The 57,671-nt window shown below is 37.8% G+C and carries 50 protein-coding genes, 1 tRNA gene and 1 riboswitch (2 of these 52 cut by a window edge); of the genes, 25 read left to right on the top strand and 26 right to left on the bottom strand.

Annotation, left to right across the window (positions count from 1 at the left end):
- From tgt to queA, 4 genes are all read right to left on the bottom strand, one after another.
- Positions 1-997, bottom strand: partial view of a tRNA guanosine(34) transglycosylase Tgt gene (tgt, locus tag AC1M9A_RS10555; RefSeq protein WP_035265598.1) — the 5' portion only. It extends 134 nt beyond the left edge of the window; 997 of the gene's 1,131 nt are visible here — the first part of the coding sequence; it begins with the start codon at positions 995-997; the stop codon falls past the left edge of the window.
- Between the two features lie 290 nt (positions 998-1,287).
- Positions 1,288-1,857: a LemA family protein gene (locus tag AC1M9A_RS10550; protein ID WP_481610160.1), complete on the bottom strand. Its 570-nt coding sequence runs from the start codon at positions 1,855-1,857 to the stop codon at positions 1,288-1,290.
- Between the two features lie 24 nt (positions 1,858-1,881).
- A complete protein-coding gene (locus tag AC1M9A_RS10545) occupies positions 1,882-2,916 on the bottom strand; it encodes a hypothetical protein (protein WP_481610159.1) in 1,035 nt (344 codons plus the stop codon).
- Positions 2,917-2,926: 10 nt separating this feature from the next.
- Positions 2,927-3,964, bottom strand: a complete 1,038-nt coding sequence (queA, locus tag AC1M9A_RS10540; protein WP_481610158.1) for a tRNA preQ1(34) S-adenosylmethionine ribosyltransferase-isomerase QueA — start codon at positions 3,962-3,964, stop codon at positions 2,927-2,929.
- A 182-nt stretch (positions 3,965-4,146) separates the two neighbouring features.
- Between queA and AC1M9A_RS10535 the strand changes: the two genes are divergently transcribed.
- The 4 genes from AC1M9A_RS10535 to AC1M9A_RS10520 all read left to right on the top strand — a co-directional run bounded on the left by AC1M9A_RS10535 (position 4,147) and on the right by AC1M9A_RS10520 (position 9,640).
- Positions 4,147-4,233 (top strand) — tRNA-Leu (locus tag AC1M9A_RS10535).
- A 358-nt stretch (positions 4,234-4,591) separates the two neighbouring features.
- On the top strand, positions 4,592-5,872 hold the full coding sequence (locus tag AC1M9A_RS10530; RefSeq protein WP_035265593.1) for a sensor histidine kinase: 1,281 nt from the start codon (positions 4,592-4,594) through the stop codon (positions 5,870-5,872).
- A 65-nt stretch (positions 5,873-5,937) separates the two neighbouring features.
- Positions 5,938-8,679: a bifunctional [glutamate--ammonia ligase]-adenylyl-L-tyrosine phosphorylase/[glutamate--ammonia-ligase] adenylyltransferase gene (gene glnE, locus AC1M9A_RS10525; protein ID WP_180028868.1), complete on the top strand. Its 2,742-nt coding sequence runs from the start codon at positions 5,938-5,940 to the stop codon at positions 8,677-8,679.
- Positions 8,680-8,713: 34 nt separating this feature from the next.
- Positions 8,714-9,640: a branched-chain amino acid transaminase gene (locus AC1M9A_RS10520; protein WP_035265589.1), complete on the top strand. Its 927-nt coding sequence runs from the start codon at positions 8,714-8,716 to the stop codon at positions 9,638-9,640.
- A gap of 37 nt (positions 9,641-9,677) precedes the next feature.
- Here the strand turns inward: AC1M9A_RS10520 and AC1M9A_RS10515 are convergent, their stop codons facing one another.
- Complete coding sequence (locus AC1M9A_RS10515) at positions 9,678-10,847, bottom strand: nucleotide sugar dehydrogenase (RefSeq protein WP_481610157.1); 1,170 nt, start codon at positions 10,845-10,847, stop codon at positions 9,678-9,680.
- Between the two features lie 168 nt (positions 10,848-11,015).
- Here AC1M9A_RS10515 and AC1M9A_RS10510 point away from each other — a divergent pair, with 168 nt between their 5' ends.
- From AC1M9A_RS10510 to AC1M9A_RS10480, 7 genes are all read left to right on the top strand, one after another.
- Entirely contained in the window at positions 11,016-11,786 is a 771-nt protein-coding gene (locus tag AC1M9A_RS10510; RefSeq protein ID WP_481610156.1) for a glycosyltransferase, read from the top strand.
- A gap of 26 nt (positions 11,787-11,812) precedes the next feature.
- Positions 11,813-12,556, top strand: a complete 744-nt coding sequence (locus AC1M9A_RS10505) for a hypothetical protein (protein WP_481597944.1) — start codon at positions 11,813-11,815, stop codon at positions 12,554-12,556.
- Positions 12,557-12,559: 3 nt separating this feature from the next.
- The gene (locus AC1M9A_RS10500) at positions 12,560-13,363 is read left to right on the top strand and encodes a glycosyltransferase family 25 protein (protein ID WP_481610155.1); all 804 of its coding nucleotides are present in this window, start codon (positions 12,560-12,562) and stop codon (positions 13,361-13,363) included.
- Positions 13,364-13,382: 19 nt separating this feature from the next.
- Positions 13,383-14,447, top strand: a complete 1,065-nt coding sequence (locus AC1M9A_RS10495) for a glycosyltransferase (protein ID WP_481610154.1) — start codon at positions 13,383-13,385, stop codon at positions 14,445-14,447.
- 22 nt (positions 14,448-14,469) lie between these two features.
- Positions 14,470-15,348: a glycosyltransferase family 2 protein gene (locus AC1M9A_RS10490; RefSeq protein ID WP_481610153.1), complete on the top strand. Its 879-nt coding sequence runs from the start codon at positions 14,470-14,472 to the stop codon at positions 15,346-15,348.
- Between the two features lie 15 nt (positions 15,349-15,363).
- Positions 15,364-17,265 (top strand): acyltransferase family protein, encoded by a 1,902-nt coding sequence (locus AC1M9A_RS10485; protein ID WP_481610152.1) that lies wholly within the window; start codon positions 15,364-15,366, stop codon positions 17,263-17,265.
- Between the two features lie 245 nt (positions 17,266-17,510).
- Entirely contained in the window at positions 17,511-17,990 is a 480-nt protein-coding gene (locus tag AC1M9A_RS10480; protein ID WP_481610151.1) for a glycosyltransferase family A protein, read from the top strand.
- Between the two features lie 517 nt (positions 17,991-18,507).
- Here AC1M9A_RS10480 and AC1M9A_RS10475 read toward each other — a convergent pair.
- From AC1M9A_RS10475 to AC1M9A_RS10465, 3 genes are all read right to left on the bottom strand, one after another.
- Positions 18,508-18,726 carry a hypothetical protein gene (locus AC1M9A_RS10475; protein WP_481593534.1) on the bottom strand — a complete coding sequence of 73 codons (219 nt, stop codon included), beginning with the start codon at positions 18,724-18,726 and terminating at the stop codon, positions 18,508-18,510.
- A 108-nt stretch (positions 18,727-18,834) separates the two neighbouring features.
- Positions 18,835-20,619, bottom strand: a complete 1,785-nt coding sequence (gene aspS, locus AC1M9A_RS10470) for an aspartate--tRNA ligase (RefSeq protein WP_035265578.1) — start codon at positions 20,617-20,619, stop codon at positions 18,835-18,837.
- Between the two features lie 147 nt (positions 20,620-20,766).
- Positions 20,767-21,537, bottom strand: coding sequence for a DUF4184 family protein (locus AC1M9A_RS10465; protein ID WP_481610150.1), 771 nt, complete (start codon positions 21,535-21,537; stop codon positions 20,767-20,769).
- Between the two features lie 180 nt (positions 21,538-21,717).
- Between AC1M9A_RS10465 and znuD the strand changes: the two genes are divergently transcribed.
- On the top strand, positions 21,718-23,865 hold the full coding sequence (gene znuD, locus AC1M9A_RS10460) for a zinc piracy TonB-dependent receptor ZnuD (RefSeq protein ID WP_180028275.1): 2,148 nt from the start codon (positions 21,718-21,720) through the stop codon (positions 23,863-23,865).
- A gap of 87 nt (positions 23,866-23,952) precedes the next feature.
- Complete coding sequence (locus tag AC1M9A_RS10455; RefSeq protein ID WP_180028276.1) at positions 23,953-25,416, top strand: phospholipase D family protein; 1,464 nt, start codon at positions 23,953-23,955, stop codon at positions 25,414-25,416.
- Positions 25,417-25,446: 30 nt separating this feature from the next.
- Here the strand turns inward: AC1M9A_RS10455 and AC1M9A_RS10450 are convergent, their stop codons facing one another.
- Positions 25,447-25,893, bottom strand: coding sequence for a hypothetical protein (locus tag AC1M9A_RS10450; protein WP_092767573.1), 447 nt, complete (start codon positions 25,891-25,893; stop codon positions 25,447-25,449).
- Positions 25,894-26,092: 199 nt separating this feature from the next.
- Here AC1M9A_RS10450 and AC1M9A_RS10445 point away from each other — a divergent pair, with 199 nt between their 5' ends.
- Positions 26,093-26,560, top strand: coding sequence for an RcnB family protein (locus tag AC1M9A_RS10445; protein WP_481589245.1), 468 nt, complete (start codon positions 26,093-26,095; stop codon positions 26,558-26,560).
- Between the two features lie 33 nt (positions 26,561-26,593).
- On the opposite strand, the gene AC1M9A_RS10440 is transcribed toward AC1M9A_RS10445, so the two are convergent.
- The 4 genes from AC1M9A_RS10440 to AC1M9A_RS10425 form a co-directional block, all read right to left on the bottom strand.
- On the bottom strand, positions 26,594-27,091 hold the full coding sequence (locus tag AC1M9A_RS10440) for a phosphate-starvation-inducible protein PsiE (protein ID WP_180028278.1): 498 nt from the start codon (positions 27,089-27,091) through the stop codon (positions 26,594-26,596).
- Positions 27,092-27,252: 161 nt separating this feature from the next.
- Positions 27,253-29,034 carry an acyl-CoA dehydrogenase C-terminal domain-containing protein gene (locus tag AC1M9A_RS10435; protein ID WP_180028279.1) on the bottom strand — a complete coding sequence of 594 codons (1,782 nt, stop codon included), beginning with the start codon at positions 29,032-29,034 and terminating at the stop codon, positions 27,253-27,255.
- Positions 29,035-29,203: 169 nt separating this feature from the next.
- Positions 29,204-31,006, bottom strand: coding sequence for an acyl-CoA dehydrogenase C-terminal domain-containing protein (locus tag AC1M9A_RS10430; protein WP_180028280.1), 1,803 nt, complete (start codon positions 31,004-31,006; stop codon positions 29,204-29,206).
- Between the two features lie 310 nt (positions 31,007-31,316).
- Entirely contained in the window at positions 31,317-31,943 is a 627-nt protein-coding gene (locus AC1M9A_RS10425) for a hypothetical protein (protein ID WP_180028281.1), read from the bottom strand.
- Positions 31,944-32,076: 133 nt separating this feature from the next.
- Between AC1M9A_RS10425 and baeS the strand changes: the two genes are divergently transcribed.
- Together baeS and AC1M9A_RS10415 are read left to right on the top strand one after the other, a co-directional pair.
- On the top strand, positions 32,077-33,738 hold the full coding sequence (baeS, locus tag AC1M9A_RS10420) for a sensor histidine kinase efflux regulator BaeS (RefSeq protein WP_035265564.1): 1,662 nt from the start codon (positions 32,077-32,079) through the stop codon (positions 33,736-33,738).
- Between the two features lie 18 nt (positions 33,739-33,756).
- Positions 33,757-34,443 (top strand): response regulator, encoded by a 687-nt coding sequence (locus AC1M9A_RS10415; protein ID WP_092767563.1) that lies wholly within the window; start codon positions 33,757-33,759, stop codon positions 34,441-34,443.
- Positions 34,444-34,591: 148 nt separating this feature from the next.
- Here the strand turns inward: AC1M9A_RS10415 and AC1M9A_RS10410 are convergent, their stop codons facing one another.
- The 8 genes from AC1M9A_RS10410 to AC1M9A_RS10375 form a co-directional block, all read right to left on the bottom strand.
- A complete protein-coding gene (locus AC1M9A_RS10410; RefSeq protein WP_481587175.1) occupies positions 34,592-34,855 on the bottom strand; it encodes a hypothetical protein in 264 nt (87 codons plus the stop codon).
- 16 nt (positions 34,856-34,871) lie between these two features.
- Positions 34,872-35,276 carry a DUF6988 family protein gene (locus AC1M9A_RS10405; RefSeq protein WP_481587176.1) on the bottom strand — a complete coding sequence of 135 codons (405 nt, stop codon included), beginning with the start codon at positions 35,274-35,276 and terminating at the stop codon, positions 34,872-34,874.
- A 121-nt stretch (positions 35,277-35,397) separates the two neighbouring features.
- Positions 35,398-35,766 carry an MmcQ/YjbR family DNA-binding protein gene (locus AC1M9A_RS10400; protein WP_481587177.1) on the bottom strand — a complete coding sequence of 123 codons (369 nt, stop codon included), beginning with the start codon at positions 35,764-35,766 and terminating at the stop codon, positions 35,398-35,400.
- 69 nt (positions 35,767-35,835) lie between these two features.
- Positions 35,836-37,281: a protein adenylyltransferase SelO gene (locus tag AC1M9A_RS10395; RefSeq protein WP_481609072.1), complete on the bottom strand. Its 1,446-nt coding sequence runs from the start codon at positions 37,279-37,281 to the stop codon at positions 35,836-35,838.
- 148 nt (positions 37,282-37,429) lie between these two features.
- Positions 37,430-38,596, bottom strand: coding sequence for an acyl-CoA desaturase (locus tag AC1M9A_RS10390; protein WP_035265557.1), 1,167 nt, complete (start codon positions 38,594-38,596; stop codon positions 37,430-37,432).
- A 231-nt stretch (positions 38,597-38,827) separates the two neighbouring features.
- Entirely contained in the window at positions 38,828-39,541 is a 714-nt protein-coding gene (locus AC1M9A_RS10385; RefSeq protein WP_481596044.1) for a glycerophosphodiester phosphodiesterase, read from the bottom strand.
- Between the two features lie 139 nt (positions 39,542-39,680).
- Positions 39,681-40,265, bottom strand: coding sequence for a cob(I)yrinic acid a,c-diamide adenosyltransferase (locus AC1M9A_RS10380; RefSeq protein ID WP_481610149.1), 585 nt, complete (start codon positions 40,263-40,265; stop codon positions 39,681-39,683).
- A gap of 96 nt (positions 40,266-40,361) precedes the next feature.
- Positions 40,362-42,200: a TonB-dependent receptor plug domain-containing protein gene (locus tag AC1M9A_RS10375; protein WP_481610148.1), complete on the bottom strand. Its 1,839-nt coding sequence runs from the start codon at positions 42,198-42,200 to the stop codon at positions 40,362-40,364.
- A 37-nt stretch (positions 42,201-42,237) separates the two neighbouring features.
- Positions 42,238-42,453: riboswitch (cobalamin riboswitch) on the bottom strand.
- Between the two features lie 142 nt (positions 42,454-42,595).
- On the opposite strand from AC1M9A_RS10375, the gene AC1M9A_RS10370 reads away from it, so the two are divergent.
- From AC1M9A_RS10370 to AC1M9A_RS10345, 6 genes are all read left to right on the top strand, one after another.
- On the top strand, positions 42,596-43,240 hold the full coding sequence (locus tag AC1M9A_RS10370; protein WP_481591711.1) for a phosphoribosylanthranilate isomerase: 645 nt from the start codon (positions 42,596-42,598) through the stop codon (positions 43,238-43,240).
- The gene (gene trpB / locus AC1M9A_RS10365; protein ID WP_035265544.1) at positions 43,221-44,465 is read left to right on the top strand and encodes a tryptophan synthase subunit beta; all 1,245 of its coding nucleotides are present in this window, start codon (positions 43,221-43,223) and stop codon (positions 44,463-44,465) included. The genes AC1M9A_RS10370 and trpB overlap by 20 nt, the downstream gene beginning before the upstream one ends.
- Positions 44,466-45,017: 552 nt before the next feature.
- The gene (locus AC1M9A_RS10360) at positions 45,018-45,530 is read left to right on the top strand and encodes a DUF1543 domain-containing protein (RefSeq protein ID WP_481610147.1); all 513 of its coding nucleotides are present in this window, start codon (positions 45,018-45,020) and stop codon (positions 45,528-45,530) included.
- A gap of 230 nt (positions 45,531-45,760) precedes the next feature.
- Entirely contained in the window at positions 45,761-47,404 is a 1,644-nt protein-coding gene (locus tag AC1M9A_RS10355; RefSeq protein ID WP_179998965.1) for a nitrite/sulfite reductase, read from the top strand.
- Positions 47,397-47,882, top strand: coding sequence for a DUF934 domain-containing protein (locus AC1M9A_RS10350; protein WP_481587188.1), 486 nt, complete (start codon positions 47,397-47,399; stop codon positions 47,880-47,882). The genes AC1M9A_RS10355 and AC1M9A_RS10350 overlap by 8 nt, the downstream gene beginning before the upstream one ends.
- Positions 47,883-48,283: 401 nt before the next feature.
- Entirely contained in the window at positions 48,284-49,270 is a 987-nt protein-coding gene (locus AC1M9A_RS10345) for a diaminopimelate dehydrogenase (RefSeq protein WP_481610146.1), read from the top strand.
- Positions 49,271-49,433: 163 nt separating this feature from the next.
- Here AC1M9A_RS10345 and AC1M9A_RS10340 read toward each other — a convergent pair whose 3' ends face one another.
- Both AC1M9A_RS10340 and AC1M9A_RS10335 read right to left on the bottom strand, forming a co-directional pair.
- A complete protein-coding gene (locus AC1M9A_RS10340; RefSeq protein WP_481596048.1) occupies positions 49,434-50,609 on the bottom strand; it encodes a thiolase family protein in 1,176 nt (391 codons plus the stop codon).
- A gap of 101 nt (positions 50,610-50,710) precedes the next feature.
- Complete coding sequence (locus AC1M9A_RS10335; RefSeq protein ID WP_481607921.1) at positions 50,711-51,241, bottom strand: GspH/FimT family pseudopilin; 531 nt, start codon at positions 51,239-51,241, stop codon at positions 50,711-50,713.
- Positions 51,242-51,613: 372 nt separating this feature from the next.
- Between AC1M9A_RS10335 and omp38 the strand changes: the two genes are divergently transcribed.
- Together omp38 and AC1M9A_RS10325 are read left to right on the top strand one after the other, a co-directional pair.
- On the top strand, positions 51,614-52,663 hold the full coding sequence (omp38, locus tag AC1M9A_RS10330; protein ID WP_481596050.1) for an outer membrane protein Omp38: 1,050 nt from the start codon (positions 51,614-51,616) through the stop codon (positions 52,661-52,663).
- A 109-nt stretch (positions 52,664-52,772) separates the two neighbouring features.
- Positions 52,773-53,231, top strand: coding sequence for an OmpA family protein (locus AC1M9A_RS10325; RefSeq protein WP_481610145.1), 459 nt, complete (start codon positions 52,773-52,775; stop codon positions 53,229-53,231).
- Positions 53,232-53,285: 54 nt separating this feature from the next.
- On the opposite strand, the gene AC1M9A_RS10320 is transcribed toward AC1M9A_RS10325, so the two are convergent.
- From AC1M9A_RS10320 to AC1M9A_RS10310, 3 genes are all read right to left on the bottom strand, one after another.
- Entirely contained in the window at positions 53,286-54,740 is a 1,455-nt protein-coding gene (locus AC1M9A_RS10320) for an amino acid permease (protein ID WP_481610144.1), read from the bottom strand.
- A gap of 10 nt (positions 54,741-54,750) precedes the next feature.
- Entirely contained in the window at positions 54,751-55,776 is a 1,026-nt protein-coding gene (locus tag AC1M9A_RS10315) for a methyltransferase (protein ID WP_481610143.1), read from the bottom strand.
- Positions 55,777-55,837: 61 nt separating this feature from the next.
- A complete protein-coding gene (locus AC1M9A_RS10310; protein ID WP_179998974.1) occupies positions 55,838-57,202 on the bottom strand; it encodes a uracil-xanthine permease family protein in 1,365 nt (454 codons plus the stop codon).
- 177 nt (positions 57,203-57,379) lie between these two features.
- Between AC1M9A_RS10310 and typA the strand changes: the two genes are divergently transcribed.
- On the top strand, positions 57,380-57,671 hold the start of the coding sequence (typA, locus tag AC1M9A_RS10305; RefSeq protein ID WP_035270590.1) for a translational GTPase TypA. Its footprint extends 1,541 nt past the window's final position; the window shows 292 of its 1,833 coding nt (coding positions 1-292); its start codon is at positions 57,380-57,382; its stop codon lies beyond the right edge, outside the window.

Here is a 57,671-nt window from a genome sequence, read left to right as displayed (position 1 = left end):
TTGTGCCAAGCATTGATGCAAGCATCTCACCACATTTTTCTAAATGGTATAGATACGAACGGGTAAAGTTGGTACAAGTGTAACAATCACAATGCGGATCAAGTGGGCTTTGATCATGGCGGTATTTCGCATTTCGTATACGCACTAAACCGTCCGTAACAAAATAATGTCCATTACGTGCGTTACGAGTTGGCATTACACAGTCAAACATGTCTACACCACGACGAACAGCTTCAACGATGTCTTCTGGTTTGCCTACACCCATTAAATAACGTGGTTTATCCGCAGGCATTTGCTCTGGAAGATAATCAAGGACTTTGATCATCTCTTCTTTTGGCTCGCCTACAGAAAGACCGCCAATCGCGTAACCATCAAAACCGATTTCTTTTAATCCATTTAGTGATTCTTGGCGGAGGTCTTCATACATGCCGCCTTGAATAATACCAAACAGGGCATTGCGGTTTTTTAACACATCATGATGTTGAGTCTTACAACGCTTTGCCCAACGCAATGAAAGTTGTAGCGATTTCTGAGCTTCTTCGTGAGTCGCTGGATAGGGTGTACATTCATCAAAAATCATCACGATATCTGAATTCAATGTATGTTGAATATCCATCGAAATTTCAGGAGAAAGGAAGACTTTAGAGCCATCAATTGGAGAGCGGAATGTTACGCCGTCTTCTTTGATACTACGCATTGCGCCTAAGCTAAATACTTGGAAGCCACCAGAGTCAGTCAAAATTGGTTTATTCCATTTCATAAAACCATGTAGACCACCGTGCTCACGAATGACATCTAGACCAGGGCGTAGATATAAATGAAAGGTATTCCCTAAAATGACCTGTGATTTAATTTCTTCAATATCACGTGGGAGCATGCCTTTAACAGTACCGTAAGTTCCGACAGGCATAAACATCGGTGTTTCAACGACACCATGTTCCAAGGTTAAGCGTCCGCGTCGAGCGCGACCAGACTGACCTAATTTTTCAAACTTCATAAATTGTCCAAATCGAGGCGAAAAAACAGTTCGCTGATTGATAGCGATAAAGCGCTCTATTTTCCTAGATTCGCGCAGTTTATGCTAGAAAAATTACATTATTCTTAACGACTTGGATTTTTTTTATGAAAAATTACAAGAGATTCATGATCTTGCTAAACAATGAAGAAACCTGCTTATTCTTTGCTCAGATGTACAGTTTTTGCTGTACCCTAAACCCTAATATGATAAATCGTAATGGATAAACAATGTGATTCTCTAAGATATTGCCACTTTTTAAGGTGGAATCCTTATTTGAAATTAGGGCGATAATCAAAATTTTGTTGCGCTTGATGATCTGTAAATGGGCGAATAGGTTTCTTTGCGAGGCTGATACTGTTGATTAAGTTATTCGGAAAAACTTGAATCAAGTTATTAAACTCTTCGACATTTCGATTGAATATTGAAATTGCAGCACTGACATTTTCATTTTGCTCTTGAATGTCATGCATCATTTGGTTGTAAAGCTGATCAGCTTTGAGATCTGGATAATTTTCAACAACCACATTTAAACTTTTCATTAACGATTGACTTAGCGCTTCAATATGCTGAAGCTGAGCTATATCAGATGATTGTGTATTGAGATTTAGGATTTGTTGCCTTAAGGCTGTGATATTTTCTAATGTTGATTTTTCAAACTCAGTGTATTGAGATAAATTTTGCTCAAGATGCTCTAATGTTTTAATTTTCTGACGTTCAAAATTTGCGACATCTGACCAAGCACGCTGAGAAGCATTCAAATATCGAACGATATTATTTCGAACCCATATTCCCCAAACAATAATCAAAACAAAGATAGAAAGAAAAATGAATAAGCCCACACGTATTACCTAATATGATCGTTATTATGCAACTAAGTTTAGCATGCTCTGTTTGAGTTGTTGATAATTTGGCATGGTTAATGTTCTTAAGTAACCGCGCAAAGCGGATATATTTTTGATCTCTTTGATTTCAAGTTTGTGTGTGACGTCAAATAAATCGCGATCTCCCAAATAACACATGATATGGTCATGAGGGTGGAAAATTAAGTCGCCCTGGTGAATTCGATAAAATTTAATCAGTTTGAGTGTGGTTGATGGCGTCATGATCTTTGCGAGTTGTAAACGATCTGTACCGTAAATCTGAACTTTTTTACGTAGCTCTAAATCACTGCTCTCCCAGCGCTCTGTATATGGTGTGGTGAACCCTTTCTTTCTACTGGTCGTCGCTAATCCTAGTGGTGATATATCAAATACAAATACGCCCCAACGATGACGTTCAATTTTTTTTAATTTTTGTGGTGTTTTGTTTTGCTCAGGCAGATTGACTTCATCAATAAATCGGTAATGAAAAAGCATAACAGGGAAATCTTGGTTTTGAGCGTTTTTCCACGTGGTAGAGGCAAATTTTAAAATGTCATTGGCATGGTTGCCTTGGTTAAACAAAGGAAATTTTTGCCTTAGCTGACTTATGATCAAGGTGTTATGTCTATTTGTTCCAAGGTGTGATGGCGTTGAATAAGCTTCTATACCGAATTTAAAACCAATCATTCGCTCTTCAAGAAATGAAATCACTTCATGAATAGGTTTATTTGGTTCATAAATTATATATGCAATCAGGATAAGTATCGCCGCTGCGCTATATGCCATCCATTTTAATGTGTCAAAAATAGGAAAGAGCGAAAAAACAATGAATATGATGGCAAGCGTAACTAAAAATTTAGGTATGCCATTGTGAAAAAAGAGTTGGGTATTCGAACCCCATGGATGTAATCCTTGCAGGATGTCATCAGAATGTTGAGCAGAACGTCCAAGAGCCCAAAGCCGATCAACACTGGCCATAATTTGCTTGTTCTTTCGGGTGCGAAGGTGAAGCAGTTGCTGAACAGAATCAATCGGCATAGATCAGATCCTAATCTTTTGCTTGGTCAATCAACATTGCGTCACCATAACTAAAGAAACGATACCGTTCTTTTACAGCATGTTGATACGCATTCAAAATATAATCACGATTGGACAGGGCTGAAACAAGCATTAATAATGTTGATTCTGGAAGGTGGAAGTTAGTAATCAAGCGATCTACCACTTTGAATTCATAACCAGGATAAATAAAAATCTGAGTATCACCAGTCCAGCCCTTCAGTTCGCCACCATTGGCTTGAGCCGCGCTTTCTGTTGCGCGTGTTGCAGTCGTTCCGACGGCAATCACTTTATTACCTCGATCTTTAGTGGCTTTAATCAACGCCATAGCTTCATCGCTGACTTGGCACCATTCACTGTGCATGATGTGATTTTCGATATCGGTTGTACGTACTGGTAAAAATGTACCTGCACCTACATGTAAAGTGACAAATGTCTTGTTTACACCTTTATCTTCAAGTTTTTTTAATAGTAGTTCATCGAAATGCAGAGATGCCGTTGGAGCAGCAACGCTGGCAATTTTTGTAGGATCATTAAATACGGTTTGATAACGTACAGTATCAATATCTTCTGCTTCTCGGTTGAAGTAAGGTGGAATAGGCAATGCACCATACTGATCCAATACATCTAAGATTGGTTTGGAAAATTCCACCACATAGAGATTTTCATGGCGCCCTTGAACCTTAACTTTAACCTCATCTGATCCGACAAAAAGCTCAGCACCTGGTTTTGGTGAGTTACTTGCTTTGATATGGCAATGAGCAATAAATTGATCAAGCATTCTTTCAACCAGAACCTCAATCGCACCACCCGAAGCACGCTTACCTTTCAAGCGAGCTTTCATTACCTTGGTATCATTGAGAACTAATAAATCACCTTCATTAAACAGGTCTAAAATATCGGTAAATTGGTGATCATCATACTGACCATCCGCCTTAAGATGAAGCAGGCGAGAAGCACTTCGTTCTTCAAGAGGGTAACGGGCAATAAGTTCGTCTGGGAGTTCAAAGCTAAAATCAGATAGTTGCATAAGAATATAAAAATGGAATCAGCAAAAATTTTGGCATTAGTATATGCTTTTTTTGCCCAGTTCGAGCTGAGTTTGGTGGTTAAAAAAGCATAATGCATGCTATTGATTTAAAAATAGGCGCTTGAGTCAGGTTATGCATTGACAAAGAAAAGAAAAACGATATTATACCGAACACAACCTTTCCCGAGGTGGTGAAATTGGTAGACGCGGCGGACTCAAAATCCGCTGTCAGAGATGACGTGTCGGTTCGAGTCCGACCCTCGGGACCAAATACTTAAAGGCCTTCAAGCATAATCAGACTTGAGGGCCTTTTTATTTGTTTTAAATAAATAAAGGAATTTTAAAATTTCAAATGAAGATTAGATGAATAATATAAGATAAGGATTGAGTAAATTTTATTTTAATAATAAATAGTTATGGTTTATTCAATCGATCTTCACTAGACGCTTACGTTTTGTAAAGTACGACTCATGCTTTAGCTAGATATTCAGTCCTCAAAAATGCACTTTCTTAATATTTGAGAATGTATTAGTCTTGATGAAATAAGGTTTCATTTCTTTACTGTGAAATGAAAAAATAAAATGTAATCGATCATTATTCCCCTTTACTCCATGGCAGGATGTAGACATGAAAATAGAATTTATAGATGTCGATCAAGCTGATCAGCTCAGTGCCTGCAAAATGTCTCTTTTACTCGGTGTATCAACGCCAAAAAATCAACTTGAGAGTTTTTTAAGATTTGCGCGTGGCATTTTAAATGCGGAGTCAGCAATCTTAGCTTTTCATGATGAACCATATGTGTGGCATTCTTCTCCAAATGGATTTAAAGCTTTTAATGCCAATAAAAAAGCAAAATTATTACCATATTTCGCGGGTCAAACTTCGATCAGTCGTGATCATCCTAATTATTCATCTTTTTCAGCACATATTCATCAACTCGGAGTTGATCACGAGCGAATTATAGCCATTGATTTAAAAGTGAATGATGATTTTTCAATTGGTCAAGTGATTTTATTTGATAATCAGCACCAACCTTTTGATGATCAAAATTTAGAGCTGGTTTATGATTTTTCAATGAGCTTAATTCGTATATTAGAGCTTCATTCGGATTATGCGGAACTCAAAGAATTATATGAACAACAATCGGCACTTAATTTCAGTAAAACAAAATTCTTTCAAATCATTGCACACGATTTACGCGCACCATTTCATGGCTTATTAGGTTTTTCTGATGTATTGGCCAATGAGCGTGAAAGTTTGGATGAGGACAGTGTACAGAATATCGCTGAGTATTTACATGATACCGCTCAATCGACTTATAACTTATTGGAAAGCCTATTAAATTGGGCAATGGCTGAAGGCGGGAGATTTGTCTATCATCCTATTCAGTTTGAGCTTAAACAGGTGACAAAAATCGTTTTTGATGTTTTAAACACGTTGGCTGTGAAAAAAAATATTCAATTAATTGAAAGTGTGCCGCAAGAGTTAAAAGTCTTTGCCGACATTAATATGATCACATCAGTGATTCAAAACTTGGTATCCAATGCTTTGAAGTTTACTCATGTGGATGGAACTGGAAAAGTTTATATCGAAGCATCAAAATGCGATCAAGGTGTCGAAATTGCCATTCGAGATACAGGTTTAGGTATGACACCACAGCAAATTGAGAAGCTTTTTCAACCGGATTTGAAGGTATCTATTCGTGGTACATCTGGTGAAAAAGGTGCTGGTTTAGGTTTGGTGTTATGTAAAAGATTTGTTGATTTGAATCATGGTGAAATTTGTGTCAGTTCTCAACAAGGTCAAGGTACGACTTTTAAAGTCATATTACCTGAAGCAGACACTCATGCAGCGTTACCTGCCACCCCAAATACGAGTAATCAAACATCTTTGGAAAAAGTGAACTAAATAGTCCACAAATTGCGTAAGGACTGATATAAAAGAGTTTTAGATTTATTCAGGCTTTTTTTCAAATGAATGCTGATCAGTTGCAAAAAACTCTTAGAGCCAGTCAATACGCGGAACAAGTTTATAATTTACATCAAACATTATTAGAACAAGATTATTCATCTGATCAATTTAATAAATTTTTAAGTACTGAACAAATCTATCACATTGTACAAAAAGAACTTGCTGACATTCAGGATGAAAAAGAATGGATGCAAAAAATTCGAATTTTGCGAGCACGGTTAATGTTTCGGTGGATTTGGCAGGATGCGAACCGCCTCATTTCAGTTATTACATTGACTCGTGAGCTTTCAGACTTTGCCGATGCCAGTATTGATGCAGCCAAAAGCTTCGCTTATCGTCCATTGCAAGCCAAACATGGAGAGCCGATCGGCTATAACGGTAAGCTTCAAGACCTTATCGTGATTGCAATGGGTAAATTGGGGGCTCAGGAACTTAATTTATCCAGTGATATTGATCTTATATTTGCCTTCGATGAGCAAGGTGAAACCAATGGTCGTAAATGTATTGATGTTCAGCAATTTTGCATCCTTTGGGGGCAAAAAATTATTTATTTGTTGGAACATATCACCGCAGATGGATTTGTATTCCGAGTGGATATGCGATTGCGACCATGGGGTGATGGTTCAGCACTAGCAATCAGTCATGCGGCACTTGAAAAGTATCTCAGTCAACATGGGCGTGAGTGGGAGCGTTATGCATGGATAAAGGCGCGTATTGTTACAGGAGGAAAGGAAGGGGATGAGCTTCTGGAAATGACTCGACCTTTTGTATTCCGCCGTTATGTGGACTACACTGCTTTTGCAGCGATGCGTGAAATGAAAGCGATGATTGAGCGTGAAGTTCAACGTAGAAATATTGAAGATGATATTAAACTTGGTGCAGGTGGTATTCGTGAAGTCGAGTTTATCGTTCAAGTTTTCCAGTTGATTTATGGTGGTTCAAAACTTGAGCTACAAGACCGTCAATGTTTAGTGAGTCTACATCATTTGGGGGTTGTTGGATTACTTGAACCTGAAGTGGTGGATGAGCTTGAAAATGCTTATTTATTCTTGCGTCGTGTGGAACATGCCATTCAAGCCTTAAATGACCAACAAACACAATCACTGCCTACTGAGGTTGACCAAAGAAATCGCATCGTAGAAACACTTGGATTTGAAAGTTGGGATGCGTTCTTAGATGTTCTCAATGAGAAGCGCGCTATAGTAACTTATCAGTTTGAGCATTTAATTAAAGAAAAAGAAGTAGATCCATTGGTTGAAAGCTTTAGCCAAATAGAGCAGCAATTGAATGAAGTTTTAGATGAGTCTGCTAAAAATTTGGTTCGTGAATTTTGGTATGGACATGCCATCAAAAAATTACCCGCTAAAGCAGTTAATCGTTTAAAAGAGTTTTGGCCTCATCTGATTCAAGCTGTTCTTGAATCGGATAATCCACAAGTCGCTTTGGTAAGGCTGATGCCACTGGTTGAATCTGTGATGCGGCGAACAGTCTATCTAGTGATGTTAATTGAAAGCAAAGGAGCATTACAGCGACTCGTTAAAATGGCGACTGTAAGCCCATGGATTTGTGAAGAGCTAACCCATTATCCAGTTTTACTCGATGAGTTTTTATCAATGGATTTTGAGCTACCTAAACGCCAAGATTTGGAGGATTCACTCAGACAGCAGCTGCTGCGTATTGAAATTGATCAAGTGGAAGATCAAATGCGCGTATTGCGCTTATTCAAAAAATCGAATGTTTTGACTGTAGCAGCAAGTGATGTATTGGCTGAAAGTCCACTGATGCGTGTGTCTGATGCGCTCACCGATATTGCTGAGGTTTCAGTTCAAGCAACTTTGAATTTAGCATATCAAATTACAGCAAAAAAACATGGTTACCCAGTAGATGCAGATGGTCAACGTTGTTCAAAAAATCATATGGCATTCAGTGTCATTGGGTATGGGAAATTAGGCGGTATTGAACTTGGGTATGGTTCAGACCTTGATTTAGTCTTTATCCACTATATGGATGAGCAGGCAGATACAGATGGCTTGAAACCAATTAGTGGTTTTGAATTTGCGATGCGTGTTGGGCAAAAGCTCATGTCGCTGATGACAACCCAAACTTTAGATGGTCGTGTGTATGAGATTGATACACGATTGCGTCCTTCAGGAGAAGCTGGGCTTCTCGTCACAAGCCTTAAGGCTTTTGAGCAATACCAACTTAAAAATGCATGGCTTTGGGAGCATCAAGCGATTGTTCGTGCGCGTAGTATAGCGGGTGAGCAAAGCTTAAGAGAAAAGTTTGAGGAATTACGCTGTCGTATTTTAACTTTGCCTCGAAATGAAGAAACGGTGAGAGCAGAAGTGCTAAAAATGCGTCAAAAAATGAAAGACCATTTAGGCTCATCAAATGAGCAAAAAAAAGATGGAATTTTTCATTTAAAACAGGATGCAGGTGGTATCGTTGATATCGAATTTATGGCACAGTATGCAGTATTAGCATGGAGTGGGACGAATCCTGATCTCGCCCATTACTCCGACAATGTACGAATCCTTGAGGATGCCGCAAAAACTGGCTGCTTATCCAGCGCCGATGCGACAGCATTGATTCAAGCTTATCTCCGTGAACGTGCCGAGAGTCATCGTTTAGCCCTTGCAAATCAATCCATGCAAGTGAGTGCTGCGAATTGGCTCGATACCCGTAAGGTCGTTTGCAAGCTATGGCAAAGATTAATAGATCCAACTGCATCAGTAGTTGGATAGAAATGACTGTGTATAAAAATTTGGAGTTTAGGTCATGAATTTGGCTGATCGTGATGGTTTTATTTGGCAAGATGGACAATTAGTTGATTGGCGTGAAGCAAAAACTCACGTCTTAACACACACTTTACACTACAGTATGGGTGTATTTGAGGGTGTCCGTGCCTACGAAACTCCGAATGGAACGGCAATTTTCCGTTTAAAAGAACACACTAAACGTCTTTTAAACTCTGCCAAAATTTATCAAATGAAAGTTCCGTTTGATCAGGCGGCATTAGAACAAGCTCAAATTGATGTGGTGCGTGAAAATAAATTAGCTTCTTGCTATTTACGTCCAATTATCTTTATTGGTTCGGAAAAGCTAGGTATTGCAGCGACGGATAATACAATTCATGCAGTGGTTGCTGCGTGGAGCTGGGGCGCTTACCTTGGTGAAGAAGCAATGGCGAAGGGTATTCGTGTAAAAACTTCTTCTTTTACACACCATCACCCTAACGTGACGATGTGTAAGGCGAAAGCATCAGGAAACTATACGCTGTCTATTTTGGCACACCAAGAAGTTGCGCACTCAGGTTATGACGAAGCAATGTTACTTGATCCACAAGGTTATGTGTGTCAAGGTTCAGGTGAAAACGTATTCTTAGTGCGTGATGGCGTGATTCATACCCCTGATATCGCTGGTGGTGCTCTTGATGGTATTACTCGTCAAACCATTATTACGATTGCGAAAGACCTTGGATATGACGTTGTAGAGCGCCGTATCACACGTGATGAATTCTATATCGCTGATGAGGCATTTTTTACAGGTACAGCGGCAGAAGTAACGCCAATCCGTGAATATGATGATCGTCAAATCGGTGAAGGTGTTCGTGGTCCAATCACAACACAAATCCAAAAAGCATACTTCGATGCCGTACAAGGTAAAGACCCTAAATATGCTCACTGGTTAACATATGTGAAGTAATTAATGCTTTGAAAAAAGGACTCAATTGAGTCCTTTTTTAATCATCTTTACCAAAAATATCTCTGGTATACACTTTATCTGCAACATCATTTAGTTTATCGCAATGACGATTACTAATAATTAAATCTGCTCTTTTTTTAAATTCTTCCAGTGTTTTGATGATTTTTGAGTTTTGAAATTTTTTCTCTGAAAGTGTGGGTTCGTAAATAATGATCTTGATTCCTTGTGCTTTGAGACGACGCATAACACCTTGTATTGCTGACGATCGAAAATTGTCTGAACCACTTTTCATGACCAAACGATATATCCCTACAACGCTAGGGCATCTCTCCAAAATAGACTGTGCAATAAAATCTTTGCGAGTAATATTCGCATCTACAATGGCTTGAATTAAATTGCTTGGAACTTGGTCGTAGTTGGCGAGTAATTGTTTAGTATCTTTAGGAAGACAATATCCGCCGTAACCGAATGATGGATTGTTATAAAATTTACCAATTCGAGGATCTAAACAAACACCCTCGATCATTTGGCGAGTGTCCAATCGGTATATTTGAGCGTAAGTATCTAGTTCATTGAAGAATGCAACGCGCATAGCTAAATAGGTGTTTGCAAAAAGTTTGATTGCTTCTGCCTCGGTGGAGTCAGTGAACAAGACTGGACAATCTTTTTTATAAGCACCCTCTATGAGCATGTTTGCAAATTGATGTGCTCGTTCAGAATTTTCACCCATTATAATTCTTGAAGGATATAAGTTATCCAGCAATGCTTTTCCTTCTCTGAGAAACTCAGGTGAAAATATAATATTCTGTGTTTCAAATTTACTTTTTAGTTGTTGGGTGTAACCTACAGGAACTGTCGATTTGATAATGATCGTCGCTAATGGATTGATACTTAAAATCTCAGTGATCACAGATTCAACACTTGAAGTGTCAAAAAAATTGGTTGTAGGGTCATAATCAGTTGGTGTCGCAATAAGAATATAGTCTGCCTGAAAATATGCATCCACAGCATTAGTTGTTGCTTTAAAGTTTAATAGTTTATTACTTAGAAAATCAGAGATTTCTATGTCTTGTATAGGTGAGATTTTCTTGTTCAATAAATTTACTTTATTTTGATCAATGTCTAAGGCGGTGACTTCATGATGTTGCGCTAAAATCATCGCATTTGAGAGACCGACGTACCCAGTGCCGACAATAGTAATTTTCATTATTTTAGTTCAAGCCAGATTAAATTTAATTTGACAAAATAGGGTTTCTAAGACGTGACAATTTAATGAAGATTTGATTTCAATTTTGACGAGTTTGAATTCTTATCGTTCAAGAATATTTTAACTCTGTGGTATGATGCAGCTATTGATTAGGTGGAATAAAACGGCATGTCAATACATGAAAACAATGTCTTATTAGAAGAAGAGTTTGCACAAGAACAGAACATTGTTTTGTGTATGAAGTGGGGAACCAAATATGGTTCTGAGTATGTGAATCGTCTTTACAATATGGTGAAACGACACACGACTGTTGATTTCCAGATGGTTTGTCTCACTGACCGTACAGAAGGAATTGATCCAAATGTTAAATGCTTTCCTATTCCACCGTTAGCATTGCCTGAAGGCGCGCCTGAGCGTGGTTGGAACAAACTTTCAACTTTTGAGCCTGACTTATATGGCTTAAAGGGAAACGCGCTATTTTTAGATTTGGATGTTGTTATCGTTGATAACATGGATGATTTTTTCACTTATCCAGGTGATTTTTTAATTATTCACGACTGGAAACGACCATGGCGAATCACAGGTAATAGCTCAGTATATCGTTTTAAATTGGGCGCTTTCCCTGGATTATTACCATATTTTCGTGAGAACTTTGATGAGATCCGAAAAAAATTCCGTAATGAACAAGCCTATTTGTCATGGTATGTAGATAAACATGCGAAGCAAACCTATTGGCCAGATAGCTGGTGTAAAAGTTATAAATATCACTGTTTACAAAAAATCCCAATGGCGTTTTTTAAGCCACCAGTAAAACCTGAAGGTGCTAAAATTATTATTTTCCATGGTGAGATTAATCCACCTGATGCTGTGAATGGTGGCGGTGGTAAATGGTACCGCTATGTGTTGCCAAGTCAATGGATTAAGGATGCTTGGCAATAATAGTTGCCTTTTAATGGTGGTTTATAATGCCTGTTAGAAAAAAAAGTAAATTCGAACAATGGTTCTCCTTTAGTCGGCATCAACGTCGTTTTGGTGCAGATGAGGTCTATGCGCAATTTGAAGGTATAGATATTAATGCGTTGAAAGAAAACTTGATTGAAGGTGATGAAACACGCTATACCCATGGATCAGCGAAAGATTTGAAGCAGCATATAGAGCAGCTCAAAGATGAGTTCGTAGGTCAACCTGCGTTGAATCATTATCATGCTAGTCTAATTGTATTGATGCGCCGAGATGTTGATACGACAGATAACTATCTAAAATTTAAATCTTTATGGCTTAAAGAGCGAGATTTTTTACTGAAATCCTTAAATATACGATGGTTAATTTCAGCGTGTGATACTTTCATTGATCATGATGAAGATTCTCTTCTGAAAGCAATTTTGATGAATGCTGTGGTTCTTATTAATACTTTAAAGCTTCAGGAAACGGAACGCTATTTATGTGATCATCAGATGGAAGAAAATCTAGAGTGTCTAAATCATTTACAGTCACAACGTTATGCTCTATTTGATGGTACATCTGCTTTTGCAGTGGGTACTGATGATACATTGAGAAATATGCGTTGGCGTTTAGACCAGATATGTACTGATCATCCATTAGGTCAATTGGTTATTGAAATTTTTGAGCGGATTAATCAAGACGTTAATGATACTGTCTATGTGCGTTTTAAAAAAAGACATACGCGTGAAAAAACACGTTGGTGGTAATCCATGCAGATCTTGATTATAAATCTTGAGCGTTCAAAAGAGCGTTTGGCTTTTCAGACTCAACAGTTTGATGATTTGGGTTTATCTTTTCAGCGTTTAGCTGCTGTATCAGTTGATGATATCGATGATTCACAATATCAATTATTAGGGTTTGGTTGGCAAAGACCTTTGCGTAAGGTGGAGGTAGCATGTTTTTTGAGTCATCAGAAAGCTTGGGAAACTGTTATTAAAACTAATGAACCAGCATTGATATTAGAGGATGATGCAGTCTTATCATGTCATATTCCTCAGTTACTTGAAGAAATACAAAATTATAATTTTAAAGATATAGATTTAATTAATTTTGAAGTACGTAGTCGTAAAAAAATTTTTTCTAAAAAACCAGAATATCAATTAGTCGCTGGACAAACTGCGCTATATACTCTATATCAAGACCGAACAGGTGCAGCAGGATATTTACTCTATCCATCGGGCGCAAAGAAGTTATTACAACGTTTAGCAGAAACCTCACCTGCAATTGCTGATGGTTTTATTTTTAGCCATTATGGATTGAAGAGTTTACAAGCTGAGCCTGCCGCAATTATTCAAGAAGATCAAATGGTAGCTTATGGTCTTGTACCTGCAGAGCAGTTTGAATCAGTGATCGGACGTTCAGAACATCACAAGCCAATTTATTCTTCTGCTATGGAAAAAAGAGTATTTAGAAAGAGACGGATCATCGGTCAGTTGGCTATGGGATGTCGCTATATGCAAGTCATATTTAAAGCGCAAAAGCGATTTATTCGTCTTGATAAGGCACATTTTTAACAATATTGAATATCGAATTATGAAGAAAAAAAAGGTTGTACTTGCTATTTTTACTTTACAAGGTAACGGTGCTGAACGTTTCGCATTAACTTTAGCCAAAGGTATAAATAATGCAGGACATGAAGCACATATTGTTTATTTCAAAGATATTATAGATTTACCTATTCCTGAGGGAGTGAAGATACACTTCTTTAATTATCAAAAATTTCGTGCTATACCTAAATTTATGCGTGCAAAAATTGCCGCGAGTTCATTTGATAAATTCGTTTTAGATCAAGTGGGTACTCCTGATTTGGTTTTATCTAATTTATTTCCTGTCGATTTTATTTTAAGTAGAAGCCAATTACCAAACATTCATATGGTCATTCACAATACAACGAGTCAAGAATACGCTGGTTGCTTAAATGACAAATTACTAAATCAATTAAAAAAAATTTATTTATCTAAGCCATGTATCGGTGTAAGCCAAGGTGTAACTGAAGATTTTAAAAAATTATTTAATAGTGAAAATATTCAAACGATTTATAACCCAATTGATATTGATGATATTCAAACTTCCGCCAATGAGTTCATACCAGATATAGCAGGGCCATATATAGTCAATGTTGGAAAATTTAAATTTCAAAAACGACATGATATTTTAATTAAAGCCTACGCTAAGGCAAATATTTCTGAAAAACTAGTGCTAGTTGGTACAGGAGAATTGGTAGATCAAGCTAAGACATTAGTTAATGAATTAAATATTCAACATAAAGTAATTTTTACCGGGTTCAAGAAAAATCCGTATCCCTACATGAAACATGCTTCTTTTATGGTGCTATCGTCTGATTTTGAAGGGCTAGGCCTAGTAATATTGGAGTCATTGGCTTTAAATGTGCCAGTAATTAGTACCAATTGCCCTTCTGGGCCTAATGAAATATTGGATGAGGAATATCTAGTTGATGTTCAAAATATAGATCAATTAGCTAAATTAATACAAAGTGCTAGTTTGAAAGGATTGAATCCTTTGAAGTTAGAAAAAAAATTTGGTCAAATATTTGCAGTAAGTTCTTATTTAAAATTAACTGAAATGTTTAATAGATAAGCGAATTAAAGGAATAATCGAAGTGTTAAAATTCGGGATTGTTACTCCTACGTATAATAGACCTGAACTTTTAAAGAGGTGTATTGAAAGCGTAAAAAATCAATCTTATAGTAACTGGCTTCAAGTTATAGTCGATGACTCAGAGCAAGTTAATGGTGAATTAATTAAATTAATAAATGAAAAGCATCACTATTTAAAAAATTCAAAAAATCAAGGGGTTTGTTACTCACGTAATAAAGGAATAGAGTATTTATTAGAAAATAATGTCGACTTCATAGTTTTTTTAGATGATGATGATTTCTTTGATAAAGATACTTTGAAAAATGCATTAAAAGAGATAAATGAATTTAAAAGCTTTGAGTGGTTTGTATCAAGAAAAATTGATCATCAATCAGAGAAATCACTTACTCAGCTGAATAAACTTCAGGGTAGCTATAATTATGTGGATGACTATCTGATTGGAAAAAGTATTAGAAGAGATACAACACATTTCTTGAAAGCTAATTTGTTGAGAAGAACAAATATTCGATTTAATGAGAAAATTCGTGGTGGTGGAGAATGGCGTTTTTTTGCAGCATTAAGCGAATATGTGAATTTTAAATTTTTTGAAGGGGGGATAACATTCATTGAATTTCAAACACACGGTTTAACTCATAAAAATAAAAATAAGAAATTTATTGCAACTGAAAGAGCTGATTTAGTGGTGTATCTAAATAATAAGAAAAAGTTTAAGTTAAAACAAATTGAATATGGTGCAAGTGTATTGAAACACTTTATTAAATTAAATGAATATAACTTGTTGAATGATTTTAAGATTAAGTTTGTTAATCGTCAAAATTTTATCATTCGAATATTATTCAGGATTGAATTTTTAATTTTAAAAGTATTTAGTAGATTGTAATGAATTTTAAATTTTATGAAGTCAATTTATAGAAATGATATTCAGGGTTTAAGGGCTATAAGTGCTATCTTAATCGTCATTTGTCATATTTGGCTTGAAAAAATATCTGGTGGTGTAGATATTTTCTTTGTTATATCAGGTTATTTTATGACAGCAGTTCTGATGAAGATGAGTTCGTCAAGCTTGTTGAACATATTTCTTGATTTTTGGAAAAAAATATTATCAAAAACATTTATTCCTGTAGCTTTGGTTGTTAGCCTTACTTTATTTTTTTGGTTTGTATTAGATTTAGGTAATAGACTTGAAATAATAAAACATGCTTCAAAAAGTATTGGTTTTAGTGAGAATTTGTACATAATTCGTAATAATTTAAATTATTTAAACTCTAGTTTTTTGAACCCTTTTCAGCAGTTTTGGGCCTTATCTATTCAATTTCAATTTTATTTATTTTTGCCATTTATATTTTATTTTTCTAAATTTAATATTAAGAGAATTTCTTTTGTTGCAATTTTAATAATAATTTTTTCTTTTTTTTATGGTTTGTATGAAACCTATACTGATGAATCATATGCTTACTTTCATCCCTTGACGAGAATATGGGAGTTTTTTTTTGGTGTATTGGCTTATTTAATTGTATTAAATAAAGGTGATAAAAAAATTATTTTATTTACAACATTTGGCATACCTATTTTAATCTTAATTCTTATAATTAATGCATTGTTTGTTCCTAATTTACTACCTTACCCTGGACTTGCATCAATTTTACCTGTAGTTGTTGCATTAGTGGTATTGTTGGATAATGAAAAATTTTGGGGTGTTAGTTTTTTAAAATTAAATGTATTTAAAATAATTTCAAAATATACATTTTTAATATATTTAGTACATTGGCCAATACTTATAATTTATAAGGCTTATTACGGCCTGGCTAAATTAAACTTTATTAACGGGATGGTTGTAGTTTTATTAACAGTTTTTTTTGTATTAATAGTAAATTTTTTGAATGGGTTAATAACTATTAATAATGCAAAAAAAGTGAAGTTCTATGCCATAATTCTATCTATTATAGTAGCTTTTTCGCTTACCTTTTCCATATTGAGAGATATTGAGAGAGAGCGCTTAAAACTAGCATACGATGACTGGTATTTAAACAATACAAAAGATTTTGAATTAATTGATGCTTTAAAAGTGGTTGAGGGTATTGGGTTAAAACATCAAATTAAAGATTGTTCAATATACGGTGATAGTTCTGATTTAAAAATTTGTACACATGGTGTTCAAGGTGCAAATAAAACGATCTATGTTGTTGGTGGATCACATATTGAACAATGGATTCCAACAATTATTAAATTTGCAAATGAATTCAAAGTTGAAATTGTACAAATCACTAAGAGTGGTTGCCCTCTAGGGGCTAATTTTGAAAATGAATTATACGATTCAAGTTGTCTAGAGTGGAATGAGAAACTACTTGATTTCTTGGGTAGTCGCCAAGTTAACTATCTTATAACTAACTCTACTAGAACTTATCCTGATGAGTCCAGTTTGAAGGAAAATGTTCCAATCTCTTATGTTAAGGCGTGGAAAAATATTATAGATAAGCAAGAGCATGTAAAAATTATTGGAATACGTGATAATCCAAGATTCTCCATTTCACCAAACTATTGTTTAATCAATAATTTCACAAATCCTGAAAATTGTGCTTATAAAAAGGGAAGCTATTTACAGGATACTGATCCATCTCAAAGATTGGCAGACCTCATTATTTCACTTGATTGGAATGAATTGTTTTGTAAGGGGGATGAATGTTTGACATATGAATCTAATATACCAATTTATAGGGATGATGATCACATTACGTCAATGTATGCAGAAGCTATATATCCTAGAGTGAGGAATGAATTAATAAAAATTATTGAATAGCTATTTTTCAACATAGTGAGGTTCTTAAATGATAATTTAAGAACCTCATTTTAGGCTCATGTTTAAAAAATTAATAAATTATAAACACTATTACAATTTCTTAAATTTTATTTATTTTTAAATTTGACCAGTATATTTTTATATACAAAAAGTTTTCTTACAAAAAGATTAATTATTTTAATAAACTATTATCAGCCTAGGAAATCATATAGAAAATTATTACCCAACTATTCAATGCGATCACAATGTATAATAAATCTTCAAAAATTATTTTAAGTATTATTGTTCCTGTTTATGGAGTTGAAGATTACATAGAGGATTGTATTCATTCTTTATTCAATCAACTTACTTCTGAAGTGGAGTGTATTTTTGTTAATGATGGTTCTCAAGATCAATCTATTCCTATATTGAAAAATTATTTAGAGAGTCAATCTGAACTAAAAAATATTTTAATTATAAATCAAGAAAATCAGGGTCTGAGTATGGCTCGAAATAATGTTCTTGATTTGGCTATAGGTGATTATATAGCTTTCTTAGATTCTGATGATAAAGTGATGGAAAATTATATTGGTGAAATTATTGCTATTTTAAAAAGTGAAAAGAATATCGATTTGATTCATTTTAATGCAATTGAACAGAGTCGACATAACTTCAATAAAGAGCTAAATCTAACTGAAAAAACTGGTTTGGTCGATCAGGTTGATCAATATTATTTACTTCAATAATTTAAACGAAATAGATGGTATGCATGGTTGAGGATTTATAAAAGATCTTTTTTTATACATATAAATTTCCTAAAGATTTATATTTTGAAGATATGTTATGTGTACTCATTATTTATAAAAAAATTTAAAAATATTTGAATTAAATAAACCGCTTTTATTTTATAGATATCGAGAGTCCAGTATAACTAACTGTACTATTAGTGATAAGCATGTTAACAGTTTATATCATGGGGTCAAATTATTTAGATCTGAAAGAGATGTTAGCCAGATTAAAGAGGTTTACTCACATCTTGATATTGTGCTTTTTAATACATATATAAAGCTTAGTTTTATAAAATACTGTAAATTTTTAAATAAAATTAAAAACAATGATTTAAATTTTATAAGAGCCAATGCTAGTCATTTCCACTGGAAGGTGAGGTGGATGTTGAAAACCCCTAAATTTTTTACCTATACAAAAATTGGCTAGGACTTAGAAAACATAAATAAATATAATAGGGGTATTTACAGTATTCTATTATTTATTATCCGCATTTCCTTTAATCACCATATAAATCAATGCAGCGATTGAACCAAACGCGGCAATAAAACTACTCGTACTAAAGAACACGATACGCTGATAAGTAGTGAGGTTAAATAGTTGTTCATTCAAGATATAACGCATAAATGCCCATTGCACGATGCAAAATACAATAATAATGATTGTATGACGACGAACATCAGGACGCATAGCCATATGAATGAACTCTTAAATATTTTCTGCGATTATGCCATTTTTAAGCATGTATCTCAATGAAATAAAAAACCCTGCAGTTGCAGGGTTTTTATTTAGATCAACAAAACTTTATTCTTGTGATTCAGCTTTTGGTTTTTCACGTAAGCGAATACCAAGATCACGAAGTTGAGTTGATTCAACTGGTGCAGGTGCTTGTGTTAAAGGACATTCCGCAGTTTTCGTTTTCGGGAATGCAATCACATCACGGATTGATGAACCACCTGTCATTAACATCACAAGACGGTCTAAACCGAATGCCAAACCACCGTGTGGAGGTGCACCATAACGTAAAGCGTTCAATAAGAAGCTGAATTTCTCTTCTGCTTCTTCTTCACCAATACCTAAAGCTTCAAAAATTGCTTTTTGCATTTCTAGGTTATGAATACGAAGCGAACCACCACCGATTTCAGTACCGTTAAGTACCATATCGTAAGCAACAGACAATGCAGCACCTGGGTTGTTCTTCACTTCTTCTACGCTAGATTTAGGCAGCGTGAATGGGTGGTGAACAGAAGTCCATTTTCCATCATCAGTTTCTTCAAACATTGGGAAATCAACAACCCAAAGTGGTGCCCACTCGCAAGTTGCCATCTTCATGTCATGACCGACTTTGATACGTAAAGCACCCATTGCATCGTTTACAACTTTCGCTTTATCTGCACCGAAGAATACGATATCGCCATTTTCAGCACCCACACGTTTTAATAGATCAAGAACGATTGGCTCGATGAATTTCACGATAGGAGATTGTAAGCCTTCGATACCTTTTTCAAGTTCGTTAACTTTGATATACGCCAAACCTTTTGCACCGTAGATGCCAACAAATTTAGTGTACTCGTCGATTTGGCTACGTGGAAGAGAGCCTGCACCTGGAACACGTAATGCAACAATACGACCTTTAGGATCTTTAGCAGGGCCAGCGAATACTTTGAACTCTACGTCTTGCATTAAATCTGCAACGTCAACGAGTTTAAGTGGAATACGTAAGTCAGGCTTGTCAGACGCATAGTCGCGCATTGCATCTGCATAGGTCATACGTGGGAACTTATCAAATTGAACATTAAGAAGTTCTTTAAACATCTTAACTGTTAAACGTTCCATTAAATCCATGATGTCATCGTCACTCATGAACGATGTTTCAACGTCGATTTGTGTAAATTCAGGCTGACGGTCAGCACGTAAGTCTTCGTCACGGAAACATTTAGCAATTTGGTAATAACGATCAATACCACCCACCATTAACAATTGTTTAAACAACTGTGGTGATTGCGGAAGAGCGTAGAAACTACCATTTGATACACGGCTTGGAACTAAATAGTCACGCGCACCCTCAGGAGTCGCACGTGTCAAAATAGGTGTTTCAACGTCTAAGAATCCATTTTCTTCGAAATAGTTACGAATAAGGTTTGTTAATTTAGAACGGAAACGTAAACGCTCTAACATTTCTGGACGACGAATGTCCAAGAAACGATATTTCAAACGAATTTCTTCTGAAATATTAGTATTATCATCATTTAATGGAAATGGTGGAGTTTCAGACGCTGCTAGAACTTCAATTTCTTTACCTAATACTTCGATTTGACCACTCACCATGTTGGCATTTTCAGTACCAGCATAACGACGGCGAACACGACCAGTAATTTTTAATACAAATTCAGAACGAGCTTTATCAGCTGTTTCGAAAGCTTCTGGTGTATCAGGATCAATAACCACTTGAACTAGACCATCACGGTCACGCATATCAAGGAAAATTACACCACCATGGTCACGGCGACGGTGTACCCATCCGCAAAGTGTAACGGTTTGATCAATTTGAGCTTCGGTTAATGAACCGCAGTAATGAGTTCGCATCATAGCGTTAAAAATCCAACTATATGGGTTAATGAAAGCGTATACGTAAACAGCGTAACGCCTTTATACAAAGGGTGAATTATGCCTCTTTGAGACTACAGTCACAAGGAGAAGATTATGAAAGCCCTATTATTTAATGCAAATTTAAAATTAAGACGATCCTTCGAATAATTCCAATTGATCTAAGATTTGAAAAACAAGCGTACAAATCGCAAACGTCAATAGAAAGCCTCTAAAGAAATAATTAATTGAGAAGCCAATGTAACCATATAGGTCATTTAAAATGGCTGTATTGTAATTAGAGTGGAAATGAATAAATCCAAATAATCCACCTAATATTGAAATTAGCACGGATACCACAGCAAAAATAGTGATAGAACGGGTTACTCTGAATGATTGACGGTAAGTACAAAAATACTGTTTTGCAAACCATAAAATAAAGGGCAAAACAATAATAGAGGTACCGACCTGTAAAATTCGATGGAGGGGGGAGTGTTGTCCGAAAAGATTGATTTGTTTAGCTAATAGGTCATGAAAAGCAAAGGTTCTGTAATCAACATGAGTTAAACCATCCCAAAGGATATGACTGCTGATACCCAAGATTAATGAAATATTGATCAGCACCAAGAATTGAAAGACAGATCTAAAGTTCGAGAGTTTTAAGGGATTGTAAATACCAACCCATCTAAGAAAAGTAGGTCGTAATAGTGCATACCACAATAGACAGAATGCCATTCCCACCAATAAATTGGGATATAGCAATGCGCTCCATTGATGTGAGATTTGGATATGTTCGTCTGTAAAAAGACGAAATAAGTCAGGGACCATGCAACCAATTGCTAGAGCAGAAATAGGAAGTGTTCCTTTCGATGCTTTATGCAAAATTGGTGCGAGTACAGCATGTGAAATTGTAAAGGGCATTGCTGAAATATATCAAAAAAATGCTATCCGAATTTTATAGATTAACATTGATATGTAACCCATTGGTTTAATTATATGAAGGTAATTAATTTGGAGTAAATGAATGAAATATGATTGAAGTTTGGTTGAAATGTTATATTATAACAACAATTGTAAATTCTCGAATTTTGAGCTTGTCGTATGAACTTTCATAAAAATATCATTACTGCCTCCGTCTTGGCAGTGATAGCATCCGCAGCACATGCTGATCAAAAACAAAAAAATGTTCAATTAGATACAATTTCTTCTACCGCACATCCATTGGTTCAAACAGCTGCTGACTTCGCTGTAGCAGATCATGTGATTGATCAAAAAAAATTATCTGAAAGACCAACAACCATAGGTGATGCGTTAGCCGATGAGTTGGGTGTTTATTCTAATCAGTATGGAACAGGTGCAAGTCGTCCTGTGATTCGTGGCCAAGATGGACCGCGTGTAAAAGTTTTACAGCATGCTTCTGAAACTGCAGATGTATCAACACTTTCTCCTGACCATGCCGTAACGGTTGATCCTATTTTGGCGAAGCAAGTGGAAGTTATCCGAGGACCTTCAACATTGCTTTACTCAGCTGGTACTGTGGGTGGTTTAGTCAATGTGACTGATCAAAAAATACCTACACAAATGCCAGCTAATGGTCTAGAGGGGCAAGTGGGCGTCCGCTACAACTCTGGGAGTGATGAAAAACTTGCGAGTGCAGGTGTAACAGCAGCTATAGGTGAAAATTTTGCACTTCGTGTTGAAGGCACGAAGCATAAAGCCAATGATTATATCCCTTTCAAAGGTTACTTCACTGAACATCATCATGAAGGTGAGACAGAGCCTCATCGTGAAAGTGCTAAACGTGTAGAAAATACCTTCTCAGAAGGTCAAACAGTTAATGTCGGCGGCTCATGGATCCATGATCGAGGTTTTGTGGGGCTGTCATATAGTAATCGACAAGATAAATATGGATTACCAGGTCATAGTCATGAATATCATGGATGTGAATTGCATGGAGATCATTTCCATTGTCCACCACCTAATTCAGCGCACGACCATGAACACGAAAATGCTGCAGGTCCATGGGTTGACTTAAAATCTGAACGCTATGATTTGCGAACTGAATTAAATGATCCATTAAAAGGATTTGAAAAGCTGCGAGCTCATTTAAGTTTTACAGATTACGAGCATGATGAACTAGAAGAAAATGAAGTTATTAGTAACTTTAAAAGTAAGGGTTATGATGGTCGTTTAGAGTTGGTTCATATACCGTTGTTAGGTTGGGAGGGTGTTGTAGGTGTACAAGCATCTCAGCAAAAAATAAAACTTAATGCGCCTGAGGGACATGACCATGATGAAGTTGATCATGGTGACCATGATCATAGTGATCACGATCATGAACATCATGGTCATAGTCATGATGTTCTGATGGCGGATACAAAAACCAATAAGTACAGTTTATTTGCACTAGAACATAAACAGATTGGTCCTGTGCATGTCGAATTGGGCGCTCGTGTAGACCATCAAAAAATTGATGTCGATTCCAATCAAAAGAACTACTCAGGGACTGCTGTTTCAGGATCAGCTGCAGCTAATTGGGAGTTCGCGCCAAATTATAAGTTGTCTCTAGTGGGGTCTCATCAACAACGTTTACCGCTAGCTCAAGAGTTATATGCAGATGGTCTTCATTTTGCAACAAACACATATGAGCTAGGTAATCCAGATATTGATAAGGAAACATCAAATAATCTAGAGTTAGGTCTCCATTATGAAGGTGATCAGCTCGATTATCATGTTCATGTTTATCACAATTGGTTTGATGACTATATTTATGGTGCAACTGTAGCTCAACAAGGCAATTTACGTGGACTTAAATATACGCAGGATAAGGCACGTTTTTATGGAACTGAGGCTCAGCTAGGCTATCAAATTAATGATACTTACAAGGTGAGTGTGTTTGGTGATTATGTAAGAGGCAAGATAGAGGGGGAAAATGCTCCACGTGTTCCTGCTGGACGACTTGGTACAAAGGTGGAAACCAATTTTGCTGATGGTTGGTCTGGTTTAGCTGAGTATTATCATGTATTCAAGCAAGATAAATTTGCTGACTTTGAAAAAGAAACCCAAGGTTATAACATGGTCAATGTTGGTGTGTCTTATGCTGGGCAGTTAAACAATCGCAACGATTATCGGGTTTATTTAAAAGCAAATAACTTGTTGGATGATCAGGTTTATTCGCACAATTCATTTTTGTCGAATGTTCCACAAATTGGACGTAATTTTACCGTCGGCGTTGAATACGGGTTCTAATTTAATTCAACGTGTTAAAAACAGTTTAATGCTTGAAAAAACGTAAATTAAAACCTAGTCTGAAAGTATCGGACTAGGTTTTTTGTTATGCGTCTATTTAAACGAATTCACCAAAAATTAAATTGGTCAAACCGACGTTATGTTGGTCTGATTCTCGGTATGCTGACCATCGGCTATTTAGCCTCAGCGCTTTATCATATTTATAAACCATTACCAGAAGGGCTTAATTATTCCGGTAAATTACGGCATGCAAATGTGAAATTCCTAGCAGACCAAACTTATATAGATACGGCGGGTCAGCGACAGCAGCATCAGATTTTTGATGAAATTCTCAATCTTATTGAGCAAGCGCAAACCACAATTGTGTTAGATATGTTTCTGTTCAATCCTGAAACTGGTCAGTCTCAAAATCAACATCGCGCCTTAACACAAGAACTGACCCAAGCACTCATTCAAAAAAAGCGTCTAACACCGAATATTGAAATTAAATTAATCACTGATCCTATAAATTCAGTTTATGGTGGAATAATCCCAGAGCACTATCGACAACTCAGACAAGCAGGAATTGATGTCATAGAAACAGATTTATCACCATTACGCGCATCGAATCCACTGTGGTCGGGCATTTGGTATTTTTGTTGTCAGAATTTAGGAAACAATGCTGAGAAAGGTTGGTTAAGTAATCCTTTCGGCGAAGAAAAAATTACCATTCGAAGTTATTTAAATCTTTTTAATTTTAAAGCGAACCATCGTAAAACCATCATAGTGGATACATTCGAGGGATGGAAAACACTAGTGACTTCGATGAATCCGCATGATGGAAGCTCAAGCCATTCTAATGTAGCACTTGTGGTCGAAGGGCATACAGCTGTCGATATTTTAAAAACTGAACAATCAGTGGCTTTATTTTCTAAAGCAAATATTCCAATGGTTATTGTGGGAGATGTACCAGAAGATAAACAGTTGCCACAAGTGCAAGTACTGACAGAAAAAGCAATATATGATGAAGTGCTGAAACTGATTGAATCTGCTCAAGGTGCTGATGCAAAAATAGATTTGGCAATGTTCTATTTATCAGAGCGAGAAATTATTGAAGCCTTAATTAAAGCTCACCAACGCGGTGTTAAAGTTCGTGTATTACTAGACCCGAACAAAGATGCATTTGGACGTACTAAAAATGGTATTCCAAATCGTCCTGTCGCGACAGAGCTCTATAAAGCTGGAATAGACGTACGCTGGTGTAATACACAAGGTGAGCAGTGCCATTCAAAAATGATTATTAAGCGTAGTTCAAATCAGGTTGAACTGATTTTGGGGTCGGCTAATTTTACTGCTCGTAATTTGAAAAATTATAATTTAGAAACTGATTTACGTGTTATTGGCTCTTCAAATCAGCAAGTTTTTAAAGATGCAGTACAGTATTTTGATACTGCTTGGATGAATTTAGAGGGTAAGCAAATGAGTGTTGATTACTCAGAATATGCAGAAGATTCAATAATGAAATATGCCATTTATCGATTCATGGAATGGAGTGGTCTCTCAACCTTCTAAAAAAATCCCTCGAAAGAGGGATTTTTTCATTTATGGATTCGGTGGAACTAATTTATCGAGTTCCTTATCATCAATCTGATCGAGCTCTTTAATATCGGTTTTAATTTTCCACTTAGACTCATCCTCAACAGGTTGAGGTAAACGTGCTTCTAACCAATCACAAACCACATCTGGCGTAAAATCAGGATGATTACACTGAATCACCCAAGATAAGAATTGTTTCGCCTCACCATTCATATAGGGTGGAGGAGACACTGGTAAAAACTGAGTGGGTAGGCGTTCATTTTTAGAAATGTAATTTAATACATGACCAAGTTCTTGAACCGTTTGCCAAGCTAAGGCATGGTCGATATTGATTTGAAATTTAAACCACCATGCATGTTCACCATCAGTGCCATAAGAATCGATATAGTTTTCTTGGACACTCGGAACTTTACAAAAAAATTGGTGCAGGCGATCAAAACTCATTTCAGGCACGGTGGATAATCTCGCAAAGTTAAAAATGGTTAGTCTAGCAGATTTACAAACAGACTCATGCAGATAAATAAAAGGTCTAAAGTATTAAATTTAAAATTTTAAATAATGTTCAAGATTTCTACATGATTGATCTATATTTAAGCTTTAGAATGAATTTTGAAAATAAAAGTAATCTTAAATTTGGAATGAGGTAATAGAGATGAACAATACATTATTGGTTAAGACTCTATTGGGTTCAGTGATTCTTTTAATAACGAGTCATACTTTTGCAGATAGTTGGGGTAATTACCAAGGTTCTAAGGTTCGACCTGTAAAACCAACACAGACTCCAATATATACTGGTAATGCAGATCGTCTAAGTAAGCCAGTCCCATTGCAACAACCACGTTTTGCTCAGAATAGACCTCAATTACAGCGACCATATCCTCCTTATCCAGCGTATCCGCAGCAGAATGGGATTACAGTGATCTATCAACAGTCTTTACCGACCACGACGACATATTCTAGCAAGCAGTCAAGTTTCGTAAATGGGCAGGGTGGTACTATTGAAATGAGTCAGTATATGCTGATTTCAGATTGGCGTCGTTATGGTCTTCCTGCACCACAAGTTGGAATGCATTGGATATACCAAAATGGTCGATATATCCAGATGCCAAATGATCGTTAGATGCTTAATCCAATTTGTCTAAGCCATCTTTATCTAAGCCAACTCATCATCTTCAGGGCGTGGTGTTTTTCCAAATGGTAAAGGTTTATCTTGGTGTTTATCTCTGATCACTGATGGAAAATTCCAAGAAGCAAAACGCACGACCAATATAGCGAATGCTAGGATTAAAATTGATCCTGTAATGATGACTAAATCAATATCAGCTTTATGGTCATGTTGAATATCTGAAATTAACAGACGTGTCAGGGCAGTGATGGCGATATAGATCAGAAATCTGACGGGCATATGATTGGTCTTAAAATAAATACCTACCATCGCACCTAGCTCTAAATAGATAAATAACAACAGAATGTCATCAATCGTTGCATATTGTTTTACCGTAAGAATATCAATCACGGTATGTCCTGCAGACCAAATTACCATGCAGCCAATAATAAAGAGCGCAATATAGTGGAAGCTCTCAACTGCTAGATTTCCAAAACGATCTAATAAGGATTCGATTTTTTCTACGGTAATATCTTTTTTAATCATGACATCTCCTCCTTTGAAAAAACCTGATGGTTTCATTGGAGTGATGCAAAATTCATGCTCATCTTATGTCTAAGCAGGGAAGACTATTATGAGTTGCTTTGAAAATAAGCAAATTTCAGGTAAAAAAAAGCCTGAAGAATCAGGCTTTTTTAAGATAAAACTTATGATTGATTTGTGAAGTAATCTTCGCTAAATCCCATCACGATTTCAGAGCTAGCTTTGATGCGAGCTAAACGTGTATTTAATTCAGGTAAAACGCGTTGGATGTAGTAGTTCACCAAAGATAATTTGTTCTCATAGAACTCACCTGATTTTTCACTCGCAGCTTTAGCAATTTTAGCAAACATATAGGTAAAGCTGAGTAAGCCTACCGCATGTAAATAATCAACCGCAGCAGCATTCGCATAATCAGGATTTTCCGCAGCACGTTCAAGAACAACTTGTGTAATCGATTCAAGTTCAGTTGCAGCATCAAGAGTGGCATCTTTGATGTAATTTAAGTCCGCATCTAATGCATTTGCAAAGTCACGAATTTCTTCGATATATTCTGCGATGAATTGTCCATTACATTTAATCGTTTTACGACCAATTAAATCTTGTGATTGAACGCCGTTCGTTCCTTCATAAATTTGTGAGATACGAAGATCACGGATACATTGTTCCATACCCCATTCACGAATATAGCCGTGACCACCAAAGACCATTTGGGCATCTAGTGTCGCATTGAAAGCAGTGTCTGTTAAATATGCTTTTGCGATTGGTGTGAGCAAAGCAACACGATTATTTGCTTTTGCAACTGCTTCTGGATCCGTCGAGAACTTTGTAATATCCAGTTGTTGACCTACATATACTGCAAATGCACGTGATGCTTCATTGTTCGCACGAGCATTTAAGAGCATACGACGTACATCACCGTGTACAAGAATACTATCAGCAGGTTTATTCGGAGATTTCACACCTGTTGCACTACGACCTTGTAAGCGATCAGTGGCGTATTGAGCAGCATTTTGATAAGCAAATTCTGAAGCGCCTAAACCTTGGATACCCATTGACAAACGTTCATAGTTCATCATCACGAACATTGCAGCAAGACCTTCGTTTTCTTTACCGACTAAATAGCCTTTTGCACCGTCAAAGTTCATCACACATGTTGCAGAGGCTTTGATCCCCATTTTGTGTTCAATAGAACCAGGGCTTACAGGGTTACGATCACCCAAGGTACCATCTTCATTCACTAAGAATTTAGGTACAATGAACAGAGAAATACCGCGTGAACCAGCAGGAGCATCAGGCGTTTTTGCTAATACAAGGTGAATAATATTTTCAGCTAAGTCATGGTCACCACCAGTAATAAAGATTTTCGTACCCGTGATGTTGTAAGTACCATCTTCATTACGTTCAGCCTTAGTTTTAATAATGCCTAAATCAGTACCTGCGTGAGGCTCTGTGAGACACATCGTACCTGACCATTCACCTGAATAAATTTTAGGGAGATAGGTTTCTTTTTGTTCTTGAGAAGCATAGCTATTTAATGCCATACCCGCACCCACAGAAAGAAGTGGGTAAAGCATAAATGATGGGTTGGTTGCAAAAAGCATTTCATCTGCAAGCACAGTCAGCATTTTTGGCATGCCTTGACCGCCCCATTCTTCGTCAGCACCTAAGCCAATCCAACCACCTTCTGCATATTGTTGGAACGCTTCTTTAAAGCCCGCTGGTGTGGTAACAGATCCATTATTATAAGTTGCGCCTTCTTCATCACCTGTGCGATTTAGGGGAAGGGTTACGTTTTGAGCGAATTTAGCCATCTCTTCTAAAATAGCTTCAGCTGTCGCAGCATCAATATGAGCTAAATTCTCATTTGATTGCCAAAATTGTTCAGCTTGAAATACATCATTCAAAATGAACTTCATATCTGTAAGAGGCGCATTATAGATTGGCATTTTCGTTCACCTTTTTTTGTTTAAATATCTTTAGTTCTTAGCAGTCTATCGAAGCATATTAGGACTTGTTAGACGACTAAAGGTTAATATCTCGAATTTATTTATAAAGAAAAAGGACGGCCAAATCTATGACTGTCCTTTTTCTTTTACACATATTTAATATGGATCATTAGAATGCAAAATGTTCAGCATCCAAAGTCATTAATGGTTCTAATCCACCTGCAATTACGTCAACATGTGAGCGAACGCGTGGAAGGATCTTCTTGAAGTAGAAGCGAGCTGTTGTGATTTTCGCATTGTAGAAGTCAACTTCAGTTGAACCTGCTGCAAGTTGTTGTTGAGCAACTTGAGCCATGCGAGCCCATAAGAATGCTAGCGTTACATAACCAGAGAAGTATAGGTAATCTACTGCAGCAGCACCGACTTCATCAGGGTTTTGCATCGCGCGCATACCGATCTGCATAGTTAAATCGCCCCATTCTTTGTTGAGTGCAGCCAAAGGTTCAACAAACTCTTTCAAGTCTGCATTATCTTTGTTTGCTTCAGCGAATTTGTGAATGATTTTAGTGAAATCTTTCAACATCGCACCTTGAGTTTGCAGTACTTTACGACCTAACAAATCAAGTGCCTGAATTTCAGTGGTACCTTCATATAAGCAAGCAATACGTGTATCACGAACGATTTGCTCCATACCATGCTCTGAAATGAAGCCGTGACCACCAAATACTTGTACGCCTTTGTTTGCAGCTTCATAACCAACTTCAGTTAAGAATGCTTTAGCAATTGGCGTTAATAATGACAGAATGTTATCTGCAAATTTACGTTCTTCTTCAGTCGCGCCTTTCTCAACGATATCAGCATAGTGAGCAAGGTAGTACACTAGAGCTCGCCCACCTTCAGCAAATGCTTTTTGTGTTAAGATTAAGTTGCGAACTGCTGGATGCACAATAATAGGATCTGCTTCTTTTTCAGGTGCTTTAGGACCAGAAAGTGAACGCATTGCTAAACGATCTTTCGCATATGCCAAAGCACCTTGGAAAGATGATTCAGCAGCAGACAAACCTTGTACAGCTGTACCAATACGTGCAGTGTTCATGAAGGTGAACATTGCATTCAGACCACGGTTTTCAGGGCCAATCAAGTAACCTGTTGCACGATCAAAATTGATCACACATGTTGCGTTACCATGGATACCCATTTTATGTTCAATCGAACCACAACGAACAGCGTTGCGCTCGCCAACTTCACCATCAGCAGTTAAGTTAAACTTAGGTACGATGAATAATGAGATCCCTTTCGTTCCCTTCGGAGCACCTGGTAAACGCGCAAGAACGATGTGAACAATGTTGTCCGCCATGTCATGCTCACCAGCGGAAATAAAGATTTTTTCACCTGAAATTGCAAAGCTACCATCTGCATTAGGTTCAGCTTTTGTGCGGATAATACCAAGGTCAGAACCTGCATGAGATTCTGTTAAACACATGGTACCTGTCCACTCACCTGAAATCAGTTTTGGTAAGTAAGTATTTTTTTGCTCTTCCGTACCATGGTGTTCAATTGTACGAACTGCACCATGAGATAGACCTGGGTACATACCCCATGCCCAGTTCGAAGAACCGATCATTTCAGAAATGATAATGCCTAAAGAGTTTGGTAAGCCTTGACCACCATATTGTTCTTCAGCAGCTAAAGATGGGAATCCTAATTCTACATATTTTTTATATGCTTCTTTGAAGCCTGTTGGAGTAGTAACTACACCATCATTCCAAGTACAACCTTCACGGTCACCTACTTGGTTGAGTGGAGATAATTCGTTTTCACAGAAATCTGCAGCAGCTTCTAAATATTGATCAACCAACTCACGGCTTACGTTTTCTTGGAATGCAGGGAGTTTTGAAAAGTGTTCTTCAGCATTTAATAATTCATGCAAAACGAATTGCATATCACGTAAGGGCGCTTTGTATTGTGGCATATCGGGTTCCTCAATACTGGTTAAACCAGATTTATAATCCTAATAAAAAATGTCGTGTCATCCACGACACCTATTTTGTTCTATTACATCGTGCAATAAGTTATTGCTTGGTACAAGTTTTATAGCCATATTCTGTGTGACTGTAAAGTCAAAGAAAAAATATTAATTTTGGCTAAGTGTTTAGAGTATATAGTTTTTTCGTGAATTATATGTGAACAGAATAGTCAAAAACGTAATAAGTTATGACATAAAAAAAGGCGCAATATGCGCCTTTTTAATATTCAATCACTTAGTAGTGAGTTGAATTGAATTATGCGGATTTTTTTAAGTCTGGTTTAACGAGTGGTTGATTTGGTTTGAAATAAACTTTACATACACCGTTGATAGTCTGTTCACCCACTTTGATTTGAACTTTTTTACCATCAGTTTGCCCATTGCATGCTTGAAGTTTTGCATTTTGACTAACTTGCTGTTGCATCAAACGTTGATCAAATTTTTGAACAAGCTCAGTACGTTTGGCATCTGTGAGAGGTTCACCTTTTTGTGAACGGTTAGCTTGGACCGAAGTTGGCTTTTCAGCTTTAAATTGGGCACGTGCTTGCTCATGCATTTTTTTCATATCAGCACGATCCGCTACGAAACGGATATGACAAGTACCATCAATATTTTGTTTATCAGTTTTGATTTGAACAGTTTGACCGACAGCTTTGCCGTCGCATGCTTGACGAATTTGCTGCATCATCGCTTTACGGTCAGCACGCGCTTGTTTGAATTGCTCGCGTTGTTCAGGTGTTAAACGTTCTTTATGATGATGTTTTTTATCATAGTGACCCTTTTTAACGTCTTGAGGTGCTTGAGTTGTTGTTTGACATGCAGTAAGTGCGCCCATACTGATTAAACCAGTGGTCACCAATACAATTTTGTTCATCGCTTTCATTATGTTTATCCCCAAAGTTGTTTGGATTCGGTATAGGTAAAGATTAAATAATAAAGATGAAGAAACAATGGAGAGTTTTTTGAATCAGTGTTAGATACAATACTGAAAAACGAAGAAATAATGTGAGTTCAATTTGAATATACGTCGCGTACCAATCGCACTACGCTTATTTTTTACAGTACTGTTAACGACATTGCTCATTACGACGGTTAGCTTAAGTGTGCTGCATTGGACGATGCAAAAAAACTTCACCAAATATGTAGCTGATGTAGAAATGCAAAAGCTTGATCATCTGATCGATAATTTAGCGGGCGTATTCTCTGTTTATCAAGATTGGGGCAATGCCGTTCAAGCTCAGATTTTACAAATTGAAGGTGAAGCTGCACCCGATGATTATGATCGACTATCACGTTGGTGGTTACGTCGCCAATATGATATTGCATTGCAACAGCGTTATTTCAAAGAACATACATTAATTAGCGAAATTGAGTCACAAAGAACGCAAACTATTAGTCCTGAAGAGCTGAAAGTCTTAGAAGAAAATTTACCTTCTGCATTTCAGCCATTTGAAGGATTGCGTTTCCCATTAAGTTCAAATCAGAATCAGACAAGAACCACGAACAGTTCTGATAAATCACATGAAAATAAGCTTTCTAGTTTGAGAACTTCTGAATACCAGCAGGGCAAGAAACTATTTATATCTATGTCTGATCACTTGGGTTTAAGTTCTAGACTTTCCTTATATGATGCAAAACAACAGTTTATCTTGGGTGAACCATCAGAGAATATGGTGTCGTATCGACCGATCACAGTTGATGGAAATATTGTGGGGTATCTCGGGCTAAGACCTGTTTTAGATCAAGATGATGCTTTAAGTATTAATTTCTTTAGCAATCAAAAGCGTTATTTATTTTTAATATATATTCTGACATTTATTTCGAGTTTGGTTGCTGCCTTATTATTAGCAACTTATTTTAGAAAGCCAATTCAACGCTTATTAAATGCAACACGAGAATTAACCAAAGGGAATTTTCAGCATCAGGTGAAAGTAAATCGTAACGATGAGCTTGGCGATCTTTCGACTGAAATTAATCAGTTAGCTGTGATTCTAGATCAGCATGAAAACTCTAGAAAGCAGTGGGTTGCAGACACTTCGCATGAGTTAAAAACGCCGCTGGCTGTTTTGCAAGCACAAATTGAAGCAATGCAAGATGGAATACGTAAACCAACGCCTGAACATTTTGCTTCAATGTTGGCACAAGTTTCGAGTCTGAAAAAATTAACACAAGATTTGGCTGCGTTAGCACAAGCTGAAGCACAACAACTCAATTTTGATTTCAATGAAATTGACCCTTGGAGTGTCGTGTTAAATGAGATTGAAAATTTCAAACCTAAATTTGAACAAGCCGATCTCACGATTAGCGCAGAGGGGCATGGAACGAAATTACAATTAGATGTAGATCGTTTTAAACAAATTATGGTCAACTTACTCGGTAATACTATTCGCTATACGGAAGCCGGTGGAAGAATTCATGTGCATACGATCGAAAACGATAAGACTTGGTCGGTGATTGTTGACGATAGCCCATTAGGTCTTACTGATGAGCAATTGGCTCATTTAGGTGAGCGTTTCTATCGAGCGGATGATTCTAGAACACGTAGTACTGGCGGAACTGGATTAGGTCTAGCATTATCGTGCAAAATTGCACAAGGCATGAAGGGCTCCTTGAAGTTTGACCACTCACCATTGGGTGGATTGCGCTGCATCCTTACATTTCCAAAGAAATCGTTTTAAATTGAAGAAGGGTGACATATGAAACATGTGATGCTGGTTGAAGATGAAGTAGAACTTGCTCAATTGGTGCGAGATTATCTTGAAGCAGCTGGCTTTGAAGTCAGTATGTTTCACGATGGTCAAGAGGCTTATGATAGCTTTTTACAACGTAAACCAAGTCTAATGGTTTTAGATTTGATGGTACCTCGTATGGATGGTCTCACGATCACCCGTAAAGTCCGTGAGCAGTCTGATTTGCCTATTATCATGGTGACAGCACGAACGGAAGAGATTGATCGTGTACTTGGTTTGAATATGGGGGCGGATGATTATGTTTGTAAACCATTTAGCCCTAAAGAGTTAGTTGCTCGTGTTCAAGCAGTGTTGCGACGTTTAGATCGTAAAGCAGAACCTGAAGAAAATAATTTATTCCGTATGGACAAAGGTCAACAACGAATTTGGTATCAAAACAAATCTTTAAATTTGACACCTACAGAATTTCGACTTCTTGAATTATTCTTAGAACACGTAGGTCAGGTGTACTCTCGTGCGCAATTATTGGATCATATCAACCCAGACAGTTTTGAAGTGGCAGATCGTGTGATTGATAGCCATATCAAAAACTTGCGCCGTAAAATCTCGGATGCCGCGGAAACAGGTAATCGTCATGAATGGGTTCAAGCTGTTTATGGGGTGGGATATCGTTTCGAATATCCTGAAGATTGATTCTTTGTGATAAAAAAAAGCGAATCTAGAAGTTCGCTTTTTTTTGGTGCGTTGGTTTTGGTTAGGGTCTCTACAATTGGCCATTTCATATGCAACTTTCATGTAACTTTGTTAGGATATGAGCTTATTAAAGGTGGCTATCGTATTTTTATTTAAAGTAAGCTTCGACTCTAGCTTTTACTATAGGATCAACATCATCAACCATATAAAAACAATATCTATATTTTTCGATCAAAACACTAATATATTTTTGTTTATCAGGAACTGTGTGCTTTAAGATTATCTGTGCAGCTACGGTTATTAAGTTATTTGATTGGCGCATCAAGGTGATCAGCATCTCATCTTTATATCCCATAACATCTCTAGTAAATGACTGTTTTACAGTATGTACTATGGAGTTAAGTTGCTTCAAATGATATTTTTTGAAATCACAAAGGGTGAATAGCCACCAAAATTATTGGCTGAGCAGGTAAGTTTGCAGCACCAAGCTTATCAAGCATTTCAGAAATCATTGGACATGTGTCGGATTCAAATTGCTCTTCAAATGTGTAACTAAATTGCAATTTTGATATTTGATGATTACTTGCAAGAAATAATAACCAATATGCTCTGACTACAGCTTCAAATTGTGATCTAAGTAAAATCATAGCTTGTGTTGGTAGATTTGAAGATAATAAACCACTTACTCCAAGCCCATGCTCAAATGAGATGTAAATACATTGTTCAACTAAGTCCAAACGCGGCCCACAATCGATAATGTCACTATTAATAATTTCTTGTTTTAGCTCTAAGATCATCTGAGTTGATAATCCAAAAAGTTGTTCTATATCCATAATGAATATCGTACTCATAGAGTTGTAATGATATAACCCAAATATAGAATGAGTTTTTCGTATTACTACTATTTATTAATTTAGCGTAATTATTGTTATAGAAAGCAATTTTTAACTTTATTCAAATGACTCTGAGTAAAGCGATATGCTTTTGTTCGGCTTTTTTAAGCTTCGATACCACAAGATTATAGGAATTGGAGATCAAATCTTTGATAAGCTCTTCATCCAATTCAGATTCATCATAGATGGAAACCCAGTGTCGTTTATTCATGTGCCATCCAGATCGAATATAAGGATAAATATCTTTTAACATATGTCCATGATCTGGTTCGACTTTTAAATTAATCGCAGCTTTGCCTTTTAAATGAAATGCGAGCAAAAAGACTTTATCCATAATTTTATAAACATCACATCCCTCACCAAACGGTTGACTGACAGTGACTTCAGGAAATTTTAAAGCTTGTGATGCTGCCAATTGATGTAAATGCATAGTCAAAACGAATGGGTATTGTGGATAATGATTAAATTATCCACAGAATGAGAGAGGTCTGTGAATAACTTATGATGAACAACTGACTTGAATTTCAGGGACGTCGCTAGCTAAAGGGCCTAAGTCTTCTGGTTGTTCAAGATGTTCTTGTTTGGTGTATGGTGTTTGAAGAAGTTTGAACAAGCGATCAACTTCAGAGAAATCATCACGTTCAGCAAGTTCAATTGCTTTCTGTGCCATATGGTTTCGTAGAACGTAGTGTGGATTGGCTGTTAACATCGCTTGATCGAGATCGTCAGTGTCTTGATTTTCCCGTATTGAGAGATATTGGTGAAGAAACCGCTCAAATGCGATACGATCAAGGCAATCATCTTTGATTTGTTCATACGCTTTATTCTGTAAACGAATAAAACTTTGGGTGTAATCAAGTTGTTCTGTTTGTAAAATATGTAGAAAAGCCATACCACAATCAAAGCTATCTTTATGAAAACTTGGTAATCCCATTTTTTGACTTAAACCAAGTTTATAGTGTTCCAGGAACGTTGGTTCATAGTGTTCTAAACAGTAAGACAAGTCTTGTTTCCATTGCTCTCGATCATAATTTTCTGGACAGAGAAGAATGAGGCTATTTAACCAAGTCCATAAATTCCAGTGCCCGATACTCGGCTGGTTCTGATACGTATAGCGTCCTTGGTAATCAGAATGATTGTTGATCCAATTAGGACGGAAACGCTCCATAAAACCATAAGGTCCGAAATCTAAAGTTGTACCGGTAATATTCAGGTTATCAGTGTTCATAACCCCATGGGCAAAACCTATCAGTTGCCACCTCGCGATCATGATCGCAGTACGTTGAATGACTTGAGTTGCAAAAGAAAGAACAGGTTGTTCTGTCTCCAAACATTCAGGGTAGTGCCATTCAATGCACTTTTGTGTAAATTCTTGCAGTAGATCTGGCTGAAATTGATTAATCCACTCAAAGTGACCTAAGCGAATATGTGTATCACACGTACGCAACATCATCGCGCCACGTTCAAGTTTTTCTCGTTGTACACCTTGATCTGATGATACAAAACCAATCGCATTACTGGATTGAACACCTAGGGCATTGAGGGCGTGTCCAGCCAAATATTCACGAATAACGGAACGTAACACTGCACGACCATCGCCTCTCCGAGAATAGGGGGTAGAGCCAGCACCTTTAAGATGTAAATCGACCGTGTTGTTATTTTGATCCAGGATTTGAGCAATGAGTAAACCGCGACCGTCACCAAGCTGTCCAGCCCATTGTCCAAATTGGTGACCCGCGTATACCATCGCCAAAGGTTCAAACTCAGCAAAAGTTTTTTGCCCGCTACAGATTTCTACCCAGTTCATCTTATCTTCTTGAGTCCACAGTAACTCATCTGCAAGTGCTACATTAAAATGACCAGGTTTAGCCCCTTTTAGAGGAAGAGGTTGTTGATGATGATACAGTCGAGCAGGTAGTGTGTTATAGCGAGAATTGAACTGCATATAATTTTTCAAAATGTGATGAACAACTTTGACTATAGCAAAATTCGATACATAAAACTGTGACTGCTACATTGGAAATGGTATCGAAAAAATAAAAAAAGCCCCGATCAACGGAGCTTTGGAGTAACTGAAGAGTCTCTTGAATGAGTTATTCAGATACTGGTGATTTCTTTAAATTACGAACCAATAAGTTCAATGTCTCTCTATGATGAGATAAACGTTGTTCAACCAATTGGAATTCAACTTTCAGTTTGCTATCCATTAAGTGAATTTTTTCAGCAACAGCTGCTTTTTTGGCATTAATTTCTTGCTCTTTAAGCTTCGCCCAATCATTTAAAGTTTGCGTAAATGCTTCATATTCTTGAGCAATTTTTGTTTTAACTGTCACGATATCATCATTCACGTTATGGCCGTAAACAGCGAGATCTTGTTGCGCATATTTAAACTTCATTGCAAGCTCAGCTTTTTTAATATTAAAGCTTGGAATACGTCGTAAGTTTTTTGCTAGCCCTAGTTTTGAACACGTCCAGATCAACCATTTAGTTGGGTCGTATTGCCACCATTTTACGCCATTGCGATAGTCGTATTGGAAGATATGATGGTAGTTATGATAACCCTCACCCCAAGTCGCAATAGCAAGAACAAAGTTGTCACGTGCAGTATTTTCATCTGTGTACGGACGTTTGCCCCACATATGGCATAGCGAGTTGATAAAGAAAGTCACATGATGGCTTAAAATTAAGCGCATTAAACCACCCAACAATAACACTCCCCAGACATCACCAACTGCCCATCCAATAGGAAGAAGAATAGCGGCATGAACGACAATCACGAGAGGGATGTAATATTTATCTTGGAACATGACAATTTTGTCAGCCAATAAATCAGGGGCGTTTTTGTAATTTGCTTCAGCTGCTGGATAGTTGCGTAGCATCCAACCGATGTGCGCGTACCAGAAGCCATTGTTAATTGAGTAGGGATCTTTTTCTACATCATCAACATGACGATGATGGGTACGGTGACCTGAGGCCCAATACAAAATGCTGTTTTGTACAGCAAAGGTTCCCATAATCATTAAAATGATTTTGAGTGGTACAGTCGCTTCATAAGCACGATGTGCCCATAAGCGGTGATAACCTGCGGTAATGCCAAGACTGCTCAGACCCAACAGCGCAAACATGCTGATCCACGCAGCAAGCGAGAAATCATGATGATAAGCATAAAGTGGAATCGCAATAACGGCGACAATAGGTAAAAACACCAATGCAAATACTGCAATCCAGTTGATTGGGGCTTTGGGTAGGGGAGCATTCATCTCCAACAGCACTCCTAGAACCTTTAATAGGTTAAAACTAAATCCACTCACAAATTTGTGAGGTTAGACTCGTTAATACTAACATGGGCGAACATGTGTTCACTAGCATTATTGTACAGTTGTATTGTTTAAACCGTAACAGAATACATCATTGTATAAATTCGACTTTGGACGAATTTCAAAAAATAAATTAGAGAAAAATAATCACTTAAAGCTATGAATTTAAATATATTATAGGTGAGACATCATTAACTTGGGATAATCAGTAATTAAGCCTTGGACTCCTAAATCCTTAAGCTGTTTCGCACGATCTATATGATTGACTGTCCAAATACTAATATTTAAATTTGCGGAAAGTGTGGATGCAATGATCTCATTTGTAGCAAGTTCGTTCATCCAACCAATTTGACAACATTCAAATTTCAAAGCTTGATCAATGGCTGCATGCTTTATATCGGTTTCAACCAGTAATCCACGCTTAAACCTTGATTTTTGCTTTTGAAGGGCTTGATGAATTTTAGGATCGAAACTGGTGATAATGGCTGAATCTTCAAAGCCAATTAATTGTTGATCTAAGGCATCGACAATTTTTTCTGCGGCCTTTATCGATTCAACAGCTTTGACCTCAACTTCAATATGATTAAAATTATGAATAATTTTGAGGGTTTGGTCGAGTAGCGGTGTAGTTTCGACTTTATTCCATTCAGACCACGTTACGGCATGATTATACTGCGCTAAATCTTGCTCATCACATTCGTATAAATGTTTAGCTTGGCCCGTAGTACGAATAAAGTCATCATCATGCATCACGATCAGAGCATTATCTTTGAGTTGACGAACGTCAAATTCTACAGCGCGGATACCAATATCTTGAATATATTGAAATCCACCGAGGGTGTTTTCAGGTGCTTCCCCACGCGCACCACGATGACCAATTATTTTCATAAATCACCCTGAAATTTCAGGGTGATTTTAGTGCTAAATCATGAATGAAATATGACGATTTTAAATCAAAATTTTGATCAAAAAAGCATTTTAAGTGGATGGGTCAATCAACATGAAGACCTTTTTTACACTTTTAAGGTCAGGGCTCAATCGTCTCATTGATATTCTTTTGCCAAAGCACTTCTGAGCCACCTTCAGCACGTTGTAAGGTACGAGATGCGACGAATAACCAATCAGATAAGCGGTTCAAAAGTTGTAATGATGTGGCTTGGATATTTTGATCACGTTGATGGACAGACATCACGCTACGTTCAGATCTACGGCAGACAGCACGTGCTTGATGAGCAAAACTGCAGACTAATGTACCAGCTGGCAAAATAAAGTCTTTTAGCATGGGTAATGCTTCGTTCATACGATCAATATCATTTTCTAAAAATTCAATACATACTGGTTGAACCAAGTTAAATCCAGGAATGCAGACTTCGCCGCCTAAATCAAATAACCAATGTTGAATCAGACTGAGTGATTTATCCCATTGAGCTTTGTCTTCAATGCTACTTAAAGCAATGTGCGAACGTAATACACCAATGGTCGCATTGAGTTCATCGACATCACCTAACGCATCGATACGTAAATCATCTTTAGGTACACGTGAACCATCGCCTAGTCCGGTAGTGCCCGTATCTCCCGTGCGGGTATAAATTTTACTTAAACGGTGACCCATGAGGTTTCCTTTAAATTTTTTTAAGTGCTAGATATGAAAAGAATCATGCCATAGGCATGACATGATTCTCAAAAGTATTTATGAGTCAAAGAATGCTTAGTATCTGAATGTCACACCAGCAGAAGCTAAACGTCCACCATTGACATAATATTGCTCACCAGCACTGTGAACAGTTTTATAGTTCACATCACCAACGTTTTCAATATTGGTAAACAGTTTTACATGCGGGTTAAGGTTCCAGAATGCATTTAAGTCTACTCGAGCATATCCTGGAATATCTTGGCTAAAATCCTTTGCTTTTGATTTGGCAACGAGCGAAGCACTTAAACCATAATTTGCATTTTGTAAACCTGCTGAAACAGTAACTGATTGACGAGGACGACGTAATAACTCAGTATTTTTTTCAGTATCTTCAGTTTTGATATATGTATAGCCTGCATTGATAAAGTACTGATCATTTGTCCACTGTGCTGTCAATTCACCGCCTGTCATTTGTGCTTTATCAACGTTTTGGTTTTGGTAAGTTGGGAACGTATTCACCCAATCGCCATCACAAGTACTGACGCAGATTGAATTAATTAGATTATCAACTTTGGTATAGAAAGCAGAAGCACCCAATGAAATATTAAGTGGGAGTTTTTGATCAATACCAATTTCATAAGAAATGCTTTCTTCTGGCTTAAGTTGTTCATTACCACCATAGGCATATAGATCATTTAATGTAGGTGCTTTAAATGCAGTGCCAATATTGGTGTAAATACTTGTTGTAGGAAGCAATTGGTATCTGAGTGCACCCTGCATGACTGTGTGTGAACCAAACTTTTCATTGTCTTCTAAGCGGATGCCAGCTTGCGTACTCAAGCCATCGGCTTGATATTGATGCTGAATATAGTAACCTGTTGAATTAATATCTTCGTTTAATGCATCGGTTTTAGCTTCAGTATTACGTTGGGTCACACCAACTAGAATATTTTGGGCTGGTACAAAATTCCATTTGCTATAAAGCTCAGCCTCTTGAGTTGTACTGTGTACAAAACTATTAGAAGTTACTTGCTCCAAATCATCTTTAAATTGGGATAAACGTGCATGAACTTCAAGCTGATCAGTTGGGTTAATGCGTCCCTTTGCATTTATGATTTCATTTTCAAAATCTTGACTTGAGAATGTACCCCAGTTGTTGTATTCCCCATTTCCTGAGTTCTGACTGAAATCTAAAGATGCAGCATAACGTTTTTGATCTATACCAAACTTGGCACTATAACCTTTTTGATCAAAGCTATAGTTACGTTTATCATTCATATTAAATACTGGCGTACCGTCAGTTTCTAATATTTGACCTCGAACTTGTGCATAGATGCCATTTTCAGCTAAATCTGCGCCAACAATCGATTTATAGGTGTTATTTTCACCAATTTCACCTGTAATAAAAGCTGTAGTTTTTTCTGGTTTGCGCGTGACAAATTGAACCACCCCTCCAATTGCATCAGTTCCATAAAGTACAGATGCTGGACCTTTTAGAACTTCAATTTGTTTAAGATCGGTGGTATCTAAAAATGGAATAGAGGCAGCACCAGTTGTCGCTGTATTTAAGCGGACGCCGTCACGTAGCACTAGAGTTTGATTTGAATTCGTGCCTCGTAAAAAAATTGAAGTTTGTTGACCGTAACCGCCAGATTGAACCACGTTAATGCTAGGATCTGTTTTAAGTAGGTCTGGCAGAGCTTTAATTGGTGACTGTTCGAGAATCTGTGGCTGGATAATTGAAATACGTGCAGGTACGTTTTCAAGCTTTTCTTCTGAGCGAGTAGCTGTGATTACAATAGTTTCTAAAGTTGCATTAGAAGTTGTTTGTTCTTGAGCAAAAACTGATGTAGTAAAACCCATCGCAATAGCGATTGCACCAACCAAAGCTGTTGGTTGACATTGAATAGACATAACGTGCTCCATACATTCACTTCCCCGTGAATGATTGAGTGGAAGAACACAACAAGCAGGTATCCGGACTCAAATGTAGTAACTGGATTACTTACATTTCCACCTTCCCACATATGACATGCAGTGGTGTAAATCTCTAAAAATTAGAAATCTATTGAGAAATGCTTTTCATTTTTTACCGTTGCGGGGGCAGTGTTGGATTTTCACCAACTTCCCTAAAGCGATTGCTTTGACTTGTTGCAAGTTGAGCGCAGTATAAAGAGCGCTTCTCATTTAAACAATCTTCACACCGAATATTCTGAGTGAACTTTACGCAAGATGAAAAAATTGCTTTACAATGAAGCGCCCAAAAATGATAGATCGGCTATGATGAGGGTGGATTAGAGCTAGAATAGATGCGAACTCGTGCAAAAATATGCGGAATTACCCGATTAGAAGATGTCCAAGCTGTTGTGCAAGCTGGTGCGGATGCCATAGGATTTGTGTTTTTTCCACCAAGTCCAAGACACGTAGATGTTGAGCAAGCATCACTGTTGGTTCAAGCGATTCCTGCTTATGTGCAATCAGTTGGATTATTTGTTAATAGTTCAGCCGAAGAGATCCAAAACATACTTAAAAAAGTCCCTTTAGATATTTTGCAGTTTCATGGCGATGAAAGTCCAGAACAGTGCAAACAAATTGCTCAAGCAGTGGGTCGCCGCTGGTATAAAGCAATTCAAGTAAAACCAGAACTAGATATCGTTGAAGAAATCAATAAATATCAAAAGTTTGGTGCGAGTGCTGTGTTGTTGGATGCATGGCATCCAGATTTAAAGGGCGGAACAGGCCACAGCTTTGATTGGACAACATTTCCAAAATTAAATATTCCATTGATCTTGGCAGGAGGACTAAACCCTGACAATATCGAGCAAGCAATTCTTACAACACAAGCATATGCTGTGGATGTGAGCGGCGGTGTAGAGTCCGCAAAAGGTATAAAAGACCAACAACTCGTAGAACGCTTTATGCAAGGAGTCCAACGTGGATCAGCAAACCGTTAATCAACAAGATCAAGTGATTGACTATACCCAATACCCTGATGCAAAAGGGCATTTCGGTATCCATGGCGGACGTTTTGTGTCAGAAACTCTAATGGCTGCACTAGAAGATCTAGAGCAACTGTATTTCCGAATGAAAAATGACGAACAGTTTTTGGCAGAATTCGACCGTGACCTCGCTTTTTATGTAGGTCGTCCAAGTCCGCTTTATTATGCTGAGCGATGGTCAAAGGAGTTGGGTGGTGCACAAATCTATCTAAAACGAGAAGACTTGAACCATACTGGCTCCCATAAAGTAAATAACACGATTGGTCAGGCTTTGCTGGCAAAGTTATCAGGCAAAAAACGTATTATTGCTGAGACTGGTGCAGGTCAACATGGTGTGGCAACAGCGACCATCGCAGCGCGTTTAGGGCTTGAATGTGTTGTATACATGGGTGCAGATGATGTGAAACGCCAAGCGATGAATGTATATCGTATGCGTTTATTGGGCGCGACTGTTGTTCCTGTCGAAAGTGGTTCTAAAACATTAAAAGATGCCATGAACGAAGCCATGCGTGATTGGGTAACAAATGTCGATTCTACTTATTACGTGATTGGTACAGTTGCAGGTCCACATCCATATCCTCAATTGGTACGTGATTTCCAATCGATCATTGGTCGTGAAGCTCGCCGTCAAATTCAAGAGCAAGCCGGTCGCTTACCTGATGCCCTTGTGGCGTGTGTCGGTGGTGGTTCAAATGCGATGGGCTTGTTCTATCCATTCCTGAATGATCAAGATGTGAAAATGTACGGTGTTGAAGCTGCTGGTTACGGTATTGAAACTGGTAAACACTCTGCTCCATTAAATGCTGGTCATGTTGGTGTGCTGCATGGTAACCGTACTTATCTTATGTCGGATGCACAAGGTCAGATTATTGAAACACACTCAATTTCAGCAGGTTTGGATTATCCTGGTGTAGGCCCAGAGCATAGCTTCTTAAAAGATATGAAGCGTGTTGAGTATGTTCCAATTAATGACAATGAAGCATTACAAGGCTTCCGCGACTTAACTAAGATTGAAGGTATTATTCCTGCACTTGAAAGTTCGCATGCGATGGCATATGTGACTAAGTTGGCTCCAACGATGTCTAAAGATCAAATTATTATTGCGACGGTTTCAGGTCGTGGTGATAAAGACTTAATGACAGTTGCACGCATTGATGGCGTGGAAATGGTAGAAATGTAATTCACCCTTTAAGCCTCTCCCTTTGGAATGAGAAGCACTGCTTCGTAAGGGGAGAGGTGCTATTTAGAAAATCGCATTTAAGCCATTGGATGCGATTTTTTTATGCGCTCTAGAAAAGCTAAAATATTTTCCTAAAATTTGATTTTTGGATCGGCGACATGGATGTCGTCTGTATTTCTGTGATACAGGCAAGTATCATCAGAAATACGAAATGATTTTGTTACTTTTACCGAAAAAAAGTAAGGCAGTTTGGAGTGTGAATCTATTTGAGATTCAGATTTGAAGAGCTATTTCATGGACTTACTTTTACGTTACTTTGGAAAAGCCCAAAGTAACCGAAGGCTTTCTGTTGAGCAGATATTACATTCTTGTAATACTGCTCAACGGGGGACATCCATGTCGCCACCACGTATCCATTATCGTTGAATTGGTCAGGTTAATCTTTAAACCCTGTATAAAAATCAGTAACACAGCCAATCCATTCTTTTCAGTAGTGGCAAATCCAAATTCAGGTATGATTAATGGTCTTGTCAAAGCCAAAGGAAATCAACCATGCCAAGCCTATTTCTTGTAATGCTCGGTGGTCGTCATGCACGTGCCAATACTGAAGTGCATGATGTGGTTTTGGCTGTTGGGGATTCACTAGAAGAAGTCTATCCTCAACTCAAAAATGCTTGGTTTGGTGAGCAGAAAGGCTTACATATTGATGCTTGGGCGAAGGTAAATGGAGTGGAATATAATGAGCAGCAATTCCAAATCCATTTTACAGATGCATCTCCTAATGAAAACGAAATGAAACTCTGGTTGATTAATTTGGGTGGGTACCACGTTAATGAGTTCGGAGAGCTACATCGTTATGTATTAGTACCCGCTTTAAATAGTGCATCGGCTAAAGAGCGTGGAAAATCATTCTTTGGAAAAGATTGGCAAAAACAGCATACAGATCGGGTTTTGGACGTTGATGATTGTATTGCCATTGATCATGTGCATGGTCGTTATGTGCAATTGATTGAGGGTCAATTTAAAGAAGGGTACTGGGAAAATACATACATCACGATCGGATAATTTTTAATAAAGAACAAATTTACTATCTATATGAATTTATGTGCTAAGAAGAGTTAAATAACATCTTTATGTGGAATAAGTGCTGGAATCCAGAGCTGGTCTATATATCAGTGATTCGAGTGATTACATATCAATAAAACCGCTATTAAATATGTAAAAAACGCATTTTATTGATAGATGAATAAAAGCTATGCTGTGCTTCGTTAAAATTAAACTACTAGCTGTACGCCATGTATTTATATACTGATTTCGATCAGCAACTGATCAATGAACGTGTTGCACAATTCCGTGATCAAACGGAACGTTATTTAGCTGGAAAGCTTACTGAAGATGAATATCGTCCATTGCGTTTACAAAATGGATTATATGTTCAGCGTTATGCGCCGATGCTTCGCGTCGCTGTACCTTATGGTTTGATGAACTCTAAACAGCTTCGTAAAATTGCTGAACTCGCTAAAGCGTATGACCGTGGTTATGCACACGTTTCTACTCGTCAAAACTTTCAATTTAACTGGCCAGCATTAGAAAATGTGCCAGACATGTTGCAAGAGTTGGCATCAGTTCAAATGCATGCGATTCAAACATCTGGTAACTGTATTCGTAATACAACAACAGACCAATATGCAGGTGTCGTTGCTGGTGAAATTGAAGATCCAAGACCGACATGCGAATTGATTCGTCAGTGGTCAACTTTCCATCCGGAATTTGCATTCTTGCCACGTAAGTTCAAGATCGCAGTTTCTGCACTTGCTGAAATCGACCGTGCTGCAACAGCATTTCATGATATCGGAGTGTATATCGTTCGCAATGAGGCGGGTGAAATGGGCTATAAAATCATGGTTGGCGGTGGTTTAGGTCGTACACCGATCATTGGTGCTGTGATCAAAGAGTGGTTGCCACGTGAAGACCTTATTGCTTACTTAGAAGCAGTACTTCGTGTGTATAACTTACACGGTCGTCGTGATAACAAATATAAAGCTCGTATCAAAATCTTGGTAAAAGCTTTAACACCTGAAGTTTTTGCTGAAAAAGTTGAAGCTGAATTTGCACATACAATTAAAACTTTAAAAGTTGATGCAGATACTCTGGCGAAAATGGACCAGAACTTTACACCATTTGCGTACCAAGATTATGCAGATGAAGATTTCTCAGAACTGTTTGCTGCACATCCGAAATTCAAACAGTGGTTTAACATCAATACCAATGCACACAAAGTGAAAGGTTACCGCATCGTAACAATTTCATTGAAACGTGCAGGCGTTGCACCAGGTGACGTGACCACTGAAGAAATGAACTTGATTGCTGATCTTGCAGATAAGTACACTTTTGGTGAATTGCGTACCACGCATGAGCAAAATATTGCCCTTGTTGATGTACCGCAAAAAGATTTATTTGAGCTTTGGACGATTCTTGAAAAGAATAACTTGGCTCGCGCGCACATTGGTTTCTTAACCGATATTATCTGCTGTCCAGGTGGTGATTTCTGTTCGTTGGCAAATGCGAAATCCATTCCGATTTCTGAAGCGATTTCACGCCGTTTTGATGATCTAGATACAATTTACAACTTAGGTAAATTGGACTTGAACATTTCAGGTTGTATGAATGCCTGTGGTCATCACCATGTGGGTAATATTGGTATTTTAGGTGTCGATAAGAAAGGCGCAGAATTCTACCAAATTACCTTGGGTGGTAATGCAGACCATGATGCATCGATTGGTGACATCTTAGGACCATCATTTGCTGCTGAAAAAGTACCAGATGTGGTGGAAGAAATTTTGAACACTTATCTTGATTTACGTCAAGAAGGTGAAGAGTTCATTGATACTTACCGTCGTGTAGGAATTCAACCATTTAAGGAGCGTGCATATGCTTAATACCGCACTACAAGTGCTCTCTAAGGATGGCACGATTGCAGACAATACTTATCAACTGATTGGTGAAGATGGCGTATTGCCACAAGGTGATGTGGTTTTAACGGTGGAGCAGTTAGACCAGCTTGCCAATGTTTCAGGTAAAAAAGCACTTTACCTAACCGTAGATGCCTCACCTGAAAACAATGAATTCCCACTTGATCAGCTTGATGCAATTTTTATTGAGTTTGCAGGTTTTAATGATGGTCGTGGGTATTCATTTGCCGCATTGTTACGTCGCCAAGGCTTCCAAGGCGAACTTCGTGCAACAGGTGATGTATTCAAAGACGTGTTGAACTACATGAAGCGTGCTGGTTTCGATACTTTCGTGATTAAAGAAGGTAAAGACATTGCAGAAGCAGCGGCAGGTTTAAACGACTTTACTCAACCTTATCAAGCGTCGACTGCTGTACCAAAACCAAATTATCAAACGGGTGCTTAATTTTATTAAGTGATAAAAAAGCTGAACTTAGGTTCAGCTTTTTTTATTTAATGGAAACAAGATTTAGGTATTCATAGTTCAGCCTAAGCGCTATTCAAAATGACACATAGAAGGTCAAAGTTTAATCATATGTCTATTTAGAGCAGATTTTTTTAATTCATTCAGAAATATATAGCGACAAAGCCTTTAGTGCAGCGGTTTTTTATATGATTCAATTGATCGATTAACACTGATTTAAATGATAAATTTGCTCCAAAAAAGTGCAGTTTATTGTAGTATGTTAGTATTCATTTGATCATTTTTGGTGCGGGTTTTTCTCCATTCAATCAGACTGTTTTGCGGTATATGTTTAGTACTCAGTCTAGTGATCTTGCCATCATTTAAATAGTGAAGCAGTTGTTATGCAAAATTTGATTCGTATTGGTATTGTCGGTTATGGCAACCTCGGTCGTGGCGTTGAAACGTCAATTCAAAAGAACCCAGATTTAGAGCTTGTGGGAATTTTTACACGCCGTGCACCTGAATCAGTGTCTCCTTGCTTTAGTGACACGAAAGTTTTTCATATGGATGACTTAAATGACCTTCAAGACAAAATTGATGTGTTGATCTTATGTGGTGGATCTAAAGATGATCTTCCAAAACAAACACCAGAATTGGCAAGTAAATTCAACACAGTAGATAGTTTTGATACGCATGCACGTATTCCTGAGTTTTTTGAAGCAGTGAATGAGCCTGCACTTGCTAACAAAAAAACGGCAATGATTTCGATTGGATGGGATCCAGGCATGTTCTCAATTAATCGTTTATTTGGTGAGGCATTATTACCAGATGGTGAAACCTATACTTTCTGGGGTAAGGGTTTGAGTCAAGGTCACTCAGATGCGATTCGCCGTGTGGCGGGTGTTAAAGCAGGTGTTCAATATACTATTCCATCACAAGATGCGATTGATAAAGTTCGTAGTGGTTCACGTCCTATATTAACCACTAAAGAAAAACATACTCGTGAATGTTATGTTGTGCTTGAAAATGGTGCTGACGCTGAAGCTGTAAAGCAGGCGATTGTGACCATGCCAGACTATTTTGCAGAGTACAACACGACTGTGAACTTCATTGATGAAGAAACGCTTCGTAACGAGCATAATCGTATGCCCCACGGTGGATTTGTCATTCGCAGTGGTAATAGTAGTGCAGAGCAGACTCAAGTAATGGAGTTTTCGTTGAAATTAGATAGCAATCCTGAGTTTACTGCAAGTGTACTTGTGGCTTATGCACGTGCATGCTACCGCATGAATCAAATGGGTCAATATGGCGCGAAAACTGCATTTGACGTTGCACCAGGCTTATTGTCAATGAAATCTCCAGAGCAACTACGTAAAGAAATTCTTTAAGTCTAATAATTCAAAGCTATGCTTTGAATTGAGATTATAAAAAAGCCTCTAGCTAAGTAGAGGCTTTTTTATTTACCCTCCTTTAGTCAAGAAGGGTTTAGGGGAGGATTATCATTTAAATCTCCCTCAAGCCCCTCTTTGAAAAATAGGGGCTTTAGACGCTTTAGATTAACTCAATCGCCACTGCAGTTGCTTCGCCACCACCGATACAAAGCGCAGCAATACCACGTTGACCACCTGTGCGTTTAAGTGCATGGATTAACGTTAAAATAATCCGTGAACCTGTAGATCCTACTGGATGTCCTAAAGCACATGCTCCGCCGTTGATATTTACTTTTTCAGGGTCGAGTTTGAACTCATCAATAGGACACATTGTGACCATTGCAAAAGCTTCGTTGATTTCCCAAAGGTCGACTTCTGCGACATTCCAACCTGTTTTATCGAGAACCTTTTGGATTGCACCGACTGGTGCAATCGTAAACTCAGAGGGATGTTGTGAATTAGAGGCATATGCCACAATTTTGGCTAAAGGATTTAAACCCTTTGTATGTGCTTGTTCAGATGAACTGATAACCAAGGCTGAAGCACCATCAGAGATCGAGCTGGCATTGGCAGCAGTGATCGTACCATCTTTAGCAAAAGCTGGGCGAAGTGTTGGTATTTTATCGATGTTTGCGTTAAAAGGTTGCTCATCTTTATCTACAACGACATCTCCTTTACGAGTTGACACAGTAACAGGGACGATTTCATCGTTGAAGTAGCCTTCAGTAATCGCAGTTTGAGCACGCTTTAATGAACGTATTGCAAAGTCATCCATTTGCTCACGGGTATAGCCTTTAGTGTTGGCCATATCTTGAGCAAATGAGCCCATCAAACGACCAGTTTCAGCATCTTCTAAACCATCGAAGAACATATGATCTTTGATTTCACCGTGACCCATGCGGTAACCACCACGTGCTTTAGGTAAGACGTAAGGAGCGTTGGTCATAGACTCCATACCGCCTGCAACCACAAAATTTGCTGAACCAGCTTTAATCATATCAGCTGCTTGCATCACAGCTTTCATGCCTGACCCACATAATTTATTGATTGTCACTGCACCTGTCGAGTCAGGTAGTCCAGCTTTGCGCATGGCTTGGCGAGCAGGGCCTTGTTTTAAACCTGCAGGCAAAACGCAACCCATAATGACTTCTTCAATGTCTGCTGGCTGCAAACCCGAGCGTGAGATAGCCTCTTTAATGGTCACTGCACCCAGTTCTGGTGCAGTCACACTTGATAAACTTCCCTGAAAGCCGCCCATTGCCGTACGTGCACCATTAAGGATGACGATATCAGTCATTATTCTCTCCAATTTATTTAGCTTTGTTTTACAGCTTGAGTATATGTAATATCAGGCCAATTAATATTGGCTATAGTGTGTAAAATGTGACTGATAAGTTGTCATTCACATGTCTTAGTTTCTTCAAGACGAGTCTGTCCCATCATTGAAAGTCTAACGATTAGATTTGATTTATTTGAATGTGCACAGTATTTAAAATGTCCCATTGATCCACGTGGTAAACCAGAGTCTGGTTGGAAGGTGATCGTATTCTTGCTGGTAACACCACCTTTCCAACTGAAATCACCATATTGGTAATCTGTCGAAGTTGCTTGAATAAGCTTTTCGTGAGGATCGAATTGTTGATTGTGATTCTGATCTAGAAAGATGATAAACCCTTTATGCCATTGACTGTTCTTACACGATTTTAAATCTTGAGAAGCACAGATCATCACAGGGCTTCGGTAACTTACAGCATTGGCTTTAGCTTGGCTGATGGCTTGCCGTACCGTGCTAAGAATTTGCGCCCTTTCTTGATTTTCACGAAATTCATGATAATGAGGGAGTGCTATCATCACAAGAATACTAATAATGACGATCGTGAAAATGAGTTCTAAAAGGGTAAAAGCAAGAGATTTACAATAGGAATACATTTTAAAGCTTCTAGTATTTGTTAATTATTTGAATTTATAGATAATCTTGGTGAAGTTATATTATAAGCTGAAGTGCTAAAAAATGATTACTATCACCTTTGAATGCTGTTAATATACCAAAAATGAAAAGATAAGTTATTCATGCGGATAAATTGAGTAAAAAATTACCGAATTACAACGGAAATTGTAAGTAATTTTGTCAATAATTTACTTGATTAAAGTAATCAAACACTTGGAATTCACTTTAAGTGTTTGTATGATTCAACATGAGTAGCTTAAAAAAAATACTGGGGTATAAAAAAGCCTATCTCAGGAAGCCATAATTATTTTAGGCTGAGCTTGAAAAACAATTGTTATCTCTGGAGGATATCCATGAAATTGAGTCGTATCGCACTTGCTATGCTTGTTGCTGCTCCATTCGCTGCTGCTAATGCTGGTGTAACTGTTACTCCACTATTAGTGGGTTACACATTCCAAGACACTCAACACAACAACGGTGCTGCTGATCACTTATCTGACAGCATTATCGAATTACAAGACGATTTATTCGTTGGTGCTGCGTTAGGTATTGAACTTACTCCATGGTTGGGTTTTGAAGCTGAATATAACCAAGTAAAAGGTGATATCGAAGGCACAATTACTGGTAATGATGTTGGCGAGTACAAGCAAACTCAAATCAATGGTAACTTCTATGTTACTTCTGATTTAATCACTAAGAACTATGACAGCAAAATTAAGCCATACGTTCTTTTGGGTGCTGGTCACTACAAATATGAATACGATGGTGTAAATCTTAAAGATGACGAAGGTACTTTAGGTAATGCAGGTGTAGGTGCTTTCTGGCGCTTAAATGATGCTCTATCTCTTCGTACAGAAGCTCGTGCAACTTATAACATCGACGAGGATTTCTGGAACTACACAGCACTTGCTGGTCTTAACGTAGTTTTAGGCGGTCACTTGAAGCCTGCTGCTGAAGTAGTAGAAGTTGCTCCAGTTCAACCAGCTCCAGCTCCAGTTCAACCAGCTCCACAAGAGTTGACTGAAGATCTTAACATGGAACTTCGCGTATTCTTCGATACGAACAAGTCTAACATCAAAGATCAGTACAAGCCTGAAATTGCTAAAGTAGCTGAAAAATTAAACGAATATCCAAATGCAACTGCTCGTATTGAAGGTCACACTGATAATACTGGTCCACGTGCGTTGAACGAACGTTTATCTTTAGCTCGTGCTAACTCTGTGAAATCTGCTCTTGTAAGCGAATACAACATTGACGCTTCTCGTTTAGCGACTCAAGGTTTCGCTTGGGATCAACCAATTGCTGACAACGCAACTAAAGAAGGTCGTGCGATGAACCGTCGTGTATTCGCTACGATTTCTGGTAGCCGTACAGTAGTTGCTCAACCTCAAGCAGCACAATAATCTTTAATTGATTATTAAGAACAGCTCTTCGGAGCTGTTTTTTTTAACTCTTTTTTAAATAATGTGATATATTTCACAAAATATAATGAACAACACAATGAGAATAAAGATGAAATATAGTTTAATAGCAAGCTTATGCATTGCTTTAACTTTGACGGCTTGCACAACGACAAAGATGCAATCAACTACTGGTGTACAAGACTTGGATCAAAAGATATTAAATGAATTAAAACAAGGTTTACCGCTCTACTTTAATCACAATTCCCGTCAAATTGATGTTCGGTATCAACCTTATTTAACAGTAGCTTCAAAAGTTTTGGCGCAGAATAAAAGTTTTATACTTCAAGTGGATGGACATACAGATAATCGAGGGTCAGTATCAGCGAATCAAAAAGTATCTCTTGAGCGAGCAAATGCTGTGCGTAATGAATTGGTGATGCAATATAATGTTGATCCTAAACAGATTTCGACACAAGGCTATGGCCCAAATCAGCCAATTGCGGATAACACGACAGAAGAGGGTCGAGCATTGAATCGTCGAGTGAATTTAATCTTAAAAATACAATAAGATCATAATCTAACAATAAAAAAACAGCTCAATTTGAGCTGTTTTTTTATTTTATTAGTCTTGATCGACTTGAATTGGTTTTACATCCATATCTTGATATTGAATCAACTTGGTTTTGTACTTGAACTTATAAACTAGCCATATTGCTAAGAATAAGAAGATCCCAATATATGTGGAGACTACTGCGATCCACTCCCCATCAAGTACGGCTTGATAATTTTGACCTAACACAACGATTGCACACAAAATAAAAGCGAACCACGGTGCAAAAGGGAAAAATTTTGCACGATATGCTAAATCTTCTAACTTATATCCTTGAGCCAAATAGCCTTTCCTGAATCGGTAATGAGAGATTGCGATACCGAGCCATACGATAAAGCCACACATACCAGACATATTCAGAAGCCAATTAAATACTTCCTCTTCACCAATAAATGTCGTCAAGAAGCATAGTGCTGCGATTGCTGTCGTAGCATAAAGTGCATTCATTGGTACACCGCGACCATCAAGTTTGGAGAAAACTTTGGGTGCACTTCCATTTTTTGCCATATCAAAAAGCATTCGTGTGGAAGAGTACATTCCTGAATTTCCGGCAGAAAGGATAGCCGTAAGAATGACTGCATTCATGACACTTGCAGCGAAAGCAAAGCCTGCTTGTTCATAGAGTAAAGTAAAAGGTGATAATGCAATATTCTCATCTGAAGCAGCTTGCATTAGACGAGGATCATCATGCGCAATCAATGTACCGATAATAAAAATACAAACGATATAGAATAAGAGAATACGCCAGAAGATCTGTTTAATCGCAATAGGAATGGTTTTCTTCGGATCTTTCGACTCACCAGCGGCAACACCAACCATTTCAGTACCTTGAAATGAGAATCCTGCGATCATCGCGACACCAATTAATGCTGACAAACCACCTACAAATGGCGCTTCACCCTTTGACCAATTTGCGAAAGTTGCAACATTGGGTGTCATCATGATTTTGGCAATCATGAAAATACCAATGATGATAAATGCAATGATGGCAAGAACTTTAATGAGTGAGAAAAAGAACTCAGACTCACCAAAACCTTTGACTGTTAAGGCGTTAATACCAAAAACGATAGCAAGGAAAATGGCACTCCAATAGAAACCTGGGATATCAGGAAACCAAAATTTCATGATGAATTGAACTGCAACAAGTTCAAATGCGACGGTTATCGCCCAGTTGTACCAATAGTTCCAGCCTAGTGCGAATCCAAACCCACCTTCGACATATTTGGTGCCATAGGTGAAGAAAGCACCTGATGTTGGATTGTGTGTTGCGAGTTCGCCTAAGCTGGTCATGAGGAAGTAAATCATTACGCCAATTAAACAATAGGCAAGTAATGCACCACCAGGGCCAGCATTGGCAATTGTTGCACCCGAAGCTAGGAATAGTCCTGTACCGATAGAACCACCAATGGCGATCATATTAAGATGGCGTGCTCCAAGCTTTCGCTTAAGTTGACCGGTTTCGCTCATCGAAAGTTCCTTATGATTTCTTTTGAGTACTTGCAAACAGTACTTTAAAGCCTTGTTGATCAGTCAAAGTTTCACATTGACCAAAATTTTGCTCAATGAGAGTTGGATAGTTTAAAAAACGATTTGCCACGATCCAAAGTTCACCACCAGACTTTAGATGGCGACGTGATGTCTTACAAAGATTCTCACTCGCATTGTAATCAGTGTATATACCCTGATGGAAAGGAGGGTTACTGACGATGGCATGTAAAAATAGTGGCGCATCTTCAATGCCAGTCACAGCTTTGATTTCGAGCTGTTCTGGTGACAAATTATTTTTTTCAAATGTTAGGCGGGTGGAGGCGAGCGCAAAAGCATCCACATCAAGCGCAAAAATACGATTTTTGGGATTCAATTTGGCTAAATATGCACTGATAATGCCAGCACCACAACCGAAGTCAGCGATTTTACCTGAACTCACTCGATTGAGGTAGGGGAGAAATACAGCTGTACCAATATCAAGTTTATTTTGACTAAATACACCAGGTAAAGCATAAATCTGTAATTCGCCATTCGGTGTTTGAATTGTATATTGTTGAGCCCAATTTTCTAAAGATCGAGGCGTAGGAGTCTTATCGATTATTAATTGCCACATTTGACAATGACGAGCGCTATCAAGTTTGACACATTTGCCAAATGGAACGAGTTGTTTTGCTGCTCGTTCAACGCCACCTTTCTTTTCACCTACAAGAAAAATTGATGCACCAAGACCGAGTTTTAATACCACACTATGTAGTAAGTAATTCAAAAGTTCTTTGGCTTTAGGTACAAAAATAATGACTTGATCATATTCTGCTTCAGGGATATCCGTCCCAAAATGAACAGGAATATTTTGATTTTGGAAAAATAGAAAGTCGTTATAGTTCCATGTCCATACTGAAGCCTGAATGTTTTTATCGAGCTGAGTAGTTAAGTCATCAGTTGGTGCATTGACTAATAATATTCGACCTTTCAGAAAGTTATGTTGACGAATAACAACTTCACTTTGAGGAACCATATATTTCTCCACAGAATAAAAGAGCCCAGACAATGCTGGGCAGTCTTTGATTCAATCTAAATTATTTCTTTGCTTCAGGTAGAACGAAGTTCAAGATCAAGGCTGCAATGCCGCCAGTTGCTACACCAGAGCTAAATATATTACGAATGAGTTCAGGCATATGTTCAAGAATCTGTGGAACTTGAGCAACACCTAAACCGAGGGCAAGTGAAATTGCAATAATAAGCAATGCACGGCGGTCAAGTTGAATGCCAGAAAGGATATTAATCCCAGATGCCGCAACAGCCCCAAACATCACCATGACAGCACCGCCTAGTACAGCTTGAGGAACAGCTTGGATGATGGCAGCGACTGCTGGTAGTAAACCCAGAATAACTAATAGAGCGGCGATCCATATACCCACATGTCGACTAGCAACGCCAGTTAATTGGATAACACCATTGTTTTGAGCAAAAACAGAACTCGGGAAAGTATTAAATAAACCAGCGAGTAAGGAGTTTGCACCGTTGACGAGTACACCACCTTTAATTCGCTCCATCCATTTCGGACCATCAACAGGCTGATTGGATAACTTAGAGGTCGCGGTGATATCACCAATCGCTTCTAATGAAGTAACCAAATAAATAAATGCCATTGGTATAAATAAACTCCAAGAGAAGTCTAAACCAAAGTGCATTGGTGTAGGAACTTGAACCAAAGGTGCATTTTCTAAGCCAGAAAAATCTAAATGGCCCATGAAGCCTGCTAGTGCATAACCCACGATCAGTGCAATCAAAATCGCACTACTCTTGACCCAAGTTACATTCAAGCGGTTTAAGAGAATGATTAATGCCAAGACAGTACAAGACATAATGAGATTGTCTGTATTGGCAAAAGTGTTATTACTCATCGCTTGGTAACCACCACCCATTGAGATTAAACCTTCTTTAATCAAGGTTAAGCCAATGAGGAGTACAACAATACCAGTCACAAGTGGAGTAATGAGTTTTTTTACCCATGGTAATATGCGAGAAACTCCCATTTCAATGAATGAGCCTGCAATCACGACACCAAAAATTGAACCCATAACGGTTTCGACTGGAGTTCCTGCAGCAACCATTGCCGAGCCAATCCCAATAATAGGACCGATAAAGTTAAAACTTGTACCTTGAACAATCAGTAAGCCTGCACCAAAAGGACCAACCTTTTTACTTTGCAAGAAAGTCGCAATCCCTGAAATTACCAATGACATGGAAAGGATCATATTTGTATCTTCTTTAGAAACACCTAAAGCCAAACAGATCAATAGACCAGGAGTAACAATCGGAACAATAATGGCAAGTAAATGCTGAATTGCAGCGAGAAAAGCGATGAACGGTTTTGGTTTATCGTCTAAACCATAAACAAGATCGAGTTTCGGTTCTTGAGATTGGTCGGGAGCGGGCATGGTCTATACCATCTAGATTAAGCGAAAGTGCCGACATTCTAATCGAGTTACATGGGTTTACAAAACCGAAACATAACCATTTGTCAAAAAAAATGAAATTGTAAAGAAACAGTCACTATAAAAGTTTAGGATTTTTCTGTATAATTTGCCCTCAAATTTAAAGCGTATCGAATTTACATGTCAGATATTAAAACTCTCCGTAATATTGCCATCATCGCACACGTCGACCATGGTAAAACGACTCTTGTCGACAAACTTTTACAACAATCAGGTGCTTTGGGTGAACGCGCGGGTGAGATCGAGCGTGTCATGGATTCAGGCGCTATTGAAAGTGAACGTGGTATTACCATTCTTGCAAAAAACACTGCAATCAAATGGTTAGATAAACGTACTGATACTGAATACCGTATCAACATCGTGGATACCCCGGGACACGCCGACTTCGGTGGTGAAGTTGAACGTGTAATGT

The organism is Acinetobacter sp. ANC_7634, from assembly GCF_056779875.1.
The sequence above is the reverse complement of the archived record's forward strand: the minus strand, read 5'-3'. Positions and strand labels throughout refer to the sequence as shown.

What these genes read in the sequence shown, in the direction of transcription:
- AC1M9A_RS10545 (WP_481610159.1), bottom strand. Translation starts at nt 2,916, where the DNA reads ATGCCGATTGATTCTGTTCAGCAACTGCTTCACCTTCGCACCCGAAAG.
- queA (WP_481610158.1), bottom strand. Translation starts at nt 3,964, where the DNA reads ATGCAACTATCTGATTTTAGCTTTGAACTCCCAGACGAACTTATTGCC.
- AC1M9A_RS10530 (WP_035265593.1), top strand. Translation starts at nt 4,592, where the DNA reads ATGAAAATAGAATTTATAGATGTCGATCAAGCTGATCAGCTCAGTGCC.
- glnE (WP_180028868.1), top strand. Translation starts at nt 5,938, where the DNA reads ATGAATGCTGATCAGTTGCAAAAAACTCTTAGAGCCAGTCAATACGCG.
- AC1M9A_RS10520 (WP_035265589.1), top strand. Translation starts at nt 8,714, where the DNA reads ATGAATTTGGCTGATCGTGATGGTTTTATTTGGCAAGATGGACAATTA.
- AC1M9A_RS10515 (WP_481610157.1), bottom strand. Translation starts at nt 10,847, where the DNA reads ATGAAAATTACTATTGTCGGCACTGGGTACGTCGGTCTCTCAAATGCG.
- AC1M9A_RS10510 (WP_481610156.1), top strand. Translation starts at nt 11,016, where the DNA reads ATGTCAATACATGAAAACAATGTCTTATTAGAAGAAGAGTTTGCACAA.
- AC1M9A_RS10505 (WP_481597944.1), top strand. Translation starts at nt 11,813, where the DNA reads ATGCCTGTTAGAAAAAAAAGTAAATTCGAACAATGGTTCTCCTTTAGT.
- AC1M9A_RS10500 (WP_481610155.1), top strand. Translation starts at nt 12,560, where the DNA reads ATGCAGATCTTGATTATAAATCTTGAGCGTTCAAAAGAGCGTTTGGCT.
- AC1M9A_RS10495 (WP_481610154.1), top strand. Translation starts at nt 13,383, where the DNA reads ATGAAGAAAAAAAAGGTTGTACTTGCTATTTTTACTTTACAAGGTAAC.
- AC1M9A_RS10485 (WP_481610152.1), top strand. Translation starts at nt 15,364, where the DNA reads ATGAAGTCAATTTATAGAAATGATATTCAGGGTTTAAGGGCTATAAGT.
- AC1M9A_RS10480 (WP_481610151.1), top strand. Translation starts at nt 17,511, where the DNA reads ATGTATAATAAATCTTCAAAAATTATTTTAAGTATTATTGTTCCTGTT.
- AC1M9A_RS10475 (WP_481593534.1), bottom strand. Translation starts at nt 18,726, where the DNA reads ATGGCTATGCGTCCTGATGTTCGTCGTCATACAATCATTATTATTGTA.
- aspS (WP_035265578.1), bottom strand. Translation starts at nt 20,619, where the DNA reads ATGATGCGAACTCATTACTGCGGTTCATTAACCGAAGCTCAAATTGAT.
- AC1M9A_RS10465 (WP_481610150.1), bottom strand. Translation starts at nt 21,537, where the DNA reads ATGCCCTTTACAATTTCACATGCTGTACTCGCACCAATTTTGCATAAA.
- znuD (WP_180028275.1), top strand. Translation starts at nt 21,718, where the DNA reads ATGAACTTTCATAAAAATATCATTACTGCCTCCGTCTTGGCAGTGATA.
- AC1M9A_RS10455 (WP_180028276.1), top strand. Translation starts at nt 23,953, where the DNA reads ATGCGTCTATTTAAACGAATTCACCAAAAATTAAATTGGTCAAACCGA.
- AC1M9A_RS10445 (WP_481589245.1), top strand. Translation starts at nt 26,093, where the DNA reads ATGAACAATACATTATTGGTTAAGACTCTATTGGGTTCAGTGATTCTT.
- AC1M9A_RS10440 (WP_180028278.1), bottom strand. Translation starts at nt 27,091, where the DNA reads ATGATTAAAAAAGATATTACCGTAGAAAAAATCGAATCCTTATTAGAT.
- AC1M9A_RS10435 (WP_180028279.1), bottom strand. Translation starts at nt 29,034, where the DNA reads ATGCCAATCTATAATGCGCCTCTTACAGATATGAAGTTCATTTTGAAT.
- AC1M9A_RS10430 (WP_180028280.1), bottom strand. Translation starts at nt 31,006, where the DNA reads ATGCCACAATACAAAGCGCCCTTACGTGATATGCAATTCGTTTTGCAT.
- AC1M9A_RS10425 (WP_180028281.1), bottom strand. Translation starts at nt 31,943, where the DNA reads ATGAAAGCGATGAACAAAATTGTATTGGTGACCACTGGTTTAATCAGT.
- AC1M9A_RS10415 (WP_092767563.1), top strand. Translation starts at nt 33,757, where the DNA reads ATGAAACATGTGATGCTGGTTGAAGATGAAGTAGAACTTGCTCAATTG.
- AC1M9A_RS10405 (WP_481587176.1), bottom strand. Translation starts at nt 35,276, where the DNA reads ATGGATATAGAACAACTTTTTGGATTATCAACTCAGATGATCTTAGAG.
- AC1M9A_RS10400 (WP_481587177.1), bottom strand. Translation starts at nt 35,766, where the DNA reads ATGCATTTACATCAATTGGCAGCATCACAAGCTTTAAAATTTCCTGAA.
- AC1M9A_RS10395 (WP_481609072.1), bottom strand. Translation starts at nt 37,281, where the DNA reads ATGCAGTTCAATTCTCGCTATAACACACTACCTGCTCGACTGTATCAT.
- AC1M9A_RS10390 (WP_035265557.1), bottom strand. Translation starts at nt 38,596, where the DNA reads ATGAATGCTCCCCTACCCAAAGCCCCAATCAACTGGATTGCAGTATTT.
- AC1M9A_RS10385 (WP_481596044.1), bottom strand. Translation starts at nt 39,541, where the DNA reads ATGAAAATAATTGGTCATCGTGGTGCGCGTGGGGAAGCACCTGAAAAC.
- AC1M9A_RS10380 (WP_481610149.1), bottom strand. Translation starts at nt 40,265, where the DNA reads ATGGGTCACCGTTTAAGTAAAATTTATACCCGCACGGGAGATACGGGC.
- AC1M9A_RS10375 (WP_481610148.1), bottom strand. Translation starts at nt 42,200, where the DNA reads ATGTCTATTCAATGTCAACCAACAGCTTTGGTTGGTGCAATCGCTATT.
- AC1M9A_RS10370 (WP_481591711.1), top strand. Translation starts at nt 42,596, where the DNA reads ATGCGAACTCGTGCAAAAATATGCGGAATTACCCGATTAGAAGATGTC.
- AC1M9A_RS10360 (WP_481610147.1), top strand. Translation starts at nt 45,018, where the DNA reads ATGCCAAGCCTATTTCTTGTAATGCTCGGTGGTCGTCATGCACGTGCC.
- AC1M9A_RS10355 (WP_179998965.1), top strand. Translation starts at nt 45,761, where the DNA reads ATGTATTTATATACTGATTTCGATCAGCAACTGATCAATGAACGTGTT.
- AC1M9A_RS10350 (WP_481587188.1), top strand. Translation starts at nt 47,397, where the DNA reads ATGCTTAATACCGCACTACAAGTGCTCTCTAAGGATGGCACGATTGCA.
- AC1M9A_RS10345 (WP_481610146.1), top strand. Translation starts at nt 48,284, where the DNA reads ATGCAAAATTTGATTCGTATTGGTATTGTCGGTTATGGCAACCTCGGT.
- AC1M9A_RS10340 (WP_481596048.1), bottom strand. Translation starts at nt 50,609, where the DNA reads ATGACTGATATCGTCATCCTTAATGGTGCACGTACGGCAATGGGCGGC.
- AC1M9A_RS10335 (WP_481607921.1), bottom strand. Translation starts at nt 51,241, where the DNA reads ATGTATTCCTATTGTAAATCTCTTGCTTTTACCCTTTTAGAACTCATT.
- omp38 (WP_481596050.1), top strand. Translation starts at nt 51,614, where the DNA reads ATGAAATTGAGTCGTATCGCACTTGCTATGCTTGTTGCTGCTCCATTC.
- AC1M9A_RS10325 (WP_481610145.1), top strand. Translation starts at nt 52,773, where the DNA reads ATGAAATATAGTTTAATAGCAAGCTTATGCATTGCTTTAACTTTGACG.
- AC1M9A_RS10320 (WP_481610144.1), bottom strand. Translation starts at nt 54,740, where the DNA reads ATGAGCGAAACCGGTCAACTTAAGCGAAAGCTTGGAGCACGCCATCTT.
- AC1M9A_RS10315 (WP_481610143.1), bottom strand. Translation starts at nt 55,776, where the DNA reads ATGGTTCCTCAAAGTGAAGTTGTTATTCGTCAACATAACTTTCTGAAA.
- AC1M9A_RS10310 (WP_179998974.1), bottom strand. Translation starts at nt 57,202, where the DNA reads ATGCCCGCTCCCGACCAATCTCAAGAACCGAAACTCGATCTTGTTTAT.